53 protein-coding genes, 6 tRNA genes and 1 pseudogene (1 of these 60 cut by a window edge) are annotated in these 56,614 nt (G+C 54.7%); 28 read left to right on the plus strand and 32 right to left on the minus strand.

What is annotated here, in order from left to right; genetic code table 11:
* The 10 genes from ACFL9S_RS19320 to ACFL9S_RS19365 all read right to left on the minus strand — a co-directional run.
* The coding region (locus tag ACFL9S_RS19320) for a contractile injection system protein, VgrG/Pvc8 family (RefSeq protein ID WP_405263476.1) at positions 1-296 on the minus strand (296 nt) is incomplete at its 3' end.
* On the minus strand, positions 293-2,959 hold the full coding sequence (gene tssH / locus ACFL9S_RS19325) for a type VI secretion system ATPase TssH (protein ID WP_405263477.1): 2,667 nt from the start codon (positions 2,957-2,959) through the stop codon (positions 293-295). The genes tssH and ACFL9S_RS19320, both read right to left, overlap by 4 nt.
* A gap of 186 nt (positions 2,960-3,145) precedes the next feature.
* On the minus strand, positions 3,146-3,637 hold the full coding sequence (locus ACFL9S_RS19330; RefSeq protein WP_405263478.1) for an Hcp family type VI secretion system effector: 492 nt from the start codon (positions 3,635-3,637) through the stop codon (positions 3,146-3,148).
* A gap of 10 nt (positions 3,638-3,647) precedes the next feature.
* Positions 3,648-5,336 carry an OmpA family protein gene (locus ACFL9S_RS19335; protein WP_405263479.1) on the minus strand — a complete coding sequence of 563 codons (1,689 nt, stop codon included), beginning with the start codon at positions 5,334-5,336 and terminating at the stop codon, positions 3,648-3,650.
* The gene (tssL, locus tag ACFL9S_RS19340) at positions 5,333-6,007 is read right to left on the minus strand and encodes a type VI secretion system protein TssL, short form (protein WP_405263480.1); all 675 of its coding nucleotides are present in this window, start codon (positions 6,005-6,007) and stop codon (positions 5,333-5,335) included. The genes ACFL9S_RS19335 and tssL overlap by 4 nt, the downstream gene beginning before the upstream one ends.
* On the minus strand, positions 6,004-7,338 hold the full coding sequence (gene tssK, locus ACFL9S_RS19345) for a type VI secretion system baseplate subunit TssK (RefSeq protein WP_405263481.1): 1,335 nt from the start codon (positions 7,336-7,338) through the stop codon (positions 6,004-6,006). Before tssK ends, tssL begins: the two co-directional genes overlap by 4 nt.
* Positions 7,339-7,353: 15 nt before the next feature.
* The gene (gene tssC / locus ACFL9S_RS19350) at positions 7,354-8,901 is read right to left on the minus strand and encodes a type VI secretion system contractile sheath large subunit (protein ID WP_405263482.1); all 1,548 of its coding nucleotides are present in this window, start codon (positions 8,899-8,901) and stop codon (positions 7,354-7,356) included.
* 83 nt (positions 8,902-8,984) lie between these two features.
* Positions 8,985-9,482, minus strand: a complete 498-nt coding sequence (tssB, locus tag ACFL9S_RS19355; RefSeq protein ID WP_405263483.1) for a type VI secretion system contractile sheath small subunit — start codon at positions 9,480-9,482, stop codon at positions 8,985-8,987.
* Between the two features lie 364 nt (positions 9,483-9,846).
* On the minus strand, positions 9,847-10,305 hold the full coding sequence (locus ACFL9S_RS19360; protein WP_405263484.1) for a GyrI-like domain-containing protein: 459 nt from the start codon (positions 10,303-10,305) through the stop codon (positions 9,847-9,849).
* An 11-nt stretch (positions 10,306-10,316) separates the two neighbouring features.
* The gene (locus tag ACFL9S_RS19365) at positions 10,317-10,928 is read right to left on the minus strand and encodes a hypothetical protein (protein WP_405263485.1); all 612 of its coding nucleotides are present in this window, start codon (positions 10,926-10,928) and stop codon (positions 10,317-10,319) included.
* 342 nt (positions 10,929-11,270) lie between these two features.
* Here ACFL9S_RS19365 and ACFL9S_RS19370 point away from each other — a divergent pair, with 342 nt between their 5' ends.
* Both ACFL9S_RS19370 and ACFL9S_RS19375 read left to right on the plus strand, forming a co-directional pair.
* On the plus strand, positions 11,271-11,786 hold the full coding sequence (locus ACFL9S_RS19370) for a T6SS effector amidase Tae4 family protein (RefSeq protein ID WP_405263486.1): 516 nt from the start codon (positions 11,271-11,273) through the stop codon (positions 11,784-11,786).
* The gene (locus ACFL9S_RS19375; protein ID WP_405263487.1) at positions 11,783-12,010 is read left to right on the plus strand and encodes a hypothetical protein; all 228 of its coding nucleotides are present in this window, start codon (positions 11,783-11,785) and stop codon (positions 12,008-12,010) included. Before ACFL9S_RS19370 ends, ACFL9S_RS19375 begins: the two co-directional genes overlap by 4 nt.
* 65 nt (positions 12,011-12,075) lie before the next feature.
* Here ACFL9S_RS19375 and ACFL9S_RS19380 read toward each other — a convergent pair whose 3' ends face one another.
* Positions 12,076-13,320 (minus strand): mechanosensitive ion channel family protein, encoded by a 1,245-nt coding sequence (locus ACFL9S_RS19380; protein WP_405263488.1) that lies wholly within the window; start codon positions 13,318-13,320, stop codon positions 12,076-12,078.
* Positions 13,321-13,527: 207 nt separating this feature from the next.
* Between ACFL9S_RS19380 and ACFL9S_RS19385 the strand changes: the two genes are divergently transcribed.
* Positions 13,528-13,737: a hypothetical protein gene (locus ACFL9S_RS19385; RefSeq protein WP_405263489.1), complete on the plus strand. Its 210-nt coding sequence runs from the start codon at positions 13,528-13,530 to the stop codon at positions 13,735-13,737.
* Between the two features lie 45 nt (positions 13,738-13,782).
* On the opposite strand, the gene ACFL9S_RS19390 is transcribed toward ACFL9S_RS19385, so the two are convergent.
* Positions 13,783-15,711: a methyl-accepting chemotaxis protein gene (locus ACFL9S_RS19390; RefSeq protein WP_405263490.1), complete on the minus strand. Its 1,929-nt coding sequence runs from the start codon at positions 15,709-15,711 to the stop codon at positions 13,783-13,785.
* A 350-nt stretch (positions 15,712-16,061) separates the two neighbouring features.
* On the opposite strand from ACFL9S_RS19390, the gene ACFL9S_RS19395 reads away from it, so the two are divergent.
* Both ACFL9S_RS19395 and ACFL9S_RS19400 read left to right on the plus strand, forming a co-directional pair.
* Complete coding sequence (locus ACFL9S_RS19395) at positions 16,062-17,285, plus strand: oxalate/formate antiport family MFS transporter (protein WP_405263491.1); 1,224 nt, start codon at positions 16,062-16,064, stop codon at positions 17,283-17,285.
* A gap of 331 nt (positions 17,286-17,616) precedes the next feature.
* The gene (locus ACFL9S_RS19400; protein ID WP_405263492.1) at positions 17,617-17,739 is read left to right on the plus strand and encodes a hypothetical protein; all 123 of its coding nucleotides are present in this window, start codon (positions 17,617-17,619) and stop codon (positions 17,737-17,739) included.
* A 240-nt stretch (positions 17,740-17,979) separates the two neighbouring features.
* On the opposite strand, the gene ACFL9S_RS19405 is transcribed toward ACFL9S_RS19400, so the two are convergent.
* The 4 genes from ACFL9S_RS19405 to ACFL9S_RS19420 all read right to left on the minus strand — a co-directional run bounded on the left by ACFL9S_RS19405 (position 17,980) and on the right by ACFL9S_RS19420 (position 20,623).
* The gene (locus tag ACFL9S_RS19405; RefSeq protein ID WP_405263564.1) at positions 17,980-18,261 is read right to left on the minus strand and encodes a hypothetical protein; all 282 of its coding nucleotides are present in this window, start codon (positions 18,259-18,261) and stop codon (positions 17,980-17,982) included.
* Positions 18,262-18,517: 256 nt separating this feature from the next.
* Complete coding sequence (locus ACFL9S_RS19410; protein WP_405263493.1) at positions 18,518-19,327, minus strand: hypothetical protein; 810 nt, start codon at positions 19,325-19,327, stop codon at positions 18,518-18,520.
* Positions 19,328-19,374: 47 nt separating this feature from the next.
* A complete protein-coding gene (locus ACFL9S_RS19415) occupies positions 19,375-19,824 on the minus strand; it encodes a universal stress protein (protein ID WP_405263494.1) in 450 nt (149 codons plus the stop codon).
* Positions 19,825-19,837: 13 nt separating this feature from the next.
* Positions 19,838-20,623, minus strand: coding sequence for an IclR family transcriptional regulator (locus ACFL9S_RS19420; protein WP_405263495.1), 786 nt, complete (start codon positions 20,621-20,623; stop codon positions 19,838-19,840).
* A 163-nt stretch (positions 20,624-20,786) separates the two neighbouring features.
* Here ACFL9S_RS19420 and ACFL9S_RS19425 point away from each other — a divergent pair, with 163 nt between their 5' ends.
* The 3 genes from ACFL9S_RS19425 (at position 20,787) to ypdK (ending at position 23,593) form a co-directional block, all read left to right on the plus strand.
* On the plus strand, positions 20,787-22,391 hold the full coding sequence (locus ACFL9S_RS19425; protein WP_405263496.1) for an MFS transporter: 1,605 nt from the start codon (positions 20,787-20,789) through the stop codon (positions 22,389-22,391).
* 2 nt (positions 22,392-22,393) lie between these two features.
* Positions 22,394-23,422, plus strand: coding sequence for an HlyD family secretion protein (locus tag ACFL9S_RS19430; RefSeq protein ID WP_405263497.1), 1,029 nt, complete (start codon positions 22,394-22,396; stop codon positions 23,420-23,422).
* Positions 23,423-23,521: 99 nt separating this feature from the next.
* Positions 23,522-23,593 (plus strand): membrane protein YpdK, encoded by a 72-nt coding sequence (gene ypdK / locus ACFL9S_RS19435; protein ID WP_156288194.1) that lies wholly within the window; start codon positions 23,522-23,524, stop codon positions 23,591-23,593.
* A gap of 43 nt (positions 23,594-23,636) precedes the next feature.
* On the opposite strand, the gene alaC is transcribed toward ypdK, so the two are convergent.
* Positions 23,637-24,872 (minus strand): alanine transaminase, encoded by a 1,236-nt coding sequence (alaC, locus tag ACFL9S_RS19440; protein WP_405263498.1) that lies wholly within the window; start codon positions 24,870-24,872, stop codon positions 23,637-23,639.
* Positions 24,873-24,990: 118 nt separating this feature from the next.
* Positions 24,991-25,518, minus strand: coding sequence for a GNAT family N-acetyltransferase (locus ACFL9S_RS19445; protein WP_405263499.1), 528 nt, complete (start codon positions 25,516-25,518; stop codon positions 24,991-24,993).
* Positions 25,519-25,641: 123 nt separating this feature from the next.
* Between ACFL9S_RS19445 and ACFL9S_RS19450 the strand changes: the two genes are divergently transcribed.
* From ACFL9S_RS19450 to ACFL9S_RS19460, 3 genes are all read left to right on the plus strand, one after another.
* Positions 25,642-26,892: a DUF1479 domain-containing protein gene (locus ACFL9S_RS19450; protein ID WP_405263500.1), complete on the plus strand. Its 1,251-nt coding sequence runs from the start codon at positions 25,642-25,644 to the stop codon at positions 26,890-26,892.
* Between the two features lie 207 nt (positions 26,893-27,099).
* The gene (locus tag ACFL9S_RS19455; protein WP_405263565.1) at positions 27,100-28,782 is read left to right on the plus strand and encodes a LytS/YhcK type 5TM receptor domain-containing protein; all 1,683 of its coding nucleotides are present in this window, start codon (positions 27,100-27,102) and stop codon (positions 28,780-28,782) included.
* 14 nt (positions 28,783-28,796) lie between these two features.
* The gene (locus ACFL9S_RS19460) at positions 28,797-29,525 is read left to right on the plus strand and encodes a LytR/AlgR family response regulator transcription factor (RefSeq protein ID WP_405263501.1); all 729 of its coding nucleotides are present in this window, start codon (positions 28,797-28,799) and stop codon (positions 29,523-29,525) included.
* 30 nt (positions 29,526-29,555) lie between these two features.
* On the opposite strand, the gene glk is transcribed toward ACFL9S_RS19460, so the two are convergent.
* Positions 29,556-30,521 (minus strand): glucokinase, encoded by a 966-nt coding sequence (glk, locus tag ACFL9S_RS19465; protein WP_405263502.1) that lies wholly within the window; start codon positions 30,519-30,521, stop codon positions 29,556-29,558.
* Positions 30,522-30,688: 167 nt separating this feature from the next.
* Positions 30,689-32,341 carry an alpha-keto acid decarboxylase family protein gene (locus ACFL9S_RS19470; RefSeq protein WP_405263503.1) on the minus strand — a complete coding sequence of 551 codons (1,653 nt, stop codon included), beginning with the start codon at positions 32,339-32,341 and terminating at the stop codon, positions 30,689-30,691.
* A gap of 206 nt (positions 32,342-32,547) precedes the next feature.
* Between ACFL9S_RS19470 and mgrA the strand changes: the two genes are divergently transcribed.
* Both mgrA and ACFL9S_RS19480 read left to right on the plus strand, forming a co-directional pair.
* Positions 32,548-33,537: an L-glyceraldehyde 3-phosphate reductase gene (mgrA, locus tag ACFL9S_RS19475; RefSeq protein ID WP_405263504.1), complete on the plus strand. Its 990-nt coding sequence runs from the start codon at positions 32,548-32,550 to the stop codon at positions 33,535-33,537.
* A 163-nt stretch (positions 33,538-33,700) separates the two neighbouring features.
* Positions 33,701-34,078: a DUF2502 domain-containing protein gene (locus ACFL9S_RS19480; protein WP_405263505.1), complete on the plus strand. Its 378-nt coding sequence runs from the start codon at positions 33,701-33,703 to the stop codon at positions 34,076-34,078.
* A gap of 76 nt (positions 34,079-34,154) precedes the next feature.
* Here the strand turns inward: ACFL9S_RS19480 and ACFL9S_RS19485 are convergent, their stop codons facing one another.
* Positions 34,155-35,396, minus strand: a complete 1,242-nt coding sequence (locus ACFL9S_RS19485) for an Nramp family divalent metal transporter (protein ID WP_405263506.1) — start codon at positions 35,394-35,396, stop codon at positions 34,155-34,157.
* A 440-nt stretch (positions 35,397-35,836) separates the two neighbouring features.
* Between ACFL9S_RS19485 and ACFL9S_RS19490 the strand changes: the two genes are divergently transcribed.
* Together ACFL9S_RS19490 and ACFL9S_RS19495 are read left to right on the plus strand one after the other, a co-directional pair.
* A complete protein-coding gene (locus ACFL9S_RS19490) occupies positions 35,837-37,021 on the plus strand; it encodes a NupC/NupG family nucleoside CNT transporter (protein WP_405263507.1) in 1,185 nt (394 codons plus the stop codon).
* A gap of 361 nt (positions 37,022-37,382) precedes the next feature.
* A pseudogene (locus ACFL9S_RS19495) lies at positions 37,383-37,853 on the plus strand (rhodanese-like domain-containing protein); the annotation flags it as partial.
* 109 nt (positions 37,854-37,962) lie between these two features.
* Here ACFL9S_RS19495 and ACFL9S_RS19500 read toward each other — a convergent pair.
* Both ACFL9S_RS19500 and ACFL9S_RS19505 read right to left on the minus strand, forming a co-directional pair.
* Positions 37,963-38,038 (minus strand) — tRNA-Ala (locus tag ACFL9S_RS19500).
* Between the two features lie 50 nt (positions 38,039-38,088).
* Positions 38,089-38,164: transfer RNA gene (locus ACFL9S_RS19505), tRNA-Ala, on the minus strand.
* 350 nt (positions 38,165-38,514) lie between these two features.
* Between ACFL9S_RS19505 and ACFL9S_RS19510 the strand changes: the two genes are divergently transcribed.
* Positions 38,515-39,303: a formate/nitrite transporter family protein gene (locus ACFL9S_RS19510; RefSeq protein ID WP_405263508.1), complete on the plus strand. Its 789-nt coding sequence runs from the start codon at positions 38,515-38,517 to the stop codon at positions 39,301-39,303.
* Between the two features lie 154 nt (positions 39,304-39,457).
* Positions 39,458-39,808, plus strand: coding sequence for a YfeC-like transcriptional regulator (locus ACFL9S_RS19515; protein WP_405263509.1), 351 nt, complete (start codon positions 39,458-39,460; stop codon positions 39,806-39,808).
* Between the two features lie 43 nt (positions 39,809-39,851).
* Here ACFL9S_RS19515 and gltX read toward each other — a convergent pair whose 3' ends face one another.
* Positions 39,852-41,261 carry a glutamate--tRNA ligase gene (gltX, locus tag ACFL9S_RS19520; protein ID WP_405263510.1) on the minus strand — a complete coding sequence of 470 codons (1,410 nt, stop codon included), beginning with the start codon at positions 41,259-41,261 and terminating at the stop codon, positions 39,852-39,854.
* A 258-nt stretch (positions 41,262-41,519) separates the two neighbouring features.
* On the opposite strand from gltX, the gene ACFL9S_RS19525 reads away from it, so the two are divergent.
* From ACFL9S_RS19525 to ACFL9S_RS19545, 5 genes are all read left to right on the plus strand, one after another.
* Positions 41,520-41,595 (plus strand) — tRNA-Val (locus ACFL9S_RS19525).
* A 54-nt stretch (positions 41,596-41,649) separates the two neighbouring features.
* Positions 41,650-41,725, plus strand: a tRNA-Val gene (locus tag ACFL9S_RS19530).
* A 35-nt stretch (positions 41,726-41,760) separates the two neighbouring features.
* Positions 41,761-41,836: transfer RNA gene (locus ACFL9S_RS19535), tRNA-Val, on the plus strand.
* A 4-nt stretch (positions 41,837-41,840) separates the two neighbouring features.
* A tRNA-Lys gene (locus ACFL9S_RS19540) sits at positions 41,841-41,916 on the plus strand.
* Between the two features lie 158 nt (positions 41,917-42,074).
* A complete protein-coding gene (locus tag ACFL9S_RS19545) occupies positions 42,075-42,416 on the plus strand; it encodes a FlxA-like family protein (protein WP_405263511.1) in 342 nt (113 codons plus the stop codon).
* Here the strand turns inward: ACFL9S_RS19545 and ACFL9S_RS19550 are convergent.
* Positions 42,413-43,333 (minus strand): LysR family transcriptional regulator, encoded by a 921-nt coding sequence (locus ACFL9S_RS19550; protein WP_405263512.1) that lies wholly within the window; start codon positions 43,331-43,333, stop codon positions 42,413-42,415. The two genes, ACFL9S_RS19545 and ACFL9S_RS19550, sit on opposite strands and share 4 nt — an antisense overlap.
* A 94-nt stretch (positions 43,334-43,427) precedes the next feature.
* Between ACFL9S_RS19550 and ACFL9S_RS19555 the strand changes: the two genes are divergently transcribed.
* Positions 43,428-44,450 carry a bile acid:sodium symporter family protein gene (locus ACFL9S_RS19555; protein ID WP_405263513.1) on the plus strand — a complete coding sequence of 341 codons (1,023 nt, stop codon included), beginning with the start codon at positions 43,428-43,430 and terminating at the stop codon, positions 44,448-44,450.
* A 6-nt stretch (positions 44,451-44,456) separates the two neighbouring features.
* Here ACFL9S_RS19555 and ACFL9S_RS19560 read toward each other — a convergent pair whose 3' ends face one another.
* From ACFL9S_RS19560 to zipA, 3 genes are all read right to left on the minus strand, one after another.
* Positions 44,457-44,684: a DUF3820 family protein gene (locus ACFL9S_RS19560; protein WP_200643969.1), complete on the minus strand. Its 228-nt coding sequence runs from the start codon at positions 44,682-44,684 to the stop codon at positions 44,457-44,459.
* 1 nt (position 44,685) lies between these two features.
* The gene (gene ligA, locus ACFL9S_RS19565) at positions 44,686-46,698 is read right to left on the minus strand and encodes an NAD-dependent DNA ligase LigA (RefSeq protein ID WP_405263514.1); all 2,013 of its coding nucleotides are present in this window, start codon (positions 46,696-46,698) and stop codon (positions 44,686-44,688) included.
* A 68-nt stretch (positions 46,699-46,766) separates the two neighbouring features.
* Positions 46,767-47,702: a cell division protein ZipA gene (gene zipA / locus ACFL9S_RS19570; protein WP_405263515.1), complete on the minus strand. Its 936-nt coding sequence runs from the start codon at positions 47,700-47,702 to the stop codon at positions 46,767-46,769.
* A 220-nt stretch (positions 47,703-47,922) separates the two neighbouring features.
* Here zipA and cysZ point away from each other — a divergent pair, with 220 nt between their 5' ends.
* The 5 genes from cysZ to crr all read left to right on the plus strand — a co-directional run bounded on the left by cysZ (position 47,923) and on the right by crr (position 52,992).
* Positions 47,923-48,684, plus strand: a complete 762-nt coding sequence (cysZ, locus tag ACFL9S_RS19575; protein WP_405263516.1) for a sulfate transporter CysZ — start codon at positions 47,923-47,925, stop codon at positions 48,682-48,684.
* Positions 48,685-48,879: 195 nt separating this feature from the next.
* On the plus strand, positions 48,880-49,851 hold the full coding sequence (cysK, locus tag ACFL9S_RS19580) for a cysteine synthase A (RefSeq protein WP_405263517.1): 972 nt from the start codon (positions 48,880-48,882) through the stop codon (positions 49,849-49,851).
* 393 nt (positions 49,852-50,244) lie between these two features.
* Positions 50,245-50,502, plus strand: a complete 258-nt coding sequence (ptsH, locus tag ACFL9S_RS19585; RefSeq protein ID WP_034916267.1) for a phosphocarrier protein Hpr — start codon at positions 50,245-50,247, stop codon at positions 50,500-50,502.
* Positions 50,503-50,718: 216 nt separating this feature from the next.
* Positions 50,719-52,446, plus strand: coding sequence for a phosphoenolpyruvate-protein phosphotransferase PtsI (gene ptsI / locus ACFL9S_RS19590; protein ID WP_405263518.1), 1,728 nt, complete (start codon positions 50,719-50,721; stop codon positions 52,444-52,446).
* A 42-nt stretch (positions 52,447-52,488) separates the two neighbouring features.
* The gene (gene crr, locus ACFL9S_RS19595; protein WP_405263519.1) at positions 52,489-52,992 is read left to right on the plus strand and encodes a PTS glucose transporter subunit IIA; all 504 of its coding nucleotides are present in this window, start codon (positions 52,489-52,491) and stop codon (positions 52,990-52,992) included.
* 59 nt (positions 52,993-53,051) lie between these two features.
* Here the strand turns inward: crr and ACFL9S_RS19600 are convergent, their stop codons facing one another.
* From ACFL9S_RS19600 to cysM, 4 genes are all read right to left on the minus strand, one after another.
* Positions 53,052-53,747, minus strand: coding sequence for a GntR family transcriptional regulator (locus tag ACFL9S_RS19600; RefSeq protein WP_405263520.1), 696 nt, complete (start codon positions 53,745-53,747; stop codon positions 53,052-53,054).
* A 39-nt stretch (positions 53,748-53,786) separates the two neighbouring features.
* Entirely contained in the window at positions 53,787-55,139 is a 1,353-nt protein-coding gene (locus ACFL9S_RS19605; protein WP_405263521.1) for an ATP-binding protein, read from the minus strand.
* Positions 55,136-55,816 carry a response regulator transcription factor gene (locus tag ACFL9S_RS19610; protein WP_405263522.1) on the minus strand — a complete coding sequence of 227 codons (681 nt, stop codon included), beginning with the start codon at positions 55,814-55,816 and terminating at the stop codon, positions 55,136-55,138. Before ACFL9S_RS19610 ends, ACFL9S_RS19605 begins: the two co-directional genes overlap by 4 nt.
* A gap of 165 nt (positions 55,817-55,981) precedes the next feature.
* Positions 55,982-56,614: the 3' portion of a cysteine synthase CysM gene (gene cysM, locus ACFL9S_RS19615; RefSeq protein ID WP_405263523.1), read on the minus strand. 246 nt of this gene lie beyond the right edge of the window; 633 of the gene's 879 nt are visible here — the last part of the coding sequence; the start codon falls outside the window, past its right edge; the stop codon is at positions 55,982-55,984.

The following is a 56,614-nucleotide window of genomic DNA, read 5'->3' on the forward strand; positions in this document are numbered from 1 at the left end:
GAGGTGCTGAGGCGCTCAAAGCCGGTGACCACGCCCTGCACCACGCGCACCGCCTGCTGAACGCGCACGCCCCAGGCCTGGGCAACCGGGGCCTGCAGCGTCAGTGAGGCGGGCTTCATCAGCATGGCTTCGCGCGTGATGCCGTGGTCGGCGCTGGTAAACTCGATGCGCCAGCGGAACGGCTCGCTCAGGCGCTCCTCGCCCTGAAAGGCCAGCACGTCGGGCTGAGAGGTACAGCCGCGTATCGCCAGCAGATGGTGGCTGTGGCTGAAAAAAGAGACCGGGTTGGTGCTCATGATTCACCTTCCTTTGCAGGGTCAAACGCCAGCACAATCCCTTCTTCGTCATTCCAGTCCAGGGTCAGGTGCTGCGGCATCGCGAATGCCGCCCTGTGCTGTAACAGCTGCTGGCTGAGTACCGGGAGGATCTGTTGATTAAGCAGGCTGTCGATATTGCGCGCCCCGGTGTCGGGCAGCAGGCAGGCTGCGGTCAGCGCCGTCGACAGGCTGTCGCCGAGGGTGGTTTTCAGGCCGTAGTGGCGCGCCAGGCGTTTTGCCACCTGCTCCAGCTTTATGCCGACGATAATGCGCATTGCGTCTTCCGCCAGCGGGCGGTAAATCACCGTCTGGAAACGGGCCAGCAGCGCAGGCTGAAAGTGGTCACGCAGCATCGGGCGCAGCAGCTGCTGTAAATCCCCTTCCGTGGCGTCCGGGGTTTCATCCAGCAGCTGCATGATGGCATCACTGCCGAGGTTGGAGGTCATCAGGATCACGGTGTTGCGGAAGTCGATTTCGCGCCCTTCACCATCGCGCATCACCCCGCGATCAAACACCTGATAGAACAGGTTCAGCACGTCGCGGTGCGCTTTTTCTACTTCATCCAGCAGCACCACGCTGTAAGGGCGTTTGCGCACCGCTTCAGTCAGGATGCCGCCCTGACCGTAGCCGACATAGCCCGGCGGAGAGCCTTTCAACTGGGAAACAGTGTGCGGTTCCTGATATTCCGACAGGTTGATGGTGATCAGCGATTTCTCACCGCCGAACAGCGCATCAGCCAGCGCCAGGGCGGTTTCGGTTTTTCCCGTTCCGCTGGTTCCGACCAGCAGGAATACGCCCAGCGGAGCGTTGTCGGAGGCCAGCCCGGTTTTTGAGGCACGCAGTCGCTGAGCAATCGCCTTCAGCGCCGAATCCTGCCCCACCACGCGTTTTTCCATCTGCGCTTCCAGGGTCAGTAATCCGCTTTGTTCGTCTTTCAGCAGGCTGGAGAGTGGAACCCCCGTCCAGTCAGCCACCACGCTGGCGACCATCCGTACGTCAACATCCAGCCCAATCAGCGGGCTGCCCTGCCGGGCGATCAGGAGCTGATGCCGCAGATCGTCAATATCCTCCTGATGGTTGATATCACTGCGGCAGTTCAGCAGCTTCCGGGTGAGGGTTTTCTCACGGTCGTACTGCGCTTCCTGCTGCTGTAAGGTGGCGTTCAGTTCTGCGGCACGGCGAGCGATCTGCGCCAGACGCTCGCTGTAGGTCAGGCCATCGACGGCGGCATCGTCCAGCAGCGCCTGCTTCTCCATTGCCAGTGAGGCGATCTCTGCTTTCAGGGAGGTCAGGCTTTCCGGGAGAATATCCAGGCTCATGCGCACTCGGGCGCTGGCGGTGTCGAGCAGGTCCACCGCTTTGTCCGGCAGCTGACGTCCGGTGATGTAACGGCGCGACAGGCTGACCGCCGCTTTTACCGCGTCGTCGGTGATGTGTACGCCATGATGCTGTGCGTAGCGTGACTTCAGGCCACGCAGCATCAGGCAGGCAGTCTCATCATCCGGTTCATCCACTTTAATCATCTGGAAGCGGCGATCCAGCGCAGCATCCTTCTCAAAATACTGTTTGTACTCACTCCAGGTGGTGGCGGCGATGGTGCGCAGTTCGCCGCGTGCCAGCGCAGGCTTCAGCAGGTTGGCGGCATCGGCCCCGCCCGCCTGGTTGCCCGCACCGATAATGGTGTGGGCTTCATCGATAAACAGCAGCACCGGTTCGGGCGACTGCTGCACCGCCTCAATCACGTTTTTCAGGCGCTGTTCAAACTCGCCTTTCACGCCCGCCCCCGCCTGCAACAGGCCGAGATCCAGCGTGCGTACGCTGACGGTTTTCAGGCTGTCCGGCACGTTGCTTTCGGCAATGCGCAGCGCCAGCCCCTCGACCAGCGCGGTTTTGCCCACGCCCGGTTCGCCGACCAGGATAGGGTTGTTCTTGCGGCGGCGAGAGAGAATGTCGACCATCTGGCGGATCTCGTTGTCGCGGCCAAATACCGGGTCAATGCTTCCCGCCCGCGCTTTGGCGGTCACGTCGAGGGTGAAGCGGTCGAGTGCAGCCTGCAAACCGTCGTTCAGGGCGTTCCCCATTGCCGCACCGCTGTCAGGTGTTAGCAGCGTATCGACATCGGCCAGCGTGGAGGGCGACCGGCTCAGGCTTTCCTGCTGCTCGACCTCTGCGCGTTCATCGGACTGCGCATCGAGCAGCGGGCGCAGACGTTCCAGCTGCACCCGGCCGAGGCTCAGCAACGGCCACAGCCCGTCACAGCTCATCAGGGAAGGCTTTTCAATCAGCGCAGCCAGCAGATGATGGCTGCGGAGAGTAGCGTCGTTATTTTCCAGCGAGGCGATCAGCCACGCCTGCTTAATCAGGCTTAACAGCGGTTCCGACAGCTGCGGGCGGGTACGTACCGATCGCGGCAGATGATCCAGCCAGGCCAGCAGATCCTGCCAGATAGCGTCCATGTCCCATTCGTAGCGATGCGCCAGCACGGTAATGTCACCCTCACCCTGCTCCAGCAGTTTCAGCAGCCAGTGTTCAATGCAGATTTCACCGTGCGCGCGGGTCTGGCACAGCGTGGCGGCAGCTTCGAGTGCGCGGGCGCAGAAGGGGTTTAAACGACGTAACAGAACGGCTGACTGATTTTCCATATCTCTTCTCTTTTCCGTAGTGGTTCAGACACGCTACCGCCCGTCGCCATTCCTTTAAATAAGGACCCTGTGCGCATCAGGTCGGAGGCATTAACAGTGTTTTTGTTTGCTCAGCGGCCTGCCGTAAGCGGCTCAGCAAACAAAAAAGCAGGTGGCGAACCGCCTGCTTTAAATCGTTACCCTAAATCAGGCAGTGGTACGTTCGTTCCATGAATCGGAATGAATAATGTTGCCGTCTTTGTAGGTCCAGGTGATTTTTTCGTAGCGCAGTTCAATGCGCTCCAGGTGGTTGTGCTTCTCTTTCGATGCGTCTTTCACGTCATGCATCTGCGGAGCCACTTTCACCAGCTTCACGTTCTCCAGTCTGGTGTTGAAATACTCCACCTCCTGGCCTGCATCGTTGATGCGATACCATTTGAACTCCGCCGACTTCAGGGTCTGACCGGTGGTCACCGCCTTGTAGAGATACGGGCTGGAAGAGTCGATTTCCTTGGTGAACTGGAACGGCGTATGCACACGCGTGCCAGTCAGCTTGCCGGTGTTGTTATCGGTCGGGATGTACAGGTTGTGTTCCTGCGCCACCACTTCGATGCTGCCCTCACGGTCTTTCACATCCACGGAACCTTTAATGTCCGCGCCGCCGTCGTCTTTCAGCCAGAGATAGACTGGAATTGCCATGTGTTACTCCTTATTTAGGACTTACAGTTATGTCATCATCCTGTGATAACGCTTGGGTTGCTGGGACCTGGCAGGCATCTGCCTGCGGTACCAGACTGATTTCGACCCGGCGATTAAGCGCGCGGCTCTCCGCCGTGTCGTTGGGTGCCACGGGACGGCTTGCGCCATAGCCCTGCACCGCAAAACAGCTTTCCGGCACATCGCCGGTGTCGCGCATCCAGTCACGCACCGCTGCGGCGCGCTTCAGGGACAGCACCTGATTCAGCTGAGGGTTACCGGTGTTATCGGTGTGGCCGCTGACCACAATCAGCCAGCCCGGCTTCGCTTTAATACCCACCAGCGAATGGACCAGTGTTTTTGTCGAACCGTCTTTCAGCGCCGCCTTGCCGGAATCAAACAGCGACAGGCTGTCGAGGCGAATAATCGTCTCGATTTTCTCCTTCACCGGAGGGGGTGGCTGAAGTGGTGGAACGTAAGAGCGGATAGCCTCCAGCAGCGGCAGGCGTATTTTCTCCCCCTGATACAAACCCAGGCCAAGTCGCAGAGGAGCGCCGTTGCGGGCATACCTGTCCAGTTCGGCAGCATCCTGATGCAACACGCTCACCGCCGCCGCTTTCGCGGCATAGTCATTCATGGCGATACGCTGATAGTGCGCCATATCAAAAACCACCCGCTGTAACAGCCGATGGTTATTCCAGCTGCTGCAACCCAGCGCGACAACGCCCGCCATGACCGCCATCCACAGCCCGCCACGCCAGGCTCGCTGTCGTGGCGTCAGTCCCTGCCCCTTCGGCAGCAATGGCAGCGCAAACTCCGGCAACAGTGATACAGGCGGCGCATCTTCTGCGGGTGACCAACCTGCAACCTGGACCAGCCCGGTATGCTGTTGCAGCCAGCGCATCCAGACTGAAGAGGCTAACGCCCCATCCAGAGAACCACTCAGCCCCCAGACAACACTTGTGGGGAGGATGGCGGGCATATCCGGGTTGCTGTCGGTAAAGACCGCAACCACATCCTGCTGAAACCAGTCCGTCAGGCTGTTCATCAGCACCTGCTGTTGTAAAGCCGCACTGCCGCCAGCGGCCAGCCAGCCGTTCAGGGCGCAGGGTGCGCTACTGTCACGCCACACCTGAACAGGCTGGCCAGGCATCACGGCCTGCCAGAGACGTGCATTGACCCACCCACTGCCCACCTGACCATTGAGGACCAGCGGCAGGGAATAGCCGGTTTCACGCCGTAGCTGGCCGATCTGCCAGCGCAGTGCCAGCAACCGGCTGGTGAGCGTCTTGGTATCCTGATGTTGCTGAGGACAAACGCTGACCATCACCGACAGCTGGCGACCCCACTCTGGACGCAGCGCCAGCAGCTGGCGCGCCACCACATCAAGCTCCTGATGCTTTTCCACACGCAGCCAGCAGCCGTGCGACACGGACAGGACCGCAGAGTCATGCGGCCAGGCCTGGGCGCTATCGCCGCAGACCAGCACCACGGGCCGACGGTAAGCCGCATCGGGCAGGCCATCTGCGCACAAGATGGCTTCCGGCGACGAGCGGCGGCGGGAAACCACCCTCACGGCAACCATCAGCCCAGGCCCGATAAGCAGCAACAGCACGGCAACACCCTGAGGAACAGGTAGAAAAACCACGGCGACCAGCAGGACCGTCCACAGCGCCAGCACGCGTTGTAGCGCAGGGCTCATTGCACGACTCCCGGCAGCAGCGAGGCCACCAGGCGACTCAGCCAGTGATTCAGGCCCCACCAGACGGCGGCCAGAAGCAGGACGGAGCCACCTATACGCAGCGGCCAGTGGGATAACCATCGGCTTATCCCCGCCCCTGTCTGGTTTCCCGTCAGCACGGTTTTCGCCTGCGGGCCGTTCAATGGCGCTACCTGCGCATTAAGCGCCAGCACCAGCGTTTCCCGCTCGGGATCGTCGAGCGAACGATAGCCGCCGAGAAAACCCAGCAGCATCACGCGCTGGAAGCAGGTGAGTACCGCCGCATCCGGTGCGGGCTGGTGCAGCACCTCACGCATGCGATTGCAGAGGTGATCTCCGGCATCTAACGTGCCGAGAAAATGCCCCTGTAACGGCATGTGATACCACTGCACGCAAGCGTCATCCTGCACGCCGCGTCCCTTGACGACCTCATCAATCAGGGCGCACTGCGCATAGAGAACGTGCTCGCAGCTTTGGGCGTTGCATCCCGACGCTTTCATCGCCAGTTGCACCGCCTCCACCTCTGCCACACAGCGTTGCCACAGTACTCGCCCTTCCCCGTCCTTAAATTGCGGGCCGTGACGCAGGCTGATGACCTGCAGCCAGCTGTTCTGCAACAGCCCGTCGATGTCACATCTCTTTTTCTGGCTCATGTTCTCAGCACCGCAAACAGTTCAAGTTCAGGTTCACCCAGCATGCCCGGCACGTAAAACATGCAGCTTCCGCTTGCCAGCATCTCTGCAGCGGCAGGATGGGAGAGATCGAGCGCAAAGTACTGGTTTTCCATGCGTAGCGGGATGGCGGCGGGAACGTGGCGCAGCGATTTCAGTGGGATCCCCTGCTGCGACGTGTTCACCAGGCTGGTGACATAATCCGGGCTACCGACCTTGCACTGGCGCGGGAACTGCTCCTGTAACTGCGCCACCGGGAGCGGGGAACGCACGGAAAGATAGAAATCAGCGTCCTCGCGCAGCCGTGGATCTTGCAGGCGGGCCAGCCACTGATGCAGCCGCTTGTCATGTTCCAGCGCAATGGAAACAACACGCGACGGCAAACTGGCTTCCAGCAGATCGCTGAGCAGATCGAACAGCGGCGGGAAAACCGCGTTCAGCTCCGCGTGCTGGTACACGGGGATCGCGCTCACCTGATGTTCCAGCGAGAAGGTCAGCAAACTGCCTGCCAGCCGGGCCAATTCCGGGTAAAGACGCTCCGGCGCACTTTGCGGAAAACGCAGAAACTGACCCAATACCGGCTCCGCACTGTTGAGCGCGTTGAGCAGCCAGAACAACGACACATCGGCAACGGCAAAATCAGCCATACGTTCGTTACTCTCACGGCGCATCGCCATCAGGCGGGTAAGGCGTGCGCGCAGCTGCGTCATCAGTTGTTCAAGCTGAGTCAGCAGCCACGGGCTGCTCTCTACGGTCAGTATCGCGGGCAGAAAGGTGTCGTCCTGCGTCCAGCCGCCCTGGCTGTCCTGCTTCAGACATGCGACCGGGCAGACCAGGTAATCAGCGTTGTTCTGATGAGCAAAACGCAGCGTCAGCTCGGGTTTGATCACCGCAATCTGGCGGGTATCGTCGCCAAACTGATTGCGAATATCGCGCCAGCGCTGGCGATAGCGTACCGGACGTTCGGCCACTTCATCGGGTTGCAGGCAGTTACCGCCGTTCGCCCGCAGCAGCGGTAGAGCCAGCATCACCACAACGTCATGGCCCTCAGGCAGTATCACTGGCGGCAGATCGTCACCGTTGTTGGTGTCGATCAGCGTACCGTCCTGAAAACGCACATGCAGATGGCGCGCCTGCACGCGCCCCAGTTTCAACACATCGGCATCGAACTCAGCATGGATAACGCCCCAGGGATGATTCAGCCCCCTCTGCGCAATACATTCCGCTGACCAGGCCGCATAGGCAGCCTGCTGTTGGAAATGCTGTGGCGAGACCATTACGCCCCGGCCCCACAGCGGTTGTTCCGTTTTCATCCCTGGTACTCCGCCTTATGATTTCGCTTTTGGCATCTGAGAAACCAGAGACAGGTTGACGTCCATGCCTTCAACCTGGAAGTGCGGGATGGCGAACAGCCTGACGCGGAAGAAGCCCGGGTTGTCCTCGATATCTTCCACGATCACTTTGGCGTCACGCAGCGGGTGGGAAGCCTGCAGTTCGTCGCCCGGATCGGTCATTTCCGTCACCAGACTGCGTACCCAGGTGTTCAGCTCCAGCTCCAGCAGGCGGCGATCTTTGGTGGTACCGATATTTTCACGCTGGATAAGCTTGAGATAGTGCGCAATGCGCGACAGCAGGAAGATGTAAGGCAGGCGTGCGTTAATACGGCTGTTGGCCGTGGCATCAGCGGTGTCATACAGCGCCGGTTTCTGCGCCGAGTTGGCGGAGAAGAAGCACGAGTAGTCACGGTTTTTGTAGTACGACAGCGGGATAAAACCGAGGTTGGCGAACTCAAACTCACGGGTTTCCGGGATCATCACCTCTGACGGGATTTTCACCTGGTTGCCGGTGCCGAGGTCATACAGGTGGATCGGCAGATCGGTCACTGCACCACCGGCCTGCGGACCACGGATCTGCACACACCAGCCGTTGTTGATAAAGCTTTTCACCATATTGGCGGCAAAAGCGAACGAGGCGTTGGTCCACAGGTATTTATCATGATCCGGGCCTTTCACTTCTTCAACATAGTTGAAGCTGCGCACAGGCACGGTGTCCGGGCCGTACGGCAGGCGACCAAGCACGCGGGGCATGGTCAGGCCGATATAACGCGAATCGTCCGTATCGCGGAACGACTTCCATTTGATGTATTCAGCGCGATCGAAATAGTTTCCAATATCTTTGATCGCCGCCACGTCTTCCATATTGTCTTTCAGGAAGAACTGCGGGCCGACGGAGCCGATAAACGGCATATGGGCGCTGGCCGCCACTTTGGAGATATTGCGCAGCAGCGCCACGTCCTGGGCGGAGGCGTCGAACGCGTAAGACGAGATCAGCGCGCCAATCGGTTCGCCGCCGGGGGTGTCGTATTCAGCGATGTAGGTGTGCGCGTACAGGCCGCTCTGGATAATTTCCGGCGCGTCTTCGAAGTCCTGGCGCAGGTCCTCTTTCGACAGATCCAGCACTTCAATTTTTACGTTCTGGCGGAAGTCAGTTTTATCCACCAGCGACTTCAGGCCGCGCCACAGGGATTCCACTTTCTGGAACTCATCGTGATGCATGACCGCGTCAAGCTGGCGGCTGATCTGCTCATCAAGCTGCGCAATATGGTGGTCCAGCAGGGTTTTATCCAGCTTCTCCACTTTTGAGCCTGACTGATTCAGGCACTCAACCAGCACCTTCATCGCGGCAGTGACACGCTCGTCGATGCTGGCATCGGACATCGCCTGATTATCCTGCCAGATGTCCAGGTCGCTGAGGTGCGACACCGGGTTGAGGTTAATTTTTTCAAACAGGGAAGCATAAACACCGCCCACAGCAGGGCGTTCCAGCACGGTGGTGGCACCGGCAGAGTGGGTTTCATTTTGAACAGTCATCAGCATTCTCTTGTATTAATCCATTAATATCCCCGTCACACGCCCGGCTGCAAGGCTGCAACCCGGTGTCATCGGGATCGCACTGAGGGTTACGCTTTTTCAGACGCCAGAGCAGACAGTTCGCTACGTAATTCGTCACTCAGCGCCGGGTTTTTCAGGATATTTTCCAGCTCTTTGCGGAAGGTCGCGTTATCCAACAGGTTGGCTTTCAGGTCGCGCAGCAGGTTGCGCATGGCGAGCATGGCTTTGAGTTGAGGGATCTGACGGGCGACCTGCTCCGGCGTGAAATCTTTCATCTCGCGGAAGGTCAGTCTCACGTTCTCTTCACTACCGTCACCGGTAAGGGTATTTTCTACAGAGATGTTTAATGCCGGAGAGAACTCTGCCAGCACGCTGTCAAAGTTATTCTTATTAACGTTGATTTTTTCGCGCTCGGACAGCACGCGCTGTTCCTGTCCGTTACTGAAGTCGCCGGTGACTAGAAGCTTCAGCGGCAGCTCCATTTTCTTACTGGCATTTCCGGTGTGTACATCAAGTTTAATATTTACACGCGCTTTGGGGATTTCATTCTGATAAGAATTGCTCACATTGACTCCTTGTGATATTGATGCGGAAAGCACGCGCAGGCACACTTTCCTTGTGTGTTACAGCGCGAATATATAGCAGATAACACAGACGACACAACGGAGTGGTTAGTGCCCTTATCATTGTTTTATATGGGATTATTCTCGAAATAACCGTTAAGTTACTGATAGTGAATTGAAAAAATTCAGATTAATTCCAAAATAATATTTTTATTTTTGAGAAGCCCATCACTAAAAATACTTTTACGCGAGCCGGTCATTAAAATTTAATAATCATTAACATGTACACATAGTATTTTCATCGACAACCCAAAAGTGTGGCCGATGAAAATAGCAGGTGAAGGTTATTTTTTGGAATGTATTACGCTCACGCTATTCCTATAAATAACTCAATCTTTCCGTCCGGGTAATAGACCTCATAATCTGTCCCCCAGTGACGCCGATATGCGCAGTCGGATTGTTCAAAATATTCCCACACTTGCTGCCACAGTTGAAAAACAGGGTTACCCTCCCCCATCTGACCTGAGAAAACCCTGTACCGGCCTGCTGCCAGTTCAACTTTCTCAAACACAGAACTTCTTTGCGTATTTTCATTCCCCTGTTCTTTTACGGCAGCAATGACGTCAAACTCTCCACTTGCATCAGACTGATAATGACAATAAACGCCATAGACGACATCACCTGACAGGTGTTCAGGATAAATATCCTGATAGAAGCGTTGCCATAAGGGCACGATTTTCGCTGTCGCTGCATCCATTTCATCAGCATTTTTCGTGCGCGTAGAGACGCCAACTAAAGACAGCGCCGGACATTCAATAATAACCATCTAATACTTCCTTATATTTCCAATAATTCTCTGGATTTTTTATAGGCTTGATACGTTTTGGGTAAATAACTCGCTTTCAGTTCAGCCCAGGCTTTTGAGGCTTCATTTTTTCCACTTCCTTTGTTTTCAGTATCAGCGAGGTAATCACTGATAAAATTATTCATTCTGGCTGAAGGAATTTGCGGTAACCGCCCCTGCTTTTTTTTCAAGCTGGCCAGATGGGACACCAGGTCACCATAAGTAATCGTTACCCCCTCAATGATGCACTGCTTACGCCAGCTATTAAGCCAATACCACTGGCCAGACTTATCCACGAGCACACCATACTGTTTCTCAACGGCCGTCAGTAAAAAAAATTTTGTTTTTTTATCACTGACATAGTTAACCACGGGGGTATCCAGCGTGAGCAAATCACGTTCTCCGTTACTCTTCCTATTGGGAACGGCAACGGGAAGCTTGCCCGAATAGCCAAATAAACGAGCCTTAATATGCAATTCAAGCTCATTTTTTTTCAGACTACCGATGGGAATACCTAATGTTTTCGCGAATGCTTTAAGCTCCGCAGCATAAAAATAACCGCCGTCAAATTCTTCCTGATTCATTCCCTGATGCAGTTGGCTCATCTCTTCTCCTTAAGTGATTTGACTACGCGCGATATGAATCAACGTTAGCATCAGGAATAATGGATGAAACTGAGCAGCATGTAAAACTGTGCTTCCGGCTCCAATTATTCACCAACCGAGAAACGCTGAAAAACACTGACAGTGAACGGGTTCAGTTAATTTCCTGACGACGTTATCGTCATATTCACGACGTTACAGGGCTGGCAGGTTAAATGGGCTGCTTCACTCAACACTCTGCGAAAAAACATCCTTTTTATGGCAAAAAACCACATTGGACTTTTTGCTAACCGGAAATGTGCTAATACATAAGCCCTTATTACTTAACGTTAAAGGAGTGATGTTATGGCACTGTCATTTAAAGCCTTATGGGACGCACACCCAGTGGTTAGAGGAGAAAAAGCGGCCTGCCTGCTGGAAAACGGCACAAAGGCATTTGACGATCAATGCGCTATCAGTGTTGGCACGGCATTAGCGCGTTGCGGCTGCAATGTTTCACAGCTAAAAGCCACATTTTGCTGGCACCACCCAAAAAAGGAAGGTCACATTCTGCGGGCAGAAGAGCTTGCCAAAGCGCTGTACTCTGGCCCCTTCGCAGGCATCGACGCAGTGACGAAAGTCACCACCGCTAATTTTGATAAAGTCCTCAGGCAAGAAACCGGCATCATATTTTTTAAAGACTACTGGCGCCGTTCTGGTGAATCATTTAATAACCGCAGTGGCGATCATATTGATCTCTGGAACGGCTCGCGCCTCACGGCAAAAACGACCTGGTTCCGTATCCAGTGGGGAATGCACTGGGAAGGATGGGCTAGCGACTATTTTGATTCCGCCGAAGTGTGGTTCTGGAAGGTACGATGAAACGGTTTCTGTTTTCGTTTTTAGGTGCAGTTGTGGGTTTTGGCGTTGCCTTTTCCGTATTCCCGCAGCTGTCCGACCTGATCGTTGGCCCGGTGCTCAGTGATGAGGAGATGAATGACAACGTTGCCTTGTTTCTGATTACTGCCACCCTTTTAACGGTGATCGGCGGTCTGGCCGGTGGTTTTCTCCATCGGTGCTGGCGCAGTAAGCACAAAGGATCCTGAATCCGCGATCTTATCATTTCAATAAGGGGCTAACTATTTAGCCCCTTTCTCATTCAGCACAGCGTTTAAGACGATACAACGCCCGCAATCGCCCGCACATCGCTGCCGGTCGGTGCCTGATGCACACGCAGGCCGAACTCGCCCACCACCGCAAAAACATGGTCGAAAATATCGGACTGGATGCTTTCATATTCCAGCCAGGCAACGGTGTTGGTAAACGCATAGATCTCAACGGGTAAGCCCTCGGCGCCTGGTGCCAGCTGACGCACCATCTGCGTCATATCCTTGCGAATCAACGGATGCTGGCGCAAATACTCGGTCAGATAAGCGCGGAAAGTACCCACGTTGGTCATCCTGCGCTGATTCAGTACCGAAGATTCGGCAACATCACCCTGTCCATTCCAGCTGTTAATCTCTTGCTGACGCGCTGCCATATACGGCTTAAGCAGCCGCGCCTGCATCAGGTTTTCATGCTCAGCATCGGAGAGAAAACGGATGCTGGTGGTATCGATATTAATACAGCGCTTAATACGTCGCCCACCGGAGGCTGACATCCCGCTCCAGTTTTTAAAGGCATCCGACACCAGCGCATAGGTTGGAATGGTGGTAATGGTGTTATCCCAGTTCTGCACTTTCACCGTGGTCAGCCCGATATCAATCACCGCGCCGTCTGCGCCGTATTTCGGCATCTCCAGCCAGTCGCCCAGTTTCAGCATGCTGTTGGCAGAAAGCTGGATACCGGCCACCAGCCCTAAGATCGGATCTTTAAACACTAACATCAGCACGGCGGCCATTGCGCCCAGACCGCTGATCAGGATCGCGGGCGATTTACCGATCAGCAGTGAAATCATCATGATGCCGATCACGATAGCGCTCACCAGCTTCACGCCCTGGAATATCCCCTTCAGCGGGAACTGCGCGGCAAACGCAAAGCGATGTGACAGACCAGCGATCACATCAAGCAGTGAGAAGAAGGACATCAGTGCATAGATCATCACCCACAGCTGGGCGCAGGTGGAGAGGATCAGGGCGGCATCGCTGCCCTTTTGCAGCCACAGAACAGCCTGGAGATTGACGATCATCCCCTGGAGCATAAAGGCCAGCCGGTGGAATAATTTGTTCCCGGTAATGATTTGCAACCACAGGCTGCTGCCCTGCGCACGCCGTTCAAAAACCCGTAGCACAATGCGGTGCAGAATAAAGTGAACGATCAATGCGGTGAGAAAAATGATGCCAAAAATAACAATCAGTGAGGTGGCGTGATCGGGTTCTATTCCATATTGCTTCAGAAATGTCGTCAACTGCTGCATAAAATCTCCTTTGTAAAACGAGGGACGATCATGCCCTGTGAAGGTGGCTGGTTCAACCTTTAGCGGTCTCTGTCTTTTAGCACGGCCGAGAGGAACGGGGTTTACGCGTCAAATCGGCGTGAAAAACAGCGATATTCTGCGGATTGATTCGAGGGGATTGCGGGTAATCTGAGGAGATTGTTTTCGACCGTCGTACCGGAGCACCCTATGCCAGATAAAGACACCGTTGTTGAACGCCTCTCTTTAGAGGTCCTTGCCCTGAGAAATATTGTCCAGATGCTGATCGCTTACGGCAATGTCCCGACCGGCGGCAAGCTGAATAAGTACCTGGAAAAAATTGCGGATGAAGTTGAGCACCGTGATGGGCGTGAAGCGAATAAAGCCATTGCGGATGTGATCCGTGGTTATATTCGCTGAATGATATCATCCCGCCCCGGCTGACACCGGTGCGGGATGGAGGGATTACGCCACTTTAAACACCGAGATATCCTCTGCCAGCTGCGAGGCTTCCGCATGCAGGGCATGGGTATTTTCTGCTGTCTGATGCACCAGTGCCAGATTCTGCTGAATGCTGCGTTCCATCTGCGATACGGCGAGCGTCACTTCGGCAATACCTTTACTCTGCTCATCACCGGCGACACGGATCTCGCCCACCACTTCTTTCACTTTCAGCACATCTTTAACCAGTTCCTCTAACTGACGTCCTGCGCCTTCTACCAGCTTGCTGCCGGTCAGCACATTGCTGTCAGACTGTCCGATCAGTGCTTTGATCTCCTGGGCGGCTGTTGCACTGCGCTGTGCCAGCGCACGAACTTCCGCAGCGACCACGGCAAAACCACGCCCCTGCTCACCGGCTCGTGCCGCTTCCACCGCCGCGTTCAGTGCCAGGATATTGGTCTGGAATGCAATACCATCAATCACGCTGAGGATTTCACCCACACGGCTGGAAGAGACTTTGATCGTCTCCATCGTATCGATCAGCTGTCGCATCACCTGACTGCTGCTGCGGGCAATCTGCGCCGTCTGTTCAGTAAAGGAATCGGCCAGGCGCGTATTCTCGGCATTCTGCTGCACGGTGGCATTTAACTGCTCCATCGCGGCAGCACTCTCTTCTACCGCAGCTGCCTGCTCGCTGATCTTATCGGTCAGCTCCTGGTTGCTCTGCTCCAGCCCGCTGGCGTTGTGCGCCACATGCACTCCGCTCGACTGCACGTTGGTGATCACCCCGGCAATCTTGTCGACAAACTGGTTGAAGGATACGGCGATATCGGCGATCTCATCGCGGCCGGAGGTATCCAGACGTCGGGTCAGATCGCCATCACCGTGAGCGATGTCATCCAGCGCTTTACGGGTGGACTCAAGCCGCCCTGAAATCTGACGCGAGATAAACCACGAGGCAACCAGCAGCACTAACAATGACGGGATCAGCAGCACAAAGATGTCCTGCATAATGTTATGCGCCAGTGCGGTCACGGCTGCCTGCGGGGTTACCAGGCCAATAATCCAGCCCGTATCCGCCATGCGGAACAGCGTAACCTGTGCATCCTGGTGCAGCCATTCATCGCTGATAGCGCTGAGTGTGGTGGTGCCGCTGGCAGACCCTGCCGTTTTCACCCCGGCAACAATCGGTGCCAGCCAGGGTTGTTGCTGCGCCAGATCGCTGAATTTTTTCAGCGCTTTATCTTTCATGCCAGGGAAATACAGCACGTTTCCGGCCTGGTCGAGCGCAAAAGCGTACCCCCCGGTACTGCTGCCGTGGCGCTGCATAAAGCCGGAGAGGTTATCCAGCAGGACATCAAAGGTGGCGACCCCGGCAAAAGCGCCGCCGTGGCTGTAAGGTACGCTACAGGTGACCATATTTACGTTGGAAACCGGGTCCTGGTAGACTTCGGACCAGTTGCACTTGTTGGCAGACGCCGTGCGGCTGGAGGTATACCAGCTTTCGTTGTGGTAACCCGCACCGGCCGGGTCGTTGTAGCCGTCCGAATAATCCAGCCCACCGCTGGCGTTACGCGACCAGAAGAAACTGCGGCGTGCCACACCCTCGCTGAACGCATTGGGTTCCGGCCAGATGCCGCCCCCGGCGATACTCTTATCCCCTTTGCTGTCGATGATTTGCGGCAAGACCTGTTTCACCAGCGCCTCATCATGTGGCAACGCTTCCGCCAGTCGGGCCAGGCTGACGCCTTCTCCTTCGATGCGGATAAGCTGCTGGTTAAGCTGACCGACGATATTCTCACCGGTTTGCTGAATTAAGCTGTTGCTGGCCTCGATCACGCGCGGCTGACCGCGAAGCGAAATCGCCAGATAGACGACGACGCAGGTGAGTAACAACATAAACACACCACCTAACGTCAATTTCCCTGACAGACGAACTGGAACCCACGACATAATGATTTCCTCGGAAAATAAAATTGAAATCGACAATCAGAGATAAGTGAAAGAGTGAAAGGAAGAGTGATTTTTATCGTTATGCGGGTAGGTTCTATCGACATACCATCAATAACTATCATCGGCCGCGCGTTGACAAAACTTTAATTTCACTTAATAACTTGATATATATCAAGTTCTAAGCCTGTCATTTATTCTGCGTTCACGCCAGATATCCGCCATTCATGTCGCGCTGAAGGCATTTCATTCCCTGTTCCTGGCAGTTCATGCCTTTTTTCCCCCGCCCTGAGATGGCCGACTTTATTATTGTGCTAATTCAAGATTCTTAGCATTCCCACCGGGAGATATCCATGAACACACCAACTGCAGGCAGCAGCGTTAACCGCACCCGCTGGTTAACCCTGATCGGTACCATCATTACCCAATTTGCGCTGGGATCGGTTTATACCTGGAGCCTGTTTAACGGGCAGCTCTCCATGAAACTGGATACCACGATCAGTCAGGTGGCCTTCTCGTTCGGTTTGCTGAGTCTTGGCCTGGCACTGGCCTCATCCGTTGCCGGAAAATTGCAGGAGCGTTTTGGCGTTCGTAACGTGACCATTGCCGCCGGCCTGCTGATGGCGGTCGGTCTGATGCTGACCTCGCAGGCCGAGAACCTGTTTATGCTTTATCTCAGCGCAGGTCTGCTGGTCGGCCTGGCCGACGGCGCGGGTTACCTGATGACGTTATCAAACTGCGTGAAATGGTTCCCGGAGCGCAAAGGCGTGATTTCAGCCTGTGCCATTGGCGCATATGGCCTGGGCAGCCTCGGCTTCAAGTTTATCTGTAGCTATCTGTTAAGCGTCTACAGCCTGGAAACCACCTTTATGATCTGGGGCGGCATGGCGATGAGTATGATCATCGTTGGCGCACTGTTGATGAAAGACGCTCCGGCACAGCAGCCATCCGGCAGCAAATCCACAGAGAAACGCGATTACTCACTGGCAGAATCTATGCGTATGCCGCAGTACTGGATGCTGGCACTGATGTTCCTGACCGCCTGCATGAGCGGCCTGTATGTGATTGGCGTGGCGAAGGATATCGGCGAAAGCATGGTACACCTCAGCGCGCAGACCGCCGCCAACGCGGTGACCATCATCGCGATTGCCAACCTCAGCGGCCGCCTGGTACTCGGTGTGCTGTCCGATAAGGTTGCGCGTATCCGGGTGATTACCCTGGCGCAAGTGGTGTCAATGGTCGGCATGAGCATCCTGCTGTTCAGCCACATGAATGAAAGCAGCTTCTTTATTGCCATTGCCTGTGTTGCCTTCAGCTTTGGCGGCACCATCACGGTTTATCCGTCACTGGTCAGCGATTTCTTTGGCCTGAACAATCTGACCAAGAACTACGGCGTGATTTACCTCGGTTTCGGGATTGGTAGCGTGATGGGATCGCTGATTGCCTCACTGTTCGGCGGTTTTACGGTCACCTTCAGCCTGATAATGGCGCTGCTGGTGATTTCACTGCTGATGTCCGCAACCATCCGTATGCCGCATAAACTGGCAGTAGCGAAGAAAGAATTGCAACACGCCTGATAACACCAGCCTGTAAAAAAACGCCCGCTGCCATTCATGACAGCGGGCGTTGCATTAAAGCGCCACTATTCAGATGATTCCCACCGCTATCCTGCCTTTTTCGTCCTTATCTTATTTTATTAAAAATATCGAATTCATTAAGTGAACATATGGAATTATTTGGAAATAACTTCCTGAATAAATCTACATTCACAGCATTATTCCTCCACTTTTCTTTCGTAAAGTTGTAGTCATTGAAAAGAGCAGGAGAACAACATGAAGACGACAATGAAAACAATAATGAAAGCGACCTCTGTGGTGTCTCTGATTGTTATGCTGAGCGGCTGTATTATTGCCCCTCCTCACCACGGCGGTGGCGGCGGATATCACGGTGGTGGTGGATATCACGGCGGGTATCACGGTGGGTATCATCATGGTGGTGGTAGACCGGGACGCGGCAGATAAGAATTTATAGATAGGTGGGCAAAGCCTGCACACAGCAATATAATTACCCGTCATTCTTCAAGCTGCAGGAGCGTTGGCTGCTCCCGCTCGCCCCAGTCACATAGTTATCTATGTTCCTGGGGACTCTCGGGATTGCCGCCTTCCTGCACCAAAAGTAGGCCCCATGAGGGGACTTGAATTATTTAGGGTAAATAGAAAATAGAAAGATGAAGACAAAAAATTGGGCGGGAATTTTCCCGCCCTTATTTTTTTAGCTTTTAATACTGTAATTACATTGATACCAGGCTTTCACCAGGCCGGGCACATGGCTTTCCTGTGGCCGCAACGCTTCAACTTTATCAAAGCCGCGTTCATTGCAATAACGCTCAACGTCTTTATTCATCGCGATTTTATCCACGCTGGCGGGATTAAAACGGTATTGAACGGTATTGACTGCCGGATCTTCATCGACCTTTTCATAGGCTCCGGGTTTGCCGGAAGTACAACCTGCCAGCAACAGTAGCGCAAGTGCGCCGATTATTTTTGATTTCATCATGGCTCCCTTCTTCCAGTGCCGCATCATGAGCTGCCCAGCCCCCCGGCGCTATCAGACGTCGGCGCATTTGCATAATTTTACTTAAGTTATGCAATGTTTTACCGATTGAATCGATTCAGGGAGATGAATAGCATCAGCGCGATTTCAGTGCGACTATGCACCCAGACATCGCAAGGTGTCTGCGCAACACCAGGAAATTTTTTGCTATAATTAGAATGACTTATGCCCGCGGCGAGCGGGCTTTTTTTTGGTATTAATTACCTGTTCCACTAATAATTATACGCAGAACGTTGGCCGAGTCCTTACCAGTAAGTGCCAGAACGGACTGATAAAGGTCAATCGTCATATCGCAGAGTTTCGCCTCATTGACCCCGGCTTCCGCTGGCGTGTTTAACGTTTGCAGGTCGCTTCCCCAACGTTGATATAGCTGACGGACCACCGCCTGTAACTGCACTCTTCCCTGTTTGAGATCAACGGTTTGCTCAACGCCACTGCTGTGTTTAAGCAACACATCCATCGCCTGTAGCTCACGATCCATCAGGGTTTTCGGCACCAGCTCACTGACGTTTACCCCGCCTTTCACCTGGGGAAACAGGAAGCGGAAACACTGATCCGGGCCGCGCTGACGGATCTGTTTCATCTGCTCAAGGGAAACCTGCATATAGTCGATCAGATCCTGGTCGCGCGCGGCGTTGATGCGCTGATTGAGCAGATCGGCCACCAGCGGGCGCAGTTGATCTATCGCCTGCGGCTCGGGCATCCCCGCTTCCAGGTTGCCGATCAACTGGTCATGCGCCTGCCGGTAGAGCAGAGGCTGCTGCACTTTTACCGTCCGCCAGACCGGGAGTTTTGCCAGATAGGCCGCTGCGGCATCGATTTTAGCCTGCTTTTCGCGTGCCGGGCTGACCCAGCCGTAGTAATAAAGATTACCGACCAGCAGTGGAACTGAAAACAGCAGGATCGCCACTGCAGGTGCCATCTTTTTACGTTTGAAAAGGGCACCCATAACGACCAGCCAGACCAGAGCGGAGAACAGCGAGGTAAGAATAGCGTGAGAAATCAAAACAAAACCCTGAAGTTATCAGGCCGGATCGCCGGCCCGTGAAAAATTTAGTCGGCGCGCACGTCAAGTAATACCGGGCAACCGGCACGTTCAATCACCGCAGCACTGCATGAGCCTTTCAGCAGACGGTTAAAGGAGGAGAGATGACGACGACCCATAATGATCATCGCTGCGTTCAGGCTGTTTGCCTGGGCCACAATGGTTTCTGCCGACTCCCCGGCGGCAACGCGCCCTCGCGCTACCACCCCCGCACGGTGCAGCTCGGCTAACGCCTGGCGCACAACGGCTTCTGCGGTATTTTGCTCATCCAGCGCCAGACCGAAATCACCGGGATCTTCACCCGCTTCAATATCAAACGGACCGGATGCCGCATAACTGGCATCCACACAGCACAGCACCACCACTTCAGCCTGCAAGGCCAGTGCCTGTTCGGTCGCCAGCTGAATCACTTTGCGGGCAATCACCGAATTATCAACAGCGACCAAAAGCGTTTTCATAGCCCTTCTCCTGTCAGTCTCGTAATGCGACTTTTCCAATTTCATCGATCAGCGCCTCTTTGCATTTGAGGATCGCCTCACGATTACGCGCTTCATGCCGCTGGAAACGGGCACCAGGGATCAGAAGACTGATGGAAAAGCGTCCCAGAATCGTGTCGATCGCCACGGCCATCGTGGAGATCCCTTCCAGCGTTTCGCCCCGGTCATACGCCAGACCAGTACGGCGAATTTCAGTTAAGTGTGCCAGCAGCGCGGGGAAATCGCGCACGGTCAGTTCGGTGATGGCCTGATAAGCCTCGCCGACCAGTTCTCTGGCGGCTTCATCACTCTCCAGCGCCAGCAGCGCACGGCCACCGGAAGTGCTGTAAAGCGGCAGATTCATGCCAATGCGTGGCACCACCCGCAGCTCACGATCGGCAACAACATAATGCACAATCGCCAGTTGCAGGCCGCTGGCGCGCGCCAGCGACACGGTTTCTCCTGTGGTGTCGCACAGTGCCTGCAGCCACGGCTGAGCGATGGCCACCACATCAGTGTGGACGTTGGCAATCAGTCGCAGCAGTGCCGGACCAAGACGCACGCCGCCGGCCGCGCCGTGGCTACGCACCAGCTGTACGGAATCCAGCGCGTTAACAATGCGCTGCACGGTGGAGCGCGGCAGATCGACCGCCAGCGCGATTTCACCGAGGCTCATGCCGTTCGGTTTAGCGCCCAGCGCATCAAGAATTTTCGCGGCACGCGTAATCACCTGAATGCCGCCGATACGTTCGTCATCACGGCAGGTTGCGGACTCAAACATTAGGGATTCTCTTTCCTTGTCATCGGCAAATACTCTAGCACTATTTGGCTTATTGGACACGCTGTATCACATTGCAATACAGCGCATCACCATGTAATATTCCGGCAAATGTATCACGATGCAATACACTGCATCGATAATAATTCTCGTCAGGATACCTGCTATGAATGGCCAGCCAGCGACAATGCCACCTCCGCACCCTTTTACTCTTCGCCTCGCACTGGGCCTGGTGGGTGTGCTGATCGCGGCACTCAGCTCCGGTTTTAACGATCGCGTAACCGACCTGGCGTTGGCCGATATTCGCACGGCGCTGGGGATCGATTTTGACACCGCCAGCTGGATCACGTCTGCTTACCAGGCGGCAGAAGTGGCTGCCATGATGATCGCCCCGTGGTTCGCGGTGACCTTCTCCCTGCGCCGTTTCACCCTGGCGGTCACCTTCGGATTTTGCCTGATTGCGGCAGTACAACCGCTGGTGACGGACGCCTCAGGCTTTATTGCCCTCAGGGTGATTCAGGGGATCTTTGGTGGCGCGCTGCCGCCGATGCTGATGACGGTTGCCCTGCGATTTCTGCCACCCGGTATCAAACTTTACGGGCTGGCCGCTTATGCCATGACGGCAACATTTGGCCCGAATATGGCCGCATCCCTTGCCGCATTCTGGACCGATTCCGTTGGCTGGCAGTTTGCCTTCTGGCAGGTGATCCCACCGTGTCTGATTGCCACGCTGATGATCGGTTGGGGACTGCCGCAGGACCCGCTGCGCCTGGAGCGTTTCCGCCAGATTGACGCACTGGGTATGCTGACCGGTTGCAGCGGCATCGCGCTACTGGTGCTGGCGCTGACGCAGGGCGAACGGCTGGACTGGCTGCAGTCGCCGCTGATCGGCGGCATGTTATTGAGTGCCGCCGCGTTGCTGGTGGTGTTCTTTATTAATGAATGGTTCCATCCGCTGCCGTTGTTCCGGTTGCAAATGCTGCAACGTAAAAACCTGACGCACGGTTTGCTGGTGCTGGCGGGCGTACTGATGGTGGCGCTGTCGGGTTCGGCGCTGCCCTCCGCCTATTTGGCTCAGATTGAAGGATTCCGTACTGCGCAGTTTGCTCCACTGGCGCTGACCATTGGTCTGCCACAGCTGGTGATTGCTCCCCTGCTTGCCGCGTTGCTCAATCTGCGCTGGATTGACTGCCGCTGGATGCTGACGGCTGGTGCCGGGCTGATGATCCTCTCTTGCGTGCTGGGGATGCAGATCACATCGGAGTGGGCGCGACAGAATTTCTGGATCATTCAGGCATTGCAGGCGTTTGGTCAGCCAATGATGATCCTGCCCGTGCTGATGAGTGCCACCAGCGTGGTGCAGCCGCCGGAAGGTCCCTTCGCTTCCGCCATGTTTAATACCGTACGCGGGTTTTCCAGCATCGCGGCCGGGGTGCTGGTCGAGAATGTCCTCACCCATCGGGAAAAGTTTCACTCCCATACGCTGGTCGATCAGTTGGGTAACCGGCCGTGGCTGATGACCGCCACCAGCAGCGATACGGCAAGCAGTATGATGCCGCTGCTGCCGGATGGGTCGGCCAGCTCGGTTGAGAACCTCAGCCATTTCAGCACGCTGGTAAAACATCAGGCGGTGATCCTCAGCATCAGCGACAGCTATCTGATGATTATTGGCTTCGCACTGCTGTTGATCCTACTGACGGCCTGGCTGCCAAAACGCGTCTGGCCGCCGCAAACACTGTTAACTTCAGCTCCGCAAACATCGAGATCATAACAATGAGCTTCACACCTGCTAAACGCACCTCTTTGCTGGTACTGCTGCTGCTGGTACTTCTGGCTGTCGCCTTTTTCATCTGGTCGGCAATCAATCGGCATCATCTGCGTACCGATGATGCCGTGATCACCGCTGACTACACGCTGGTGGCACCCAAAGTGTCCGGCTATATCCGCACGGTCAATGTCACCGACAACCAGCAGGTGAAAGCCGGTGATGTACTGGCGACCATCGATGACCGCGACTATCGCGTGGCGCTGGAAACCGCTAACGCCAATCTTCAGGTCAGTGAAGCGAAACGCAGCAGTATTGAAGCCCAGCTGGAACAGCAGAAAGCGACCATCGCCCAGGCCGAAGCCGCCGTCAGTGCCAGCCAGGCGACGCTGAGCTACGCCGGGCAGAACGCCGACCGCTATCGCCGCCTGCTGAAAAGCGGCACGGCAACCGCCGATGAGCAACAGAAATCCAGCGCCACCATGTTAAGTGCCGCAGCGCAGGTGAAACAGAGCCAGGCTGCCGTGCTGGCTGCGCGTAAAGAAGTCGCCGTCTTACAGGCGAGCGTGAAACAGGCGGATGCCGATATTGCGGCGATGCAGGCCAGCGTCGATCAGGCCCAGCTCAACCTTTCCTATACGCAGATCACCGCGCCAATTTCCGGCAGCGTTGGCCAGCGGGCCGTTCGTCAGGGTGCGTGGGTCGCGGCGGGGACGCGTCTGCTGGCGGTCGTGCCCTTGCAGCAGAGCTATGTGGTGGCAAACTTCCTTGAAACCCAGCTGGCACACGTGGCCCAGGGGCAAGCTGTTTCAGTAACAATCGATGCCCTGCCAGGCGTGACGCTGCACGGCCATGTTGACAGTATTGCCCCTGCTACGGGTTCAACCTTTGCGGCGATCACGGCTGATAATGCGACCGGAAACTACACCAAAGTCGTGCAGCGCCTGCCGGTAAAAATCGTGCTGGAACCGGGCCAGCCAGACCTGCCACGACTGCGCGTCGGTATGTCCGTGGTTCCGGAATTAGAAATGCATTAATGTGAGAAAGATCCCAAAACAATCACCTTTATTTCGCAGGGGAATGCGGGTAAATTAGCGCTCGATCCTGCCTGTTTTAGGCGTTTAGAGGAACTGTTCGTGAAATATGCTTTGATGGGAATCTCTTTTATCCTGTTAATCTGGGTTGGCACTTTCTATCTGATGCTGTAGGGATAAAAGTGAAGGGGTCAGGAACACCTGACCCTTACTGTTTTCAGATCTCGTCTTCGCCGCTTTTGCTGGCACCCGCTAAAATACCCTCGGCACGAAACATCGCTTTAATGCCTCTGACGGCCTGGCGAATACGGTCACTGTTTTCAATCAGAGCAAAGCGCACGTGCGTATCACCGTAATCCCCAAAACCGATCCCCGGCGACACACAGACCTTCGCTTCCTGTAGCAGCAGTTTGGCAAACTCCAGCGATCCCATATGTGCATAGTGATCGGGAATTTTCGCCCAGACGTACATCGAGGCTTTCGGGTTATCCACCATCCAGCCTGCTTCGTGCAAGCCTTTCACCAGCACGTCACGTCGGCGTTTGTACTGCTCGGCAATATCGCGCACGCACTGCTGATCGCCCTCCAGGGCAGCAATCGCCGCCACCTGTAACGGGGTGAAGGTGCCGTAATCATGGTAGCTTTTGATGCGCGCCAGCGCAGACACCAGCTCTTTATTACCGACCATAAAGCCGATGCGCCAGCCCGCCATATTGTAGCTTTTGGACAGCGTAAAGAACTCCACCGCCACGTCGCGTGCGCCCGGGACTTCCATGATTGACGGGGCTTTCCAGCCGTCGTAGACGATATCAGCGTAGGCGAGATCGTGGATCACCAGCACGTTGTACTGTTTCGCCAGCGCAATCACCCGCTCGAAGAAGTCCAGTTCCACGCACTGCGCGGTCGGGTTTGACGGGAAGCCGAGAACCATCATTTTCGGCTTCGGATAACTTTCGCGAATGGCGCGTTCCAGTTCGTTAAAGAAGTCGACGCCCGCCACCAGCGGCACAGAACGCACCTGCGCCCCGGCGATCACCGCGCCGTAAATATGGATCGGGTAGCTGGGATTCGGCACCAGTACGGTGTCGCCGTGATCGAGCGTCGCCAGCATCAGATGCGCCAGCCCCTCTTTGGAGCCAATGGTGACAATCGCTTCCGACTCCGGGTCGATTTCTACCTGGTAGCGGTCGGCATACCAGCGTGAAATCGCGCGGCGCAGACGGGGAATACCGCGCGAGGTAGAATAACCGTGCGTGTCTTCACGCTGTGCCACGGTGCAGAGTTTTTCCACGATATGCGGCGGCGTTGGGCCGTCCGGGTTACCCATACTGAAGTCGATAATATCTTCACCGCGACGGCGTGCTGCCATCTTCAGTTCGGAGGTGATGTTAAAAACGTACGGGGGAAGACGATCAATACGGGAAAAACGACGTGGGGAATTATTGTCAGTCATAGCAACCTCTGATTCACGTAAGCGCCCGGACCATCCGAGCGACGCTGACCACTGCGGTGGTCGAGGAATCAACATATCTTACATTTCTATAACCTGTCGAGAGGCAGAATAAAATTTTTCACTGGGCCGGATTAAGGCGCCCAAACTGCCAGTCATTCACCCATTTTCCGCGTAACAGATAATTATCCCGTAACGTCCCTTCCAGCGCGAAGCCGGTTTTTTCCAGCACCCGGCGCGAAGCATGGTTCCCTTCCACCACCTGCGCTTTTAGCTTGTGGAACTCACAGTCGTTGAAGAGAAAATCACACAGCGCGCCCAGCGCTTCGCTGCCGTAGCCCTGACCGAAACAGTCGCTAAGCAGCGAGTAACCCACTTCCGCCTGGCGATGCGGTGCCCACTCTGGGTTGGCGCCCATCAGCCCTACCGCCCGACCATCCTCTTTGCGCCGCACGACCAGGCACAGCATATGAAAACTCGTCACCTGCCAGGGGGCCAGACGGTCATGAAAACGCTGGCGGATATCGGCCAGCTGCGGCACTGCGCTGATAAATTTCATACAGGTTTCGTCACTGTGTACCGCCAGGAACAGCTGCCAGTCTTCCGGCTTTAGCCGGGTCAGGATCAGTCGCTCAGTCGTGAGTTGCATATGCCATCTCGCTAAAAGGGGAAAAACCACAAAGAACACATCTCTTTTATCTGCCGCTTTTTCGCCGTGTAATGACCCGCAGCAGTAACACCATGATAATGAATTTGTCACAGGAGAACGACAATGTCCCATCTCAAAATTGACAATATCCCGGATGCTATTCGCGCGATCAAACATCAGCTGCGCCAGCAGCTTCCGAACTACCGCGAGGTCTTTGCCGAGCTGGATGACGAGATGCGCCGCCAGATCCATGCCCTCAACGCAGAGCAGCAGCGTGGCAAACATCCGGTGCCGCAGCTTGATGCCAGCGATATCCTCAATCATCGCGTCACTGAACAGCAAAAAAACCAGATCCGTCAGCGTGGCTGCTGCACGGTACGCGGCGTATTTTCCCGCCCGCAGGCCACAGAGTGGAACGATGAGATTGGCCGCTACCTCGACGATAATCAGTTTGTTGAGAAGCTGAAAAATGCGGCGGAAGATAATTACTTCGGCGATCTGAAGCAGGGTAAACCACAGATTTACGGCGTTTACTGGTCACAGCCACAGGTGCAGGCGCGGCAGGATGCGCGGATGCAGGCGGTGCAGGTGTTCCTCAATTCCCTCTGGCAGACGGAAAGCGCGGGCGAGCAGCACTTCGATCCCACGCGTATTGTCAGCTACGCCGACCGCATTCGTCGCCGTCCGCCTCATTCTGGTTCACTGGGCCTGTCGCCGCACGTTGATGGCGGTTCACTGGAGCGCTGGCTGGATGAGAATTTCCGTCACGTTTACCGCCATGTCTTTAGCGGAAACTGGCAGCAATATAATCCGTTTGAGGCCGAAGGGCGTACCGGGGTGCGCGAGTTCCCCTCTCCCGCCGTCTGCTCAATGTTCCGTACATTCCAGGGCTGGACCGCGTTGACGCCGCAGCGTAAACACGGCGGCACGCTGAAACTGCTGCCGATGGCCAATGCGATGGCATGGATTTTACTGCGCGCGTTGCAGGATGATGTGGCTGAGGATGATCTGTGCGGTGCCGCGCCAGGGCGTGCTTTATCGGTGAGTGCAAAATTCCATCCTCTTTTACTTGAAGGTTTTTCCTCTATTCCTGATATGGAGCCGGGCGACACGGTGTTCTGGCACTGCGACGTGGTGCATGCGGTGGAAAATGAGCATCTGGGTGAGTTCGACAGCAATGTGATGTATATCGCCGCCGCCCCCTGGTGCGAAAAAAATGCGGCTTATTTGCAGCGCCAGTGGCCTGCCTTTGTAGACGGGCGTTCGCCACCGGATTTTGCTGCGGATAATTTTGAGGTCGATTTTGCTGGCCGGGCAACGGAAGACGATTTGACGCCATTAGGAAGGAAACAGATGCAGTTCCAGGGCGATTAATATTCATCATGACGTAGGGGCGAGGCACGCCTCGTCCAGGATCACTCCGGGTCAGGCATGCCTGACCCCTACGCTGCATTCCAAAAATTGATCCAGAGACAGTTTTACCGATTCCCTCGCGGTGATGCCTGGCACATCCCCCCCACTTTCCCTATCATAGGCACATTATCCCCACCAGCCGAGACGCCCGTGCATTCGATGTTTGAGATGTTGCTCGCCGTGTTTGACCGCGCAGCGCTGATGTTAATCTGCCTGTTCTTTATTACCCGTACCCGCCATTTCCGCCAGCTATTGCAAAAAGATGAGCATTCGCGCCAGGAACTGATCGCCGTCACCACCATCTTTTCACTGTTTGCGTTGTTCAGTACCTGGACCGGGATCAACGTTGAAGGTTCGCTGGTGAACGTTCGCACCATTGCGATTATGTCCGGCGGGATCCTGTTCGGTCCCTGGGTGGGAATTGCGACCGGGGTGATTGCCGGGACGCACCGCTTCCTGATCGACATTGATGGCGTCACCTCGGTGCCCTGCCTGATCACCAGCATTGTCGCCGGGATCGTCTCTGGCTGGATCAACCTGAAAGTGGTCAAGGAGAAACGCTGGAGCATCGGGATTATTGGCGGGATGGCCTGCGAATCACTGACCATGCTGCTGATTGTGGCCTGGGCGTCCCCGACTACGCTGGGGCTGGAGATTGTCTCGGAAATCGCCATTCCGATGATCCTCGGTGCGGCCAGCATCGGGCTTATCGTTCTGCTGGTGCAAAGCGTTGAGGGTGAAAAAGAAGCCATTGCCGCACGTCAGGCCAAGCTGGCGCTGGATATTGCCAATAAAACCCTGCCGCTGTTCCGCCAGGTCAACAGCCAGTCGCTCAGTCAGGTGTGCCACATTATTCGTGACGACATCAATGCCGATGCGGTGGCGATGACCAACAACACCCAGATCCTTGCCTATGTCGGCGTGGGGGAAGAGAACTACCGCGACGGCGATGATGGCATCAGCCCGACCACCGCGGCGGCGATTTCGGAAGGGAAAATCATTATTAAGAACAATGATGAAGCCCACCGTACCCCTGAAATTCATTCGATGATTGTTATTCCACTGTGGGAGAAAGGCGAAGTCACCGGTACGCTGAAGATTTACTACCGTCATGCGCACCGCATCACCTGGTCGCTGAAAGAGATGGCGGTGGGCCTGTCGCAGATTATCTCAACGCAGCTGGAAGTTTCTCGCGCTGAACAGCTGCGTGAAATGGCTAACAAAGCCGAACTGCGGGCATTGCAGAGCAAAATCAACCCGCATTTCCTGTTTAACGCCCTGAATGCGATCTCTTCGTCGATCCGCATTAACCCGGACACCGCGCGCCAGCTGATTACCAATCTTTCCCGTTATCTGCGCTATAACCTGGAACTGAACGATGACGAGATCATCGATATTAAGAAAGAGCTGTATCAGGTTAAGGACTACATCGCCATCGAGCAGGCACGCTTCGGCGACAAGCTGACGGTGATCTATGATATCGAAGAGGATGTAAACTGCTCACTGCCCAGCCTGCTGATCCAGCCGCTGGTGGAGAATGCCATTATGCACGGCATTCATCCCTTCCGTGGGAAAGGCGTGGTGACGCTGAGTATTCACGACCTCGGCGATCGGGTGCGCATCGCGGTGCGCGATACCGGACAGGGCATCAGTGAAGATGTGATTGCGCGGGTGGAACGTAATGAGATGCCGGGGAATAAAATCGGTCTGCTGAATGTCCATCACCGGGTGAAATTGCTGTACGGCGAAGGGCTGCATATTCACCGCCTGAACCCCGGCACGGAGATTGCCTTCTATATCAGTAAAAATGGTGCAGGTTTGCCAGAAAAACCCACTATTTCATTGGCCTGAACCCGAGGTGTGACGTGAAAGCAATCATTGTAGAAGACGAGTTTCTGGCCCAACAGGAGTTGAGCTGGCTGATCCGCGAGCACAGCCAGATCACCATTGAAGCGACGTTTGATGACGGGCTGGACGTCCTGAAGTATCTGCAAACCCACCAGGTCGACGTGATTTTTCTGGATATTAATATTCCGTCACTCGATGGCATGCTGTTGGCGCAAAATATCAGTAAGTTCGCCAATAAACCGCTGATCGTGTTTATTACGGCCTACAAAGAGCATGCGGTAGAAGCGTTCGAACTGGAAGCATTCGACTACATTCTCAAGCCCTGGTCCGAGATGCGCCTCATTACGCTGCTGCGTAAGCTGGAAAATCATGTGCAGAGCAGTGCTTCACAGAGTCCGGCGGCCACGCGCCCGGCACCGCATACCATCAATCTGGTGAAAGATGAACGCATCATCGTCACCGATATTAACGATATCTACTACGCGGAAGCCCATGAAAAGCTGACGTTTGTCTACACACGGCGTGAAGAGTATGTGATGTCGATGAACATGACGGAGTTTTGTCAGCGGCTGCCGGATGAGTATTTCTTCCGCTGCCACCGCTCCTACTGCGTCAATCTCAGCAAAATTCGTGAGATCGAACCCTGGTTTAACAACACCTATATTCTCAAGCTGCGCGATCTTGAGTTCCAGGTGCCGGTGAGCCGCAGTAAGGTGAAAGAGTTTCGGCAACTGATGCGGCTGTAATCTGCCGTATCAGTTGCGTCGCACGGGGGGTTACAGCACCAGACCGAGCGTCTGACGCAGGTGAGCACCCGCGCCCAGCAGGCCTGGCTGATCGTGGGTGATCAGGTAAACCGGAATGCCGGAGACGTAATCTTTAAAGCGCCCTTTATCTTCAAATGCCGCACGGAAACCGGAGGCTTTAAAGAACTCCAGGAAACGCGGCACAATGCCCCCGGCGATATAGACGCCGCCGAAGGTGCCCAGATTCAGCGCCAGGTTGCCACCGAAACGCCCCATAATCACGCAGAACATCGACAGCGCACGACGGCAGTCGGTGCAGCTGTCCTGCAAGGCGCGTTCGGTGACATCACGCGGTTTCAGATTTTCTGGCACCCGGTCATCTGATTTAACAATCGCCCGATAGAGATTCACCAGCCCACCGCCGGAGAGAATACGCTCGGCAGACACATGGCCCAGCTCTTCGCGCAGCACTTCGAGGATCTGGTCTTCTTCTTCGCTGTTAGCGGCGAAATCAACATGACCGCCTTCACCCGGCAGGCTGACCCAGCGTTTATCAACATGGACCAGATGCGCCACGCCCAGACCGGTTCCTGCGCCATACACGGCCACCGGTTTGCCCTGCACTGGCGCTTTACCGCCAAACTGCAACACATGCTCTTCCGTCAGCATCGGGATAGCCATCGATACCGCCGTAAAATCGTTGATGATTTCCAGCGTGTCAAAGCCCAGGCTGGCTTTCATCTTACTGGTGGAGAACGCCCAGTCGTGGTTGGTCATTTCAACCCAGTCTTCGGTGATCGGGCAGGCAATGGCGATGCAGCCATGTTTGATGTCCTGCTGCTGCTCATCGAGATAAGCGCGGATCACCGCTTCAAGATTGTCATACTCTGCTGTGGAAAACGTTTTGGCTTGTGAAACAGCACCGCTTTCAACTTCACACAGTGCCAGGCGCGCATTGGTGCCGCCGACATCACCTACCAAGGCATAGCTGGTCATTATTGTTTTGCTCCGCTCAAGTCAATTAGACACACTATAAATTTCCCTCGCTAAAACAACAACGCCCACCGGGAAAAAGGTGAGCGTTAAATCTGGTCAGCGCTACCTTAACGGGATTAGTGTCTATTTCCCACGGGCAACTGTCTGAATTGCGAGTCAAACGGTGGTTAACGACTGTTACGCTGATGCAGTGCCCGCGTCACAGACGCCAGCAGCGGCGGGATATCCTGCTGCGGCAGCACCACCTCCACCAGCGACAGGCATGAACGCGCCTCAAGCAGCGCCATCACCTCCCACAGTTGCACCGTCTGCGTCACGCGCCAGCTCTGCGCCTGACTGTCGACATTCAGTGCCTGTGGCAGACGTGTCCAGTCCCAATGGGCAATATCGTTATAGCGCTGCTGTGCGCCGTGGATCGCCCGTTCCACGGTATATCCGTCGTTGTTCAGCAGGAAGATCACCGGGTTTTGCCCGTCACGCAGCATGGTTCCTAACTCCTGCACCGTCAGCTGCGCCGATCCGTCCCCGATGATCAGCACCACCCGCTGCTGCGGTTGCGCGGTCTGCGCACCGAAGGCGGCGGGCAGCGTGTAGCCAATCGATCCCCACAGCGGTTGCACCAGCAGGCGTGCGCCCTGCGGCAAACGCAGTGCGGCAGCGCCAAATGCCGCAGTCCCCTGGTCGGCCAGCACGATATCGCCAGGGCGCAGAAAGTCCTGTATCGCCTGCCAGAAGGTGCTTTGCGTCAGGTTGTCCGACCTTGTGCTGTCCATTTCTGGCGGTGCGACAATCCCCCGCTGCCAGCCGTGCCCATGCTGATGGGCCAGTTGATACAACACTGCCAGCGCAGCCGCCATCGGTATGCGCGAAAACTCACGTTCGGCGATCCGGCAGCCATGCAGGCCAACAGCAATGGTCCGGCTATGGCTGATATTTTGCGTAAACCCGGCGGTAATGGTGTCGGTATATTTCACCCCAATCGCCAGCAGCACATCGCTTTGCTCTATCACGGCCCGGGTGCTTTCCGCACTGGACGAACCGGCATAGGTTCCGGCAAAGCCGTACTGGTTTTCCGGCAGCACGCTTTTGCCCATCAGCAGCGTGGCAAACGGCATCGGGACTTCAGCCAGCCAGCGCTGTAAAAGGGGCTGCTGCCCGGCTCGGTCGGCGAGAAAATCCGCCAACATGGCAACGCTGCCCGCCGCAGCCAGCAGGGTTTCGGCGGCATCCGCAAAGGCAGCGAGCTGCTGCTGGTCAACATCCGGGGCCAGCGTCAGAGAATGATCGGGCGGCGACAGCGGGCTTTCCGCCACATTGGTTGCCAGCAGCAGATAGACCGGACGGCGTTCGGTTAACGCACACAGCAGGACACGATCAATCTCTGCCGCCGCGTTATTGGCAGTCAGCACCGCAGTGGCCACGGCGATTTCCCGATGCATGCGCAGGAAGTGACCAAAATCGCCATCACCCAGCGTGTGATGCAGCAGTTCGCCGTTGTTCTGTGAGGTTTGCGATGGTGCGCCAACGATATGAATCACTGGAAGATATTCAGCGTAACTGCCCGCCACGCCGTTCAGGGCGCTTAACTCACCAACGCCGAAGGTGGTCAGCAGTGCTGCGGCCCCGCGACAGCGAGCGTAGCCGTCAGCGGCATAAGCAGCATTCAGTTCATTGGCGCAGCCAACCCAGGCCAGCCGGGGATGGTCAATGACATGATCGAGAAATTGCAGGTTGTAGTCACCGGGCACCCCAAACAGATGATCGATACCGATTTCATTTAACCGCGCAAGCAGATAGTCACCCACTGTATAGCTGTTCATCGCCCTGCTCCTCTGTGCCACCTGATCTCAGTATTAGCGATTATTTTCACTCTGTTATCGGAAAGACGCCGGGCGAATTGGCAACAGATCGTTACGGGCCAGGAATTATCCTTAAGTTGCGATCCGCCGCGCGATTTCATTTAGTGTAACCGTATACACTACTATGCTGTTCAATGACCCCAACGCGTTAACAACAGGATTTATTCATGGTTTATCAAGCAGATGCCCAGCGATACGAGACAATGACCTATCACCGCTGCGGGCGCAGCGGCCTGAAGCTCCCGGCCATCTCCCTCGGTTTGTGGCATAACTTTGGTGACAGTACCCGCGTAGACAACAGTCGTGACCTGCTGCGTCATGCGTTTGATAACGGTATCACTCATTTTGACCTGGCGAATAACTACGGTCCTCCTCCGGGGTCGGCAGAAGAGCATTTTGGCCGCATTCTGCGTGAAGATTTCCGTGCATATCGTGATGAGCTGGTGCTCTCGAGCAAAGCCGGTTACACCATGTGGGATGGCCCTTACGGTGACTGGGGATCACGCAAGTATCTGATTTCCAGCCTGGACCAGAGCCTGAAACGCATGGGCGTGGAGTACGTGGATATTTTCTATCATCACCGCCCGGACCCGGAAACGCCGCTGGAAGAGACCATGACCGCCCTTGACCATCTGGTACGCCAGGGTAAGGCGCTGTACGTTGGGCTTTCCAACTACCCGGCAGAGCTGGCGGCGCAGGCGATCGCCCTGCTGAAAGCCCTTGGAACACCTTGCCTGATCCACCAGCCGAAGTATTCGATGTTTGAACGCGCCCCTGAAACGGGCCTGCTGGACGTGCTGGCGGAACAGGGTGTTGGCAGCATCGCCTTCTCACCGCTGGCAGGCGGCATGCTGACTGACCGCTACCTTAACGGCATCCCTGAGGATTCCCGTGCCGCCAGCGGCAGCCGCTTCCTGAGTGGCGATCAGCTGACGCCAGAGACAATGGATAAGGTTCAGCGCCTGAATGCGCTGGCGCAGCGCCGCGGGCAGAAACTGTCGCAGATGGCGCTGGCATGGGTGCTGCGTGGCGACCGCGTGACCTCGGTGCTGATCGGTGCCAGCAAAACCAGCCAGATTGATGATGCGGTACAGATGCTGGGTAACCGCCGCTTCAGCGCTGATGAACTGGCGGAGATCGAAACTATTTTAGGCTAACGGCTCACGCGGCTGGTCTGTTTTTCGGCCAGCCCACCCCTCCAGATAAATCCCAAATCGATCTGTTACGTCTTTTTTCAGAGTTCGCCAGGCGTAATCCCGGTGAAGTGTTTATATTGTGCTTCTACGGTGGAGAAGTCAGACCACCGATAAAGGAGATAATATGAAACGCTTATTGCTTGTTGCCACGTTGCTGGCAAGTTTATCCCCGTTGGCGATGCACACAGCTCACGCCGACAGCGCCCGTATTACACTGGCACCTGGCATCACGCTGCATTTAGGCGACCGCGACGATCGTGGACGTTACTGGGATGGCGGCCGCTGGCGCGACAATGGCTGGTGGCGCAATAACTATCGTTACGATGAAGGCCGCTGGTGGCGACACGAGCAATGGCGACGTCATGAAGAGATGCGCCGTCAGCATGAATGGGAGAAAGAACGTCGCTGGCGCGACCACGATCGCCGCCGCGAATGGCGCCATCATGAGAAGGATCGACGTCACCATGAGCGTGACCGCAACGATCGTCATGACCGCTGGTAATTTACAGAACCGTAATGGCCGACCATCAGTTTCGGTCGGCCAGAAACACGGGTCGATCGGAAAAGATGATCGACCCCTACAGCAGGTTCATCGCCATTGAGACAAGCAGATAACCATTCAGCACCACCACCACGACAACAATCGCACGGCCAATATTCTGCATCAGACGCGAGTTCACCATATCGCCCATCAGCTCGCGGTTGCCGGTAAAGGCCAGCAGCGGCACCAGCGCCAGCGCAATCCCAAAACTTAACAGCACCTGGCTCATCACCAGGATACGCGTGGGTTCCCAGCCCGCCATAATCACTATAAAGGAAGGCAGCATAGTGACCACACGGCGCACCAGCAGCGGAATATGGAAGCGAATAAAGCCCTGCATCACCACCTGCCCCGCCATCGTGCCCACCACCGTAGACGACAGACCCGCCGCCAGCAGGCTCAGACCGAACACCATCGCGGCGGCTTTACCCAGCAGCGGGTCAAGGGTCAGGTACGCCTGGTCAAGATCGGCAATGCCGCTGTGGCCGCTAAAGTGGAACGTCGCGGCTGCCGTTGCCATCATCGCCAGGTTAACGAAACCGGCAATCGTCATCGCAATTGCCACATCCAGCTTGGTGGACGCGTAACGTTCACCGCGCGTCGCACCATCGCCTTTTTGCGTCAACGACGAGTGCAGATAAATGACATGAGGCATAATCGTCGCCCCTAATACGCCCGCCGCCAGCAATACAGCATCCGCTGTTGGCAGTGAAGGCACCGCCATTCCCTGTAGCAAATCGACCACTTTCGGCTGAGAGAAGAACAGCTCGATCACATACGCCGCCGCGACAAACAGCAGCAGGCCACCGATCACCAACTCCAGCGGCTTCTGGCCACGACTTTGCAGCATCAGGATCAGGAAGGTGGCGACCCCGGTGAGCATCGCGCCCTGTAAAAGACTGACGCCGAACACCAGTTTGAAACCTATCGCGGCACCAATAAATTCCGCCAGATCGGTCGCCATCGCGATAATTTCTGCCTGCACCCAGTAAAACCAGACTGCGGGACGAGGAAAGCGATCGCGAATATGTTCGGCCAGGTTTTTCCCCGTGGCGATGCCCAGTTTGGCCGACATCAACTGAATGACCATTGCCATGATGTTCGCCCACACCACGACCCACAACAGGGTATAGCCGTAGGAAGCTCCGGCCTGAATATTGGTGGCGAAGTTGCCGGGGTCGATGTAGCCAATTGCCGCAATAAAGGCTGGCCCCATTAAGGCAAATTTGATTTTACGACTACTGCGAATGTTCTGCTCCGCAGTGCGGCTTCCGAACATAGTGGCTACCCCTGAGACGATTCACGCGGCAACTATAGTGCCTTTATTTGATAATGATTATCAAGTGCATTTAGAATGGTTATTCCGATTGCAGTGATAGCCATTACTAAGAAGTATAGCAATGGCTATACTTTGGAATAAATTACGCCATAGCCAAAAAATCAGCAACCCTTTTCACTGTAAGGTATTCGGAAATCACTTGCCCGCTAAGAGGGCATTTTTTCAGCAAAAGAGTGTTGCAAAGTGTTTGTAAATCGAGCATTAAAGTTCCTGAACGTAACGTAATGGGTTCAAATCCGTTGAAAACATGTGACGGCTCAAGCTTTTCTGAAATCTGATGCAATAGGGAATTGTTATATTGCGGTATAGATCTCGTTTTTCCGGTTCTTGTTACATAGAATGTGCAACGAAATATAACAGCCCTCTAATTTGGAGCAAATATGTCCCGCATTCTGCACTTTGCTTTGGCACTGGCGGTGGTCGCCCTGTTGGCCTTGTTGGTCAGCCGCGATCGCAAAAACATCCGTATCCGTTTTGTCGTACAGCTTTTAGTGATCGAAGTTCTGCTCGCCTGGTTCTTCCTGAACTCGGAAGCGGGCCTTGGGTTCGTTAAAGGTTTCTCCGATCTGTTCGAAAAATTGCTGAAGTACGCGGCGGAAGGGACCAACTTCGTCTTTGGCAATATGAGTGATAAAGGCCTGGCGTTCTTCTGGCTCAACGTCCTCTGCCCTATCGTGTTTATCTCTGCACTGATCGGTATTTTGCAGCACTTCCGCATTCTGCCTATCATCATTCGCGCCATCGGTACGGTGCTGTCGAAGGTCAATGGCATGGGTAAACTGGAATCTTTCAACGCCGTAAGTTCACTGATTTTGGGACAGTCAGAAAACTTTATTGCCTATAAAGATATCCTCGGCAAGATGTCAGAGCGCCGCATGTACACCATGGCTGCCACCGCGATGTCCACGGTGTCGATGTCGATTGTTGGTGCCTACATGACCATGCTTCAGCCGAAGTACGTGGTCGCAGCGCTGGTGCTGAACATGTTCAGTACCTTTATTGTGCTGTCGCTGATTAACCCGTACCGCGTCGACCATGAAGAAGACCTGAAACTGGGTAACACCCATGAAGGCCAGAGCTTCTTTGAAATGCTGGGCGAATACATTCTGGCCGGTTTCAAAGTGGCGGTGATTGTTGCCGCGATGCTGATCGGCTTTATCGCCCTGATCTCTGCCATCAACGCCCTGTTCGATTTCGTCTTCGGCATCAGCTTCCAGGGTATCCTCGGCTACGTGTTCTTCCCGTTTGCCTGGGTGATGGGCGTGCCGAGCAGTGAAGCGTTGCAGGTCGGCAGTATCATGGCCACCAAACTGGTGTCTAACGAGTTTGTGGCGATGATGGATTTGCAGAAAATTGCGACCACACTGTCACCACGCGCTGAAGGCATTCTGTCGGTGTTCCTGGTTTCCTTCGCGAACTTCTCGTCTATCGGTATCGTTGCCGGGGCGATCAAAGGTCTGCATGAAGAGCAGGGTAACGTGGTTTCACGCTTCGGCCTGAAACTGCTGTACGGCTCTACGCTGGTGAGCGTGCTGTCAGCTTCCATTGCGGGTCTGGTGCTGTAACGTTTTGTGAGAGCGGGGCGGGCTGACCGGAAAAAATGGTCAGCCCCTACGCAGAAACAGATGGTCACCCCTGGACCGGAACACAGGTCCAACCGTTTTACTCCTGAGGGGCGATCAACGATCGCCCCTTATTTTTTACAGCGGCACCGCAAGATGCTCGCGCAACATTATTCCCTGATACTCCGCACAGCCATTCAGTGACGCAGGCATCTGCACAAATCCATCACCGGCCCCCTGCACTATCCAGCGGATCATCTTATCTGCCACCGACTGCGACATCCCCCCTGGCGCGGGCGCACATCGCCCTGTCGAAGCTGGATATCGAAATCCTCAACCGTATCCCGCGGTTCACCACGCCGGTGACACTGTGGAACCGGCGCAGCTTGCCGGGTTACTGGAACAGCAGGATATCCAGGTGCTGGACTTCACCACCAGCGCCAACTACGTCAACGCGCATATTCCGGGGGCGGCCTGGCTACAGATATCAGCACTGACGCAACAGGGCGTCGCCATACTGCCCGAAGCCGAAGAATATGTGGTGACCTGCGGTAGCAGTATGCTGGCGCGCTATGCGGTGGCGCAGCTGGCGCAGTTAACCGCCAAGCCTGTTACCGTGCTGAAAGGGGGAAATACCGCCTGGAAAGCCGCCGGGTTACCCGTGGTTCAGGGAGAAACTGCGTTGCTGCTTCCCCGTATCGATCGCTACCGTCGCCCTGATGAAGGCACAGATAACTCGCCGGAAGCGATGTAAGCCTATCTCGACTGGGAATATGGTTTGGTTGCGCAGCTGGTTCGCGACGGTACGCATGGTTTTAACGTGTTAACGGCGTAACAACATCGGGGTTAGGGCATGCCCGGCCCCGTCAAAGATCGGCTAAAAAAAGACAAAAAAAAATCCGCCTAAGCAGATTACGGGTACATCATCGGGATTATTGAGAATTTGGTGGAGATAAGCGGGATCGAACCGCTGACCTCTTGCGTGCAAGGCAGGCGCTCTCCCAGCTGAGCTATACCCCCACTACTAAACTCTGCGTTTTTCGGTGCCACCCCATCTGCTGGTGAAGATGTGGTGGAGATAAGCGGGATCGAACCGCTGACCTCTTGCATGCCATGCAAGCGCTCTCCCAGCTGAGCTATACCCCCAAGCCGAAAAACTCTGTCGTGTTGACGGCGGGGATAATATGAAACAGTGGGGTTGGTGTCAACGGCAAAATAACATTCTGAGACCGATCGCTGAAAAAGACGTCAACAGGCCAATAAAAGCGCTAACTCACTGTTTTTATCACACCTGTTACGCATTACACGGTTGCTGCCGTGTATTTTGTTAAACACAGGTTAATAATGAGCCTAAAAGCTACTTGTTTTTGTTAATTGAGCATGCAAGACTGCGCCGGATTTTGAATGCCAGGCCTACTCCGTGACGGATGATCACCTATTTTCAGAGAGCGGCGAAATCTGGCACTTTACCAGCAACTCACAACACCAGAGCTATTATGTCCTTGCACACTCCAAAAGAGATTTCGGCTGTCGTTGTTCAGGCAGGCGTGATCAAAAGTCGTACCCCGATTTCCTCTTTATTGATCCTGGGTTTTCTCGCCGGTTCTTTTATCGCCTTTGGTTTTCTTCTTTATATCCATGTGGTAACCCAACTGCCTGTTGGCTGGGGTTCATTTGGCACCCTGCTGGGAGCCGCCGTTTTCCCGGTAGGGATTATCCTCACCGTGCTGGCTGGGGGAGAGCTGCTGACGGGGAATATGATGTTGCTGCCCGTTGCGTGGTTTGCGCGTCAGATCTCTGCGCTGAGTGTCGTACGTAACTGGTTCTGGGTGACCCTCGCCAACTTTATTGGCAGTGTTACCATCGCCTGGTTCTTCGGCCATATGCTGGGAATGACGGAAGGGGATTACCTGAAGAAAACCGTCGCGGTTGCCAGCGCAAAAGTGAATGCGGATTTCCTGCACGCCTTTATTTCTGGTGTAGGATGTAACTGGCTGGTGTGTCTTGCCACCTGGATTGCGTTTGCCAGTAAAGATGTCGTGGGCAAAATCTTCGGTATGTGGTTCCCGATCATGGCGTTCGTTGCCATTGGCTTCCAGCACGTCGTCGCCAATATGTTTATTGTTCCTGCTGCCATTTTTGCGGGCTACCTGAGCTGGGCCGAATACCTGCCTAACTTTGTTGCCGTGTTCCTTGGCAATGCCGTGGGTGGTGCTATTTTTGTCGGTCTGGCCTATTTTGTCGCCTACCGAATCCCTCAACCTGAAAGCTCTGTATCGCGCTAATTTCAGTATCCCCTGCTCTTTAAAGGGATATTTCTCGATCCAGCACCAAATTTTTACTCTTTGTCCTGCCAAGGTTAGTAATTTGTGTTAGTTGTTCGCGTGATGAATTGTTGTAATATGCTAATGACTTTTATTCGGCAAAAGGGACAAGAGCGTGAAAAAGGATTGGTTAACGCCGGAAGAACTGGCACAGCAAACAGGTTTTAGCAGACAGACTATCAATAAGTGGGTTAAGAAAGAGAGCTGGACGACCGCACCGAAACCCGGAGTTCAGGGTGGGAAAGCGCGCATGATTCATATTGATGAACGCGTAAAAGTCTTTCTTAAATCCACACGTCATGCATCAGAACCTAATGCACAATATCGTGTAAATCAAAATTCACTTCCTGCACTGTTAATCACTTCCCTGCAGCAATTGAGCGGTGAAGAACAGGACAAACTGGCGGCCATGCTGCTACGCGAGGGTATTCAGGGGATTTTGCAACGACTGGGTATTAGTGACTGATAAAAAACCCCGGCTATAAGCCGGGGTTTTTTTATGCGGTGTATCAGACTTCGCGGGTGGCGATAAACGCCAGCGCTTTTTCAATGCGTGCCACACTGCGCGAACGACCAATCGCATGTACGGTCACATCAAGCGCAGGCGACTGCCCTGCCCCCGTTACAGCAACGCGTAGCGGCATACCCACTTTACCCATACCGACTTCCAGCTCATCCGCTGTCGCCTGAATGGCATGATGGACATTTTCAGCGGTCCAGTCGGTAATGGCAGCCAGCTTGTCACGCACCACTTCCAGCGGCTGACGCGCAACCGGGCGAAGATGTTTCTTCGCAGCATCGGCATCAAATTCGTCAAATTCTTCATAGAAGTAACGACATGACGCAGCCATCTCTTTCAGCGTCTTACAACGTTCACCCAGCAGAGTAACCAGCTGAGCCAGCTCAGGGCCAGTGCGGGTATCGATGTTTTCCTGTTCGATATGCCATTGCAGATGGGTCGCAACGTATTCCGGTGCCAGGCTGTTTATGTAGTGGTGGTTCAACCACATCAGCTTTTCAGTATTAAATGCACTGGCAGATTTGCTGACCACATCAAGATCAAACAACGACTTCATCTCTTCAATCGTGAAGATCTCCTGATCGCCATGAGACCAGCCCAGGCGCACCAGATAGTTCAACAGGGCTTCCGGCAGATAGCCGTCATCACGATACTGCATCACACCTACGGCACCGTGACGCTTAGACAGTTTCTTGCCGTCATCACCCAGGATCATGGAGACGTGCGCGTAAACCGGCACCTGAGCACCAATCGCTTTCAGGATGTTGATCTGGCGCGGGGTGTTGTTGATGTGATCTTCACCACGGATAACATGGGTGATTTCCATGTCCCAGTCATCGATCACGACGCAGAAATTGTACGTTGGCGCACCGTCGGTACGACGAATAATCAGATCGTCCAGCTCCTGGTTGCTGAACTCAATCGGGCCACGGATCTGGTCGTCAAAGATCACTGAGCCTTCCTGCGGGTTGCGGAAGCGCACCACGCAAGGTTCATCATCGGCGTGATGTTCATGGCTGTCACGGCAGCGGCCGTCATAACGAGGCTTCTCATTATTCGCCATCTGGTTTTCGCGCAGCACTTCGAGACGATCTTTCGAGCAGTAGCACTTATACGCGCTGCCCGCGTCCAGCATCTGATCGATGACGGCGTTATAACGGTCAAAACGTTTGGTCTGGTAGTACGGGCCTTCATCCCAGTCGAGATTCAGCCAGTTCATGCCATCCATAATGGCATCGATCGCCTGCTGAGTTGAACGCTCCAGGTCGGTATCTTCGATACGCAGCACAAACTCACCGCCGTGATTGCGGGCAAAAAGCCAGGAGTAAAGTGCGGTACGAGCGCCGCCAACATGCAGGTAACCAGTTGGGCTGGGAGCGAAGCGGGTTTTGATTTTCATTAATGAATGCCTTATTACGCGGAGGCTTTGGCCAGAGTCAGAACAGTTTTTTCGTGGACAACATTCTATCACCTGCGGGCGAATCCTCAACGCGAATCCCTGTTTGCAGGCAGGGATTATCCCCCATTGTGGTCAGCAACCCTCTGTTTTTGCCTGAAATGAGAACATCCTGATTATTTTTACGACGAACACACATTTTACGCTGAAAAAGCGTTGACTCATTTCAGCGGATCCCTATAATGCGACTCCACACAGCGGGGGTGATTAGCTCAGTTGGTAGAGCATCTCCTTTACACGGAGGGGGTCGGCGGTTCGAGCCCGTCATCACCCACCATTCATTATATGAATGATGCCCGCGCAGTAAGCAGTACCCAGAGATTTGAGATGTGGGTGATTAGCTCAGTTGGTAGAGCATCTCCTTTACACGGAGGGGGTCGGCGGTTCGAGCCCGTCATCACCCACCATATCTCGGTGCAGTCTCGGTAAGCAGTAACGATATGGGTGATTAGCTCAGTTGGTAGAGCATCTCCTTTACACGGAGGGGGTCGGCGGTTCGAGCCCGTCATCACCCACCATATCGGGTCGTTAGCTCAGTTGGTAGAGCAGTTGACTTTTAATCAATTGGTCGCAGGTTCGAATCCTGCACGACCCACCAATGTAAGAAGGCGCCCTAAAGGCGCCTTTTTGCTGTCTGCGATTTGAACCCGCTGGCTTTCCTTTCATTTTCTTATCACTCCTTTTACGCTTTCCAGCCTCAAGTCTAAAGCGATCCGGTCCGATAACCTGTATTGGTTAATTACAAAGGAGACAGAGATGACAACCATCAATACCAGTTCCAGCGTATCCAGCGGCTCAAGCAGCAGCTCCGCTTCGCAGACGGTCAGCATCGCCAAGCAGATTACTAAACTGCAAGAACAGCTGAAAAGCCTGAGCGACGATACCACTCTGACGGACGATCAAAAAACTGAGCAACAGCAGATGATCGAAAGCCAGATCGCGATGCTGGAAGCGCAATTAGCGCAAATCCAGCAGCAGCAGGAACAGAAAGCCGTCGAAAAGCAGGAAGACAGTAAAGCCCCGGACAGCGGCAGCAGCAAAATCGCTGACGGCGTTAACCGCCCGACCGAAAATAATAAGCTGAATGTCTATATCTAGAATGGCGATGCGCTAGCACGTTGTTGCGTCAGCAGCTCAGCCTGCTGACGCACTTCCTGCCATATTGCCTCTGCCGCTGGCGTCAGCGAGCGGTTTTTACGTCTTACCAGCATAATGGTGCGGTTGATCTCCGGCACAATCCGGCGGACCATCAGCGGCCTCCCCTGCGGTAATGGCAGCGCAAGTGCCGGTAAAATACTGATGCCTATCCCGGCTTCCACCATCGGATAGAGCGTGGCCGGATGGCCGATCTCCTGGGCAATCTCCGCTTTCACCTGCTGCCCACGCAGCGCCTCGTCAATCAGCACGCGGCTGCCAGACGCGTAATCCTGCAACACCAGCGTGCGCTGATTGAGCATATGCCAGTGAATCGTCTCCTGCTGTGCCAGCGGATCGTCCTGGCGGCACAGCAGCAGAAACGGCTCATCCAGAATCGCTTCGCACTCCAGGTCATCCGCCTGTAGCGGCCCAACCACAATGCCAAAATCCACTTCCGCATTGCGGATGCTTTGCAGCACCCATTGTTGTGGGCGATCGCGCAGCATGACTTTGATTTCCGGGTAATGCAGCTGGCCCGCCGCCAGACACTGCGGCATCAGATGCGCAGAGATGGTCTGGCTGGCCGCCACACGCACCGTACCGCTACGCTGTTGCCCGTAGCTGCGCACATCCAGCAGCGTGGTGTTCAGCTCCTCCAGCAGTCGCTCAAGACGGCTGGCGAGCTGTTGCCCGGCTTCGGTCAACAGGACTTCTCGAGTCGTCCGGTCAAGCAGGCGGATCCCCATTTCACTTTCCAGCTCTTTAATGCTGTGGCTCACCGCCGACTGACTGAGGCCAATCAGCTGGCCCGCCTGGCTGAAACTCCCCTGCTGAGCAACCGCAACGAACACCCGCAGCTGACGTAACGTGTAATTCATCGATTTGGCTCATATATGAATTCAATAAATCAATTTTATTTCTAAACCGTGCCAGCGCACAATAGCCGCATGATTTTTTAACCAGGCATTAACAATGGGCATTTTTCGTATCGATCCACTGATGTTGAAACTGATTATCACCGTGCTGCTGGCGTCGTTTCTGCCTGCACGCGGTCATTTTGTCGATTTCTTTGAATGGCTGACGACGGCAGCCATCGCCCTGCTGTTCTTTATGCATGGTGCTAAGCTGTCGCGGGAAAAAATTATTGCGGGCGGCGGCCACTGGCGCCTGCATATATGGGTGATGTTCAGCACCTTTGTGCTGTTCCCTGCGCTGGGCATGCTGTTTGTCTGGTGGCATCCGCTGAATGTCAGCACCGAGATTTATACCGGGTTCCTTTACCTGTCTATTTTGCCTGCCACCGTGCAGTCATCTATCGCCCTGACCTCACTGGCGGGCGGTAATGTGGCAGCGGCGGTTTGCAGCGCCTCGGCATCAAGCCTGCTTGGGGTCTTTATTTCTCCGTTGCTGGTCGGCCTGTTGATGAATGTCCACAGCGATGCCGTGGGTGGCAGCCTGGAGCAGATGGGTAAAATCATGCTGCAACTGCTGGTGCCGTTTGTTGTCGGGCATCTTTCCCGTCGCTGGATTGCTGACTGGGTGGAGAGAAATCGCGGCCTGATTGGCAAAACCGACCAGGCTTCAATCCTGCTGGTGGTTTACTCGGCCTTCAGTGAAGCGGTGGTGAACGGTATCTGGCATCGTGTCGGCGCGATGACGCTGGTGTGGATTGTGGTGGGTAGCCTGGGTCTGTTGTTCGTGGTGCTGGCGATTAACCTGGCTGCCGCGCGGCTGTTTGGCTTTAACCGTGCGGATGAGATCACCATTCTGTTCTGCGGGTCGAAAAAGAGCCTGGCGAACGGCGTACCCATGGCTAACATTCTGTTCCCGTCGGCCGCCGTGGGGATTATCGTGCTGCCGCTGATGATCTTCCACCAGGTACAGTTAATGGTCTGTTCCATGCTGGCGCAGCGCTACAGAAAAGCAGGCGAAAAACTGGCTGCACAACACAAGGCGAGCAATAGCAAACCTGCTGTGATGGAGTCGCAGAAGTAAGAGAGTTTACGGGGCCTGGTGGCCCCGTTTTAACGGTTTCACCAGACCTTCCAGCCCTTCTATTTTGATAGCCAGCGTGATCTGCATCAGCTCCCCCAGATGCCCCTGAGGAAACTCATCTTTGCGGGCAAACCACAGCAAATACTCTTCCGGCAGGTCAATCAACGTCCGGCCTTTGTATTTGCCAAACGGCATTTCAGTATTGGCGATCTCAATCAGGTGCTGTTTTTCCATGTCATTCACCCAGTAAACGTATCATTTCCGCTTCGTCAATCACCGGGATACCCAGTTCCTGCGCTTTCACCAGCTTGGAACCTGCGGCTTCTCCGGCAATCACCAAATCCGTTTTCTTCGATACACTGCCACTCACTTTCGCGCCGAGCGCTGCCAGTCGGTCTTTGGCTTCATCACGCGACAGAATGGTCAGTGAACCGGTCAGTACCACGGTTTTTCCGGCAAACGGGCTGTCGATCTCTTCCGCTTTCACCACCACAACGTCAGGCCAGTTGATGCCCGCTTTCTCCACCAGCAGGCGGATCACCTCACGGTTGCTCTCTTCATCCAGGAAGTTACGCACGTGGCTCGCCACCACTTTGCCGACATCCGGCACGGCAATCAATGCCTCCAGATCTGCCGCCATCAGCGCCTCCAGCGTGCCAAAATGCGCTGCCAGGTTAGCCGCCGTGGCTTCACCAACTTCACTGATGCCCAGGGCATACAGGAAGCGGGCAAAGGTGGTCTGCTTCGCTTTCGCCAGCGCATCCACCACATTCTGTGCTGATTTCGGCCCCATGCGATCCAGCCCGGTGAGTTTACCCGCCGTCAGATCGAACAGATCGGCCGGATTCAGGACGTACTCTTTATCCACCAGCTGATCGATAATCTTTTCGCCCATCCCGTCGATATCCAGCGCCCGACGCGAGACAAAGTGTTTTAACGCACCTTTGCGCTGTGCGCCGCAAATCAGGCCCCCTGTACAGCGAGCAACCACCTCGCCCTCCACGCGTTCAACGTCGGAACCACATACCGGGCATTGAGTCGGAAACACCACGTCACGGGCATCTTCCGCGTGTTCTACCACGCTGACCACTTTCGGGATCACATCACCCGCACGGCGGATCACCACGCGGTCACCCACCTTCAGCCCCAGCCGTTCAATCTCGTCGGCGTTGTGCAACGTCGCGTTACTGACGATAACCCCGGCGACCAGCACTGGCTCCAGCCGTGCTACTGGGGTGATCGCCCCGGTACGCCCCACCTGGAACTCAACGTCACGCACGATCGTCATCTGCTCCTGAGCGGGGAATTTAAACGCAATTGCCCAGCGTGGTGCGCGGGCAACAAAGCCCAGTTGCTCCTGGAGATCGAGCGAATCTACTTTGATCACCACGCCATCAATATCAAAACCGAGCGTCGGACGATCGGCTTCAACTTCACGGTAAAAGGCCAGCACTTCATCGGCGTGATGGCACAGACGCACGCGGTCGCTGACCGGTAAGCCCCAGGCTTTAAACTGTTGCAGGCGCCCCATATGGCTGCGCGGCATCTCGCCCCCTTCCAGCAGCCCCAGGCCGTAACAGAAGAACGTCAGCGGGCGTTTGGCGGTAATACGCGGGTCAAGCTGACGCAGGGAGCCAGCAGCAGCATTACGCGGGTTAGCAAACACCTTGCTTCCGGTACGACGCGCTTCGTCGTTCATTTTTTCAAAACCGGGCAGTGGCATAAACACTTCACCGCGCACTTCCATGCGTGCCGGAATATTGTCACCGCTCAGGCGCAACGGGATGGCACGAATGGTGCGCACATTAGCAGTAATATTTTCACCGGTGGTGCCATCGCCGCGCGTTGCTGCACGCACCAGCTCACCGTTTTCATACAGCAGGCTTACCGCCAGTCCGTCCAGTTTCAGCTCACAGCAGAACGTGATGTCATCGCTGTTTTTCAGACGGTCCTGCACGCGTTTGTTAAATGCCAGGTAGCTCTCTTCATCAAAGGCGTTATCCAGTGACAACATCGGCACTTCGTGGCGCACCTGATCAAAAGCCGCAAGCGGTGCAGCGCCAACGCGCTGGGTGGGTGAATCACTGGTGATCAGATCGGGATGATTCGTTTCCAGCTCTCGCAGTTCACCCATCAGGCGATCGTACTCTGCATCCGGCACTTCCGGCGCGTCCAGTACGTGATACTGATATTCATGGTGGCGAAGCAGGGTTCGCAAATGGTTGATTTTGTTTTGTACGGATTCCATAGCGGCACCATCAGAGATGAAAAACCCCCGAAGTCGGGGGTTTAGGAAGAGAGTGAGTATTGTGAAACTTACTGGCTGTTGGCGTCAATCACATCGCGGATGCGTGCTTTATACGTTTCCAGCTTTTGCGGCGTCATCATGCGGCGTTCATCATCCAGCACCACACCGCCAACATCATCAGCGATACGCTGGGCAGATTGCAGCATCAACTTAAAGTTCTGATGCGCATCGCCGTAGGACGGCACCATCATAAAGATCGACACGCCCGGCGTGGTGAAATTCGACATGTTGTCGGGATTAAACGACCCCGGTTTCACCATATTCGCCAGGCTGAACAGGACCGGGCCGCTGCCCGCCGGGTTCAGATGACGATGGAAAATATTCATTTCACCAAACTGGAAACCGGCCTGTAGCACACCCTGTAACAGGGCATCGCCGTTGATGCTGCCCCCCGCGTGGGCAGAAACATGCAGCACCAGCACCGTCTCTCTCCGACGTGCTTCTTCGCGCTTCGCTTCGGCGACCTCAGCGGCTGACGGCGGCACGGCTTCAGGTTCAGGCTGAGCCTGCACACGAGCAGCAGGTGCAACCTGACGGATTGGCTGAGGCTGACGCACAGGTTCAGCGACCTCCGGTTCAGGGGCATGCTGCAGCGCATCACCGAAGAGCGGATCGGATTCCGGTTGTTTATCAACGATAGGCTGATGACGAACCGGTTCAGGCTGCGGGCGAGGTTTGGGTTGACGCGGCGGCTCATCCCCGGCGTTAAAGCCACCCAGGGAAGGCTCCGATGGCTCGGGCTGGCTGCGTTGTACGCGCACTTCGCCCACGCTCTCATCTTCGTCCTCGAACGCTTCTTCTCTCTCTTGCTTTAAACGTTTGTGTGGGCGATCACGAAAAACGGATGAGCGCTCTTTACGGCTGGTCCACAGGCCGTGAAGAAGAAGCGCTATTATGGCGATCGCGCCAACAACGATTAATATCAGACGCAAATCCTGCATCATTGTATTCTCTGTTGTTCCAATACCTTGCCACCGCGGCAAACTTTATCCCCTAACTGTATTTGCCCAGGTACACAAGTGCAAGTCTGTGCAGTATTTTCTGACAAATATCCCGGTCTGAGGTCGCTTTTTTGCTGTTTTTTCGCTCAAAGCCCCTCTGTAAAGAGGAAAAAGCTGAGTTATGATAACCGCCGCCAGCCCATTGAAAGGAGAAAAGCAGTACATGTCACATCACAATTCTGACCCAAAACATAATGGCGTCCACTATTTTGCCCAGGGGTGGAAGCTGATTCTTCTGCCGGGTATCCGTCGTTTTGTCATTCTTCCACTGCTGGTCAACATCCTGTTAATGGGTGGCGCTTTCGTCTGGCTGTTTGGTCGTCTCGGCCACTGGATCCCCGAATTGATGGCGATGATCCCCAGCTGGTTGCAGTGGTTAAGCTATCTGCTCTGGCCGCTCATTGTGCTGTCTATTATTTTAGTCTTTAGCTACTTTTTCTCCACTATTGCCAACTGGATTGCCGCCCCTTTCTGTGGCCTGCTTGCCGAACAGTTGGAAGGCCGCCTGACCGGTAAACCGTTGCCCGACAATGGCTGGAGCGGACTGGTAAAAGATCTGCCACGCATCATGAAGCGCGAATGGCAAAAACTGGCTTATTACCTGCCCCGCGCCCTGGTGCTGTTTTTGCTTTATTTTGTGCCGGTATTCGGCCAGACCGCCGCCCCGGTATTGTGGTTCCTGTTCAGCGCCTGGATGTTGTCTATTCAGTACTGCGACTTTCCCTTCGATAATCACAAAGTGAGCTTCCGTCAGATGCGTTCAGCGCTGCGACAAAATAAAACGGAGAACATGCAGTTCGGGGCGCTGGTAAGCCTGTTCACCATGATCCCACTGCTGAATCTGGTGATTATGCCAGTCGCTGTGTGTGGAGCCACCGCCATGTGGGTTGATAAATACCGCCCTGCCCTGGCGCTGAATCGTTAGATCATATCGGGCCGACCCGCACATCTGGTCGGCCCTTACCCACCGAAGTGGCTTAAGCAAAATATGCTGCTTATTCCATTTCTGTAGGGCTTATTTCTGCAGAACATATCTATATTCGATTTCTTCACTTCCTTGGCTAAATGAACAAGGTATGCTCTAAGCGTTCCCAATATTTCATACAGTTAAGGACGGGCTATGAGTAAGATCTATGAAGACAACTCTTTAACAATCGGTCATACGCCGCTGGTTCGACTGAACCGCATCGGTAATGGACGCATTCTGGCAAAAGTAGAGTCGCGTAACCCTAGCTTCAGTGTCAAATGCCGTATCGGTGCCAATATGATTTGGGACGCAGAGAAACGCGGAATTTTGAAGCCAGGCATCGAACTGGTTGAACCGACCAGCGGTAATACCGGTATTGCCCTGGCGTATGTTGCCGCAGCACGCGGTTACAAACTGACGCTAACCATGCCGGAAACCATGAGCGTTGAGCGCCGTAAGCTACTGAAAGCGCTGGGTGCCAATCTGGTGCTGACCGAAGGCGCGAAAGGCATGAAAGGTGCCATTAGCAAAGCGGAAGAGATTGTTGCAGGCGACCCGGACAAATTTGTTCTGTTACAGCAGTTCAGCAACCCGGCCAACCCGGAAATTCATGAAAAAACCACCGGCCCGGAAATCTGGGAAGATACCGATGGTGAAGTTGACGTGTTTATTGCTGGCGTCGGTACCGGCGGTACGCTGACCGGCGTAAGCCGCTACATTAAAAACACCAAAGGCAAAAAAGAGCTGATCACCGTTGCGGTTGAGCCAACTGATTCACCGGTGATTGCTCAGGCGATTGCAGGTGAAGAGATTAAACCTGGTCCCCATAAGATTCAGGGCATCGGCGCAGGCTTTATCCCAGGCAACCTCGATTTGAACCTGGTTGACCGCGTTGTTGCCATCTCTAACGAAGAAGCGATCTCGACAGCACGTCGCCTGATGGAAGAGGAAGGTATTCTTGCCGGTATCTCTTCCGGTGCGGCCGTAGCCGCTGCCTTGAAACTGCAGGAAGATGAAGCTTTCGCCAACAAAAATATCGTGGTGATTCTGCCCTCTTCCGGCGAACGCTACCTTTCAACCGCACTGTTTGCCGATCTGTTCACTGAAAAAGAACTGCAACAGTAGTGCCAAAAAGGCGATATTGTCTGAAAAAGCACCCGGTCGGGTGCTTTTTTGTGGAGTACGTCAAACTTTTACCACCCTGTAGATTGATTTTACCCACCAGTGTCTGGTATTTAAGCTGCCAATTATTTCGATCCGTAAAATTAATCGCCGCGTGAACTGGATCAAGCTGAATCGATTTACTGGTTTGGCGCACAAAGCGAAATAGCGGCATAATGGTAAATGGAAAAGTACTGGGAAACACCGCGTTCTTTCTCACTCTTCACTCCACCTTACCAGCGCATTTTTTGGCCAGTCTTTGTACCATGCCAGCGCGACTCACTACAGGCTAAAGTTCAGCCATCCGGCTAGACTTTAGATCAACAACACCAAACCAAATTAAGTTGGGGAAACATAATGTTCCAGCAAGAAGTTACCATCACCGCACCAAACGGCCTGCACACTCGTCCAGCAGCTCAGTTCGTTAAAGAAGCTAAAGCTTTCGCTTCAGAAATCACCGTGACCTCTAACGGTAAGTCTGCCAGCGCGAAAAGCCTGTTCAAATTACAGACTCTGGGTCTGACTCAGGGCACCGTGGTGACCCTGTCAGCTGAAGGCGAAGATGAGCAGAAAGCCGTTGAGCACCTGGTTAAACTGATGGCAGAACTGGAGTAATCCGGTCGCTTTCAGCTTCGATAGCGAAGTGTTTTCGGACAGAGTTATGCAATATTGATCGCGAACAGTACGTTCGCGATATTGTTTCCGTAAAGTTACCCAAAGCTGACGAAACAGGTTGTGTTCTCCGTCTGGCTCGCTGAGTGGATTAACCGATGTGCAGTCATCCGCGGTTCTCCGCCTCAGATGATTATCAGAGAAAGAAAAGGTAGGGTTATGATTTCAGGCATTTTAGCATCACCGGGTATCGCTTTCGGCAAAGCGCTTCTGCTGAAAGAAGATGAGATTATCATCAACCGGAAAAAGATTTCTGCCGACCAGGTCGACCAGGAAATTCAACGTTTTCTTGATGGTCGTAAAAAAGCTGCCGTGCAGCTGGAAGCGATCAAAATCAAAGCCGGGGAAACCTTCGGTGAAGAGAAAGAAGCGATCTTCGAAGGGCACATTATGCTGCTCGAAGATGAAGAACTTGAGCAAGAAATCATTGCCCTGATTAAAGACGAGCACGCCACTGCGGACGCTGCTGCCTTTTCTGTGATTGAAGGCCAGGCGAAAGCACTGGAAGAACTCGATGACGAGTATCTGAAAGAACGTGCTGCCGACGTCCGTGATATCGGTAAACGCCTGCTGCAAAACATTCTTGGCCTGCATATCGTTGACCTCAGCGCCATCACTGAAGAAGTACTGCTGATTGCGAAAGATCTGACCCCGTCAGAAACCGCACAGCTTAACCTGAACAAAGTGCTGGGCTTCATCACCGACATCGGTGGCCGCACGTCACACACCTCGATTATGGCGCGTTCTCTGGAACTGCCAGCCATCGTCGGCACCGGTAATGTGACCAGCCAGGTTAAAAATGACGATTTCCTGATCCTCGATGGCGTCAACAATCAGGTGTACGTTAACCCGACATCTGAAAAAATCGACGAGCTGAAAGCCGTAGCACATCAGTACCTCAGCGAAAAAACCGAGCTGGCGAAACTGAAAGATCTACCGGCAATTACGCTTGATGGCCATCAGGTAGAAGTGTGCGCTAACATCGGTACTGTGCGTGATGTCGCCGGTGCTGAACGTAATGGCGCAGAAGGTGTTGGCCTGTACCGCACCGAATTCCTGTTTATGGACCGTGAATCACTGCCAACTGAAGACGAACAGTTCCAGGCTTATAAAGCCGTTGCTGAAGCTGTCGGTGCTCAGGCGGTGATTGTACGTACCATGGACATCGGCGGTGATAAAGACCTGCCGTACATGAACCTGCCGAAAGAAGACAACCCATTCCTCGGCTGGCGTGCGATCCGCATCGCGATGGATCGTCCTGAAATTCTGCATGCTCAGCTGCGTGCTATCCTGCGTGCTTCTGCATTCGGCAAACTGCGTATCATGTTCCCTATGATTATCGCCGTTGAGGAAGTTCGCTTCCTGAAAGCTGAACTGGAAACCCTGAAAGCTCAGCTGCGCGAAGAAGGCAAAGCCTTCGACGAAAGTATTGAAGTAGGTATTATGGTGGAAACACCTGCTTCTGCCGTCATTGCTCATCATCTGGCAAAAGAAGTCGATTTCTTCAGTATTGGGACAAACGACCTGACGCAGTATACTCTGGCAGTGGATCGTGGTAACGATCTGATCTCCCATCTCTACAACCCAATGTCCCCTTCCGTTCTGACGCTGATCAAGCAGGTTATTGATGCTTCTCACGCCGAAGGTAAATGGACGGGTATGTGTGGTGAGCTGGCAGGCGACGAACGTGCTACACTACTGTTATTGGGAATGGGGCTGGACGAATTCAGCATGAGTGCCATTTCTATTCCACGCATTAAGAAAATTATTCGTAATACGAATTTTGAAGATGCGAAGGCATTGGCAGAGCAGGCTCTGACTCAACCAACAGCGGACGAGTTGATGAACCTGGTCAACAAGTTCATTGAAGAAAAAACACTCTGCTGAGACCTGACACGCTGGCCCAATATTACTGCTTAGGAGAAGAACATGGGTTTGTTTTCAAAACTTTTTGGCGATAAGTCTGATTCCGCATCGGGTGTCATTGAGATCGTAGCACCCCTGTCGGGTGAAATCGTCAATATCGAAGACGTTCCAGACGTGGTGTTTGCGGAGAAGATTGTTGGCGACGGTATCGCTATCAAACCTACTGGCAATAAAATGGTTGCGCCGGTCGATGGCACCATCGGTAAAATCTTCGAAACCAATCATGCTTTTTCCATCGAATCAGACAACGGCATTGAGCTGTTTGTCCACTTTGGGATTGATACGGTTGAACTAAAAGGCGAAGGCTTCAAACGCATCGCTGAAGAAGGTCAGAAAGTTAAAAAAGGCGACGTGGTGATCGAGTTTGATCTGGCGCTGCTGGAAGAAAAAGCAAAATCAACGCTGACCCCAGTGGTGATCTCTAATATGGATGAGATCAAAGAGCTGGTTAAGCTGACGGGTAACGTTGTCGTGGGTGAAACCCCGGTTATCCGCATCAAGAAGTAACAGCGGTCATCGTGAACAAGCCCCCTGATTTCGGTCAGGGGGCTTTTTTTATGGGGCAATTACCAGCTTACCAGCAATGCATCACGCAGGGTGATCGGCGGAGGAGGTGCATCGTCCAGCTCCAGCTGTTGCTCAATATGGCGTAGATGTTCATCCATGATAGCCTGCGCACGAGCCACCTCCCCTGCGCGCAAAGCCGTAATCACCGCACGGTGTTCCTGGCACTGACAATCTGGTGTGTCATTACGCTGATATAACGCGACAATCAGCGAGCTGCGCACCATCAGATTAGAGAACATCTCACTCAGTACCCGGTTATCGCTGATGTTCGCCAGCAGCAGATGAAACTGGCTCAGTTCACGGATAATATGGCGGCGATCTTCACTGGCAGCGGCCACTTCTTCCGCCTGCAAGTGAGCCTCAATCTCATCATTATGCAGTGCCATCTTGCCGATAGTAATTCCGGCGAGAATTGCATGCTCAATAGCCCGACGGGCAATAAACACTTCCCGCGCCTCACGCGCTTCAGGCCGTGCTACCTTCGCCCCGCGATTTGGGGCAATCGTGACGATATGCTGCAACGCCAGCCTCTGTAAGGCCGCCTGCACGTGATTACGGTTCGCTGACAACACATCAACTATCTGTGCCTCTACCAGCCGCATACCGGGCTTCAACCGGTGCTGTGCGATTGCCATCGACAGAGAATCGACAATCCGCTGCACTTCTTGCTGTCTGGTGCTGGCCACACCGCTCATGTCTTACCTCAACGAAATAAAAAACATCACTGGCTGCTGTTAAACCACCCAGTGCGGTAAACGAATCGTCAGCTCAAGGCCGCCATCACGGGCATTAACCGCACTGACTTCACCCTGATGGGCAATCACTACTTTACGCACAATTGACAGTCCAAGCCCATAACCTTTTCCAGATAACGGTGAATTGACGCGTACAAAGGGGTCAAAAATACTGGAAAGCTTGTCAGCCTCCACCCCAGGTCCGTGATCGCGTACGCTAATCACCAGCCAGTCATGTTCCTGGTGCAGACTGATTATCACTTTCTGGCCGTGCAGGGAATACCGCAGCGCGTTACGCACCACATTTTCTACTGCCGAGCGGATCAGGTTAGCATCCCCTTTGACCGTATAATCCTGCTGCTCATCCGCATGCAACAGAATGTCGACGCCAGGGATCTGTGCTTCATAACGCGCATCATTGGTGACCGCGTTCAGCAGCCCCAGCAGATCAAAATACTGCTCATCGGGCAGGCTCTGATGTTCTGCACGCGACAACGTCAACAGTTCGCCGATCATCTTATCCAGACGACGAGCCTCTTCATCAATGCGGTCCAGGGAAGCGTTGACGCTTTCCGGCGTCTGGCGTGCCAGCCCGGTGGCCAGCTGTAAGCGTGCCAGCGGCGAACGCAGTTCGTGAGAAACGTCGTGCAGCAGCTCCTCACGCGCTTTGACCAGCACCGACAGGCGCTCAACCATTGCATCGAAGTCCTGCGCCACTACGGAAAACTCATCGTGGCGACGGCGCATCTGCGGGAACAGGCGAACCGAAAGATCGCCTTTCGAGACGCGGGCAAATCCGGCACGCAGCTGGCGCATCGGGCGCGTCAGGTTCCACGCGAGGAACAGGCTGAACAGCAAGCCGCAGATACCGCCGACAATAAACAACGGCTCCGGCATATTGAGAATACTGCGCGGATGCCCCCCCATCGTGCTGTCGGCACGCAGACCCGCCACATCATATCTCAGTTGATACTGGCGGCCATCGGCACCGGTGACCCATTCCGTCACCTCTTTCGGGAACTCGCCGGGGGCAAGATCGCGGTTTAACTCATCGCGCGGCATCACCTGGGGCGGCGGTTTATCCATCAGCTGCACGGAGAAAAAACGCCGATCGTTGGGCGGCCAGTCGACCATCATATCGTTCAGCGCGTCCAGTCCACCGCGTTGCAGCACCGACACCGCAGAGGTCATCTGCAGATTGACGATACGCTTAGTGGCCATATTTTCCGGGGGTTCATGATGTTTGCCATACAGACTAAAACCCAGCCATAACAGCTGGGTAATCGCAATATAGGTTAGCCAGAAGCCCAGCAGGATTTTCCAGAACAGAAAACCACGGAACCAGGATTTCATCGGATACGGTAACCGATGCTGCGTACCGTCTCGATATTGATGGTGTCATGGGTCAGTGCCGCCAGCTTCTGGCGGATGTTACTGATATGCACATCCACACTGCGGTCGTAGGCTTCACGCGGACGCCCCAGCCCTTTTTCCGACAGCTCGTCTTTCGATACCACGCGATCGGGGGAGCGCAGCAGCAAGTCCAGCAGGTTGAACTCTGAGGCGGTCAGGTCGAACGGTTTTTTTTGCCATTCGCTGATGCGTGTTGCCGGGTTGAGCGTCAGTTCCCCCCAGCCAATTACCTCTTTGTTTTCCAGCACTACCGGTTGCTCTTCTACGCGCCGCAACACCGCACGCAAACGCGCCACCAGCTCACGCGGGTAGCACGGCTTCGGCATATAATCATCTGCGCCCATCTCCAGGCCAATCACCCGGTCGATGTTATCGCCCTTGGCGGTCAGCATAATCACCGGCAGACGGCCGTTCTGACGCACCTGGCGCAGCACATCAATGCCGCTCATATCCGGCAGCATAATATCGAGGATCATGGCGCTGTAGTTACCGGAGAGCGCGCCTTCCACACCGGCTTTCCCCGTTAACACCAGTGAAGCATCAAAGCCTTCGGCAATCAGGTACTGACTGAGCATGGTGCCCAGTTCAAGGTCGTCATCAACCAGCAAAATTTTCATAGGGGATCTCTCAATGATACAGCCGCTATTTTCGCCTGTTATTGACAGGTTAGCAGCCGCTTTTACCCAATCCTTACAGTCTAATCAAAGGTCGGGGAGGTGTCAGGAAGGATTTGATGCGTGCAGCGGCAGAAGGTTCTGCCGCTGCGAAGAAATAATGAGAGGTCAGTAAACGCCGGTGGAGAGATAGCGATCGCCGCGATCGCAGACGATCGCCACAATAACGCTACCAGGATGCGCGTGAGCAATGCGCAGAGCACCGGCAACGGCCCCGCCAGAACTGACCCCACAGAATACCCCTTCACGCTGTGCCAGCAGGCGCATGGTCTCTTCGGCTTCCTGTTGCGACATATCCAGAACCTGGTCCACCAGCTCCGGGCGGAAAATTCCCGGCAGATAGGCGGCAGGCCAGCGGCGAATCCCCGGAATGCTGCTGCCTTCCGACGGTTGCAGACCGACTATCGTTACCGCCTGGCTCTGCTCTTTCAGATAACGCCCCACGCCGGTAATGGTGCCGGTGGTGCCCATGCTGGAAACAAAGTGAGTTAAGCGCCCCGCCGTCTGCTGCCAGATTTCCGGCCCGGTGGTAAGGTAATGCCCAAGCGGGTTATCCGGGTTGTTAAACTGATCCAGCACCTTGCCTTCACCGCGTGCCGCCATCGCGTCCGCCAGGTCGCGTGCCCCTTCCATCCCCTGCTCGCGGCTCACCAGAATCAACTCCGCCCCGTAAGCACGCATCGCCGCCTGGCGCTCAATGCTCATATTGTCCGGCATCAGCAATTTTAAGCGATAGCCTTT

The organism is Erwinia sp. AnSW2-5 (genome assembly GCF_045107195.1).
Taxonomy (GTDB): Bacteria; Pseudomonadota; Gammaproteobacteria; order Enterobacterales; family Enterobacteriaceae; genus Erwinia.

What these genes read in the sequence shown, in the direction of transcription:
- cysZ (WP_405263516.1), top strand. Translation starts at nt 47,923, where the DNA reads ATGTCACATCACAATTCTGACCCAAAACATAATGGCGTCCACTATTTT.
- ACFL9S_RS19545 (WP_405263511.1), top strand. Translation starts at nt 42,075, where the DNA reads ATGACAACCATCAATACCAGTTCCAGCGTATCCAGCGGCTCAAGCAGC.
- ACFL9S_RS19485 (WP_405263506.1), bottom strand. Translation starts at nt 35,396, where the DNA reads ATGTTCGGAAGCCGCACTGCGGAGCAGAACATTCGCAGTAGTCGTAAA.
- ACFL9S_RS19405 (WP_405263564.1), bottom strand. Translation starts at nt 18,261, where the DNA reads ATGAAATCAAAAATAATCGGCGCACTTGCGCTACTGTTGCTGGCAGGT.
- ptsI (WP_405263518.1), top strand. Translation starts at nt 50,719, where the DNA reads ATGATTTCAGGCATTTTAGCATCACCGGGTATCGCTTTCGGCAAAGCG.
- mgrA (WP_405263504.1), top strand. Translation starts at nt 32,548, where the DNA reads ATGGTTTATCAAGCAGATGCCCAGCGATACGAGACAATGACCTATCAC.
- crr (WP_405263519.1), top strand. Translation starts at nt 52,489, where the DNA reads ATGGGTTTGTTTTCAAAACTTTTTGGCGATAAGTCTGATTCCGCATCG.
- ACFL9S_RS19480 (WP_405263505.1), top strand. Translation starts at nt 33,701, where the DNA reads ATGAAACGCTTATTGCTTGTTGCCACGTTGCTGGCAAGTTTATCCCCG.
- ACFL9S_RS19330 (WP_405263478.1), bottom strand. Translation starts at nt 3,637, where the DNA reads ATGGCAATTCCAGTCTATCTCTGGCTGAAAGACGACGGCGGCGCGGAC.
- tssK (WP_405263481.1), bottom strand. Translation starts at nt 7,338, where the DNA reads ATGAAAACGGAACAACCGCTGTGGGGCCGGGGCGTAATGGTCTCGCCA.
- ACFL9S_RS19370 (WP_405263486.1), top strand. Translation starts at nt 11,271, where the DNA reads ATGGCACTGTCATTTAAAGCCTTATGGGACGCACACCCAGTGGTTAGA.
- ACFL9S_RS19365 (WP_405263485.1), bottom strand. Translation starts at nt 10,928, where the DNA reads ATGAGCCAACTGCATCAGGGAATGAATCAGGAAGAATTTGACGGCGGT.
- ACFL9S_RS19450 (WP_405263500.1), top strand. Translation starts at nt 25,642, where the DNA reads ATGTCCCATCTCAAAATTGACAATATCCCGGATGCTATTCGCGCGATC.
- ACFL9S_RS19490 (WP_405263507.1), top strand. Translation starts at nt 35,837, where the DNA reads ATGTCCCGCATTCTGCACTTTGCTTTGGCACTGGCGGTGGTCGCCCTG.
- ACFL9S_RS19560 (WP_200643969.1), bottom strand. Translation starts at nt 44,684, where the DNA reads ATGGAAAAACAGCACCTGATTGAGATCGCCAATACTGAAATGCCGTTT.
- gltX (WP_405263510.1), bottom strand. Translation starts at nt 41,261, where the DNA reads ATGAAAATCAAAACCCGCTTCGCTCCCAGCCCAACTGGTTACCTGCAT.
- ACFL9S_RS19425 (WP_405263496.1), top strand. Translation starts at nt 20,787, where the DNA reads ATGAATGGCCAGCCAGCGACAATGCCACCTCCGCACCCTTTTACTCTT.
- ACFL9S_RS19395 (WP_405263491.1), top strand. Translation starts at nt 16,062, where the DNA reads ATGAACACACCAACTGCAGGCAGCAGCGTTAACCGCACCCGCTGGTTA.
- ACFL9S_RS19360 (WP_405263484.1), bottom strand. Translation starts at nt 10,305, where the DNA reads ATGGTTATTATTGAATGTCCGGCGCTGTCTTTAGTTGGCGTCTCTACG.
- ACFL9S_RS19375 (WP_405263487.1), top strand. Translation starts at nt 11,783, where the DNA reads ATGAAACGGTTTCTGTTTTCGTTTTTAGGTGCAGTTGTGGGTTTTGGC.
- ACFL9S_RS19430 (WP_405263497.1), top strand. Translation starts at nt 22,394, where the DNA reads ATGAGCTTCACACCTGCTAAACGCACCTCTTTGCTGGTACTGCTGCTG.
- ACFL9S_RS19555 (WP_405263513.1), top strand. Translation starts at nt 43,428, where the DNA reads ATGGGCATTTTTCGTATCGATCCACTGATGTTGAAACTGATTATCACC.
- ACFL9S_RS19600 (WP_405263520.1), bottom strand. Translation starts at nt 53,747, where the DNA reads ATGAGCGGTGTGGCCAGCACCAGACAGCAAGAAGTGCAGCGGATTGTC.
- ACFL9S_RS19510 (WP_405263508.1), top strand. Translation starts at nt 38,515, where the DNA reads ATGTCCTTGCACACTCCAAAAGAGATTTCGGCTGTCGTTGTTCAGGCA.
- ACFL9S_RS19470 (WP_405263503.1), bottom strand. Translation starts at nt 32,341, where the DNA reads ATGAACAGCTATACAGTGGGTGACTATCTGCTTGCGCGGTTAAATGAA.
- ligA (WP_405263514.1), bottom strand. Translation starts at nt 46,698, where the DNA reads ATGGAATCCGTACAAAACAAAATCAACCATTTGCGAACCCTGCTTCGC.
- ACFL9S_RS19455 (WP_405263565.1), top strand. Translation starts at nt 27,100, where the DNA reads ATGTTGCTCGCCGTGTTTGACCGCGCAGCGCTGATGTTAATCTGCCTG.
- tssL (WP_405263480.1), bottom strand. Translation starts at nt 6,007, where the DNA reads ATGAGCCAGAAAAAGAGATGTGACATCGACGGGCTGTTGCAGAACAGC.
- ACFL9S_RS19550 (WP_405263512.1), bottom strand. Translation starts at nt 43,333, where the DNA reads ATGAATTACACGTTACGTCAGCTGCGGGTGTTCGTTGCGGTTGCTCAG.
- cysK (WP_405263517.1), top strand. Translation starts at nt 48,880, where the DNA reads ATGAGTAAGATCTATGAAGACAACTCTTTAACAATCGGTCATACGCCG.
- ACFL9S_RS19390 (WP_405263490.1), bottom strand. Translation starts at nt 15,711, where the DNA reads ATGTCGTGGGTTCCAGTTCGTCTGTCAGGGAAATTGACGTTAGGTGGT.
- ACFL9S_RS19610 (WP_405263522.1), bottom strand. Translation starts at nt 55,816, where the DNA reads ATGAAAATTTTGCTGGTTGATGACGACCTTGAACTGGGCACCATGCTC.
- glk (WP_405263502.1), bottom strand. Translation starts at nt 30,521, where the DNA reads ATGACCAGCTATGCCTTGGTAGGTGATGTCGGCGGCACCAATGCGCGC.
- ptsH (WP_034916267.1), top strand. Translation starts at nt 50,245, where the DNA reads ATGTTCCAGCAAGAAGTTACCATCACCGCACCAAACGGCCTGCACACT.
- ACFL9S_RS19445 (WP_405263499.1), bottom strand. Translation starts at nt 25,518, where the DNA reads ATGCAACTCACGACTGAGCGACTGATCCTGACCCGGCTAAAGCCGGAA.
- ACFL9S_RS19420 (WP_405263495.1), bottom strand. Translation starts at nt 20,623, where the DNA reads ATGTTTGAGTCCGCAACCTGCCGTGATGACGAACGTATCGGCGGCATT.
- ACFL9S_RS19415 (WP_405263494.1), bottom strand. Translation starts at nt 19,824, where the DNA reads ATGAAAACGCTTTTGGTCGCTGTTGATAATTCGGTGATTGCCCGCAAA.
- ACFL9S_RS19385 (WP_405263489.1), top strand. Translation starts at nt 13,528, where the DNA reads ATGCCAGATAAAGACACCGTTGTTGAACGCCTCTCTTTAGAGGTCCTT.
- ACFL9S_RS19380 (WP_405263488.1), bottom strand. Translation starts at nt 13,320, where the DNA reads ATGCAGCAGTTGACGACATTTCTGAAGCAATATGGAATAGAACCCGAT.
- tssH (WP_405263477.1), bottom strand. Translation starts at nt 2,959, where the DNA reads ATGGAAAATCAGTCAGCCGTTCTGTTACGTCGTTTAAACCCCTTCTGC.
- zipA (WP_405263515.1), bottom strand. Translation starts at nt 47,702, where the DNA reads ATGATGCAGGATTTGCGTCTGATATTAATCGTTGTTGGCGCGATCGCC.
- ACFL9S_RS19335 (WP_405263479.1), bottom strand. Translation starts at nt 5,336, where the DNA reads ATGAGCCCTGCGCTACAACGCGTGCTGGCGCTGTGGACGGTCCTGCTG.
- ACFL9S_RS19605 (WP_405263521.1), bottom strand. Translation starts at nt 55,139, where the DNA reads ATGAAATCCTGGTTCCGTGGTTTTCTGTTCTGGAAAATCCTGCTGGGC.
- alaC (WP_405263498.1), bottom strand. Translation starts at nt 24,872, where the DNA reads ATGACTGACAATAATTCCCCACGTCGTTTTTCCCGTATTGATCGTCTT.
- tssC (WP_405263482.1), bottom strand. Translation starts at nt 8,901, where the DNA reads ATGCTGATGACTGTTCAAAATGAAACCCACTCTGCCGGTGCCACCACC.